Origin of the sequence: Pseudomonas sp. 43(2021) (assembly GCF_017490805.1) — a bacterium.
Classification (GTDB): Bacteria; Pseudomonadota; Gammaproteobacteria; order Pseudomonadales; family Pseudomonadaceae; genus Aquipseudomonas.
In genome coordinates, this window is sequence record NZ_JAFGYJ010000008.1 from 114176 (window position 1) to 171526 (window position 57351).

49 protein-coding genes and 1 tRNA gene (1 of these 50 running past the window's edge) are annotated in these 57351 nt (G+C 64.2%); 26 read left to right on the forward strand and 24 right to left on the reverse strand.

The window, feature by feature from the left end; all coding sequences use genetic code 11:
* Positions 1-324: 324 nt before the first annotated feature.
* The gene (locus J5M71_RS09415) at positions 325-762 is read right to left on the reverse strand and encodes a hypothetical protein (RefSeq protein WP_207831702.1); all 438 of its coding nucleotides are present in this window, start codon (positions 760-762) and stop codon (positions 325-327) included.
* A 110-nt stretch (positions 763-872) separates the two neighbouring features.
* On the opposite strand from J5M71_RS09415, the gene J5M71_RS09420 reads away from it, so the two are divergent.
* On the forward strand, positions 873-1313 hold the full coding sequence (locus tag J5M71_RS09420) for a universal stress protein (RefSeq protein ID WP_056806485.1): 441 nt from the start codon (positions 873-875) through the stop codon (positions 1311-1313).
* A gap of 124 nt (positions 1314-1437) precedes the next feature.
* On the opposite strand, the gene J5M71_RS09425 is transcribed toward J5M71_RS09420, so the two are convergent.
* Entirely contained in the window at positions 1438-3366 is a 1929-nt protein-coding gene (locus J5M71_RS09425) for an ATP-binding cassette domain-containing protein (protein WP_063913893.1), read from the reverse strand.
* A gap of 221 nt (positions 3367-3587) precedes the next feature.
* On the opposite strand from J5M71_RS09425, the gene J5M71_RS09430 reads away from it, so the two are divergent.
* Positions 3588-5513, forward strand: a complete 1926-nt coding sequence (locus tag J5M71_RS09430; RefSeq protein WP_207831703.1) for a transglycosylase SLT domain-containing protein — start codon at positions 3588-3590, stop codon at positions 5511-5513.
* A 129-nt stretch (positions 5514-5642) separates the two neighbouring features.
* On the opposite strand, the gene J5M71_RS09435 is transcribed toward J5M71_RS09430, so the two are convergent.
* Together J5M71_RS09435 and J5M71_RS09440 are read right to left on the reverse strand one after the other, a co-directional pair.
* Positions 5643-6446: an MOSC domain-containing protein gene (locus J5M71_RS09435; RefSeq protein ID WP_207831705.1), complete on the reverse strand. Its 804-nt coding sequence runs from the start codon at positions 6444-6446 to the stop codon at positions 5643-5645.
* Between the two features lie 56 nt (positions 6447-6502).
* Positions 6503-7438, reverse strand: coding sequence for a chemotaxis protein CheV (locus J5M71_RS09440; RefSeq protein WP_207831707.1), 936 nt, complete (start codon positions 7436-7438; stop codon positions 6503-6505).
* A 351-nt stretch (positions 7439-7789) separates the two neighbouring features.
* Here J5M71_RS09440 and J5M71_RS09445 point away from each other — a divergent pair, with 351 nt between their 5' ends.
* From J5M71_RS09445 to J5M71_RS09455, 3 genes are all read left to right on the forward strand, one after another.
* Entirely contained in the window at positions 7790-8299 is a 510-nt protein-coding gene (locus J5M71_RS09445; RefSeq protein WP_207831709.1) for a histidine kinase, read from the forward strand.
* A gap of 272 nt (positions 8300-8571) precedes the next feature.
* Positions 8572-9468 carry a sensor histidine kinase gene (locus tag J5M71_RS09450; protein WP_207831815.1) on the forward strand — a complete coding sequence of 299 codons (897 nt, stop codon included), beginning with the start codon at positions 8572-8574 and terminating at the stop codon, positions 9466-9468.
* On the forward strand, positions 9458-10117 hold the full coding sequence (locus J5M71_RS09455) for a response regulator transcription factor (RefSeq protein WP_063913887.1): 660 nt from the start codon (positions 9458-9460) through the stop codon (positions 10115-10117). Before J5M71_RS09450 ends, J5M71_RS09455 begins: the two co-directional genes overlap by 11 nt.
* Here the strand turns inward: J5M71_RS09455 and yegS are convergent.
* The gene (gene yegS, locus J5M71_RS09460) at positions 10101-10988 is read right to left on the reverse strand and encodes a lipid kinase YegS (protein ID WP_207831711.1); all 888 of its coding nucleotides are present in this window, start codon (positions 10986-10988) and stop codon (positions 10101-10103) included. The genes J5M71_RS09455 and yegS overlap by 17 nt on opposite strands.
* Positions 10989-11334: 346 nt before the next feature.
* On the opposite strand from yegS, the gene J5M71_RS09465 reads away from it, so the two are divergent.
* A complete protein-coding gene (locus tag J5M71_RS09465) occupies positions 11335-12582 on the forward strand; it encodes a glycosyltransferase family 4 protein (protein ID WP_207831712.1) in 1248 nt (415 codons plus the stop codon).
* Here the strand turns inward: J5M71_RS09465 and glp are convergent.
* Complete coding sequence (gene glp, locus J5M71_RS09470; protein ID WP_207831817.1) at positions 12571-13758, reverse strand: gephyrin-like molybdotransferase Glp; 1188 nt, start codon at positions 13756-13758, stop codon at positions 12571-12573. The two genes, J5M71_RS09465 and glp, sit on opposite strands and share 12 nt — an antisense overlap.
* 22 nt (positions 13759-13780) lie before the next feature.
* Positions 13781-14320 (reverse strand): molybdenum cofactor biosynthesis protein B, encoded by a 540-nt coding sequence (gene moaB, locus J5M71_RS09475; RefSeq protein WP_025338313.1) that lies wholly within the window; start codon positions 14318-14320, stop codon positions 13781-13783.
* 188 nt (positions 14321-14508) lie between these two features.
* Here moaB and J5M71_RS09480 point away from each other — a divergent pair, with 188 nt between their 5' ends.
* Both J5M71_RS09480 and J5M71_RS09485 read left to right on the forward strand, forming a co-directional pair.
* Positions 14509-14730 carry a YgdI/YgdR family lipoprotein gene (locus J5M71_RS09480; RefSeq protein WP_063913882.1) on the forward strand — a complete coding sequence of 74 codons (222 nt, stop codon included), beginning with the start codon at positions 14509-14511 and terminating at the stop codon, positions 14728-14730.
* Between the two features lie 80 nt (positions 14731-14810).
* A tRNA-Pro gene (locus J5M71_RS09485) sits at positions 14811-14887 on the forward strand.
* Between the two features lie 112 nt (positions 14888-14999).
* Here the strand turns inward: J5M71_RS09485 and mqo are convergent.
* The 3 genes from mqo to J5M71_RS09500 all read right to left on the reverse strand — a co-directional run bounded on the left by mqo (position 15000) and on the right by J5M71_RS09500 (position 20375).
* Positions 15000-16574 (reverse strand): malate dehydrogenase (quinone), encoded by a 1575-nt coding sequence (mqo, locus tag J5M71_RS09490; protein WP_207831715.1) that lies wholly within the window; start codon positions 16572-16574, stop codon positions 15000-15002.
* A 228-nt stretch (positions 16575-16802) separates the two neighbouring features.
* Positions 16803-18419 carry a methyl-accepting chemotaxis protein gene (locus J5M71_RS09495; RefSeq protein ID WP_207831717.1) on the reverse strand — a complete coding sequence of 539 codons (1617 nt, stop codon included), beginning with the start codon at positions 18417-18419 and terminating at the stop codon, positions 16803-16805.
* Positions 18420-18611: 192 nt separating this feature from the next.
* Positions 18612-20375 carry an ABC transporter transmembrane domain-containing protein gene (locus J5M71_RS09500; RefSeq protein WP_207831719.1) on the reverse strand — a complete coding sequence of 588 codons (1764 nt, stop codon included), beginning with the start codon at positions 20373-20375 and terminating at the stop codon, positions 18612-18614.
* 213 nt (positions 20376-20588) lie between these two features.
* Between J5M71_RS09500 and J5M71_RS09505 the strand changes: the two genes are divergently transcribed.
* Positions 20589-20762, forward strand: coding sequence for a PA1571 family protein (locus J5M71_RS09505; protein WP_170929323.1), 174 nt, complete (start codon positions 20589-20591; stop codon positions 20760-20762).
* Between the two features lie 176 nt (positions 20763-20938).
* Here the strand turns inward: J5M71_RS09505 and pdxB are convergent, their stop codons facing one another.
* The 3 genes from pdxB to rlmM form a co-directional block, all read right to left on the reverse strand.
* Positions 20939-22081: a 4-phosphoerythronate dehydrogenase PdxB gene (pdxB, locus tag J5M71_RS09510; protein ID WP_063913879.1), complete on the reverse strand. Its 1143-nt coding sequence runs from the start codon at positions 22079-22081 to the stop codon at positions 20939-20941.
* Positions 22082-22141: 60 nt separating this feature from the next.
* Complete coding sequence (gene tusA, locus J5M71_RS09515) at positions 22142-22384, reverse strand: sulfurtransferase TusA (RefSeq protein WP_016500764.1); 243 nt, start codon at positions 22382-22384, stop codon at positions 22142-22144.
* 282 nt (positions 22385-22666) lie between these two features.
* The gene (gene rlmM, locus J5M71_RS09520; RefSeq protein ID WP_207831721.1) at positions 22667-23731 is read right to left on the reverse strand and encodes a 23S rRNA (cytidine(2498)-2'-O)-methyltransferase RlmM; all 1065 of its coding nucleotides are present in this window, start codon (positions 23729-23731) and stop codon (positions 22667-22669) included.
* A gap of 216 nt (positions 23732-23947) precedes the next feature.
* Here rlmM and acnA point away from each other — a divergent pair, with 216 nt between their 5' ends.
* The 3 genes from acnA to J5M71_RS09535 all read left to right on the forward strand — a co-directional run bounded on the left by acnA (position 23948) and on the right by J5M71_RS09535 (position 29306).
* A complete protein-coding gene (gene acnA, locus J5M71_RS09525) occupies positions 23948-26689 on the forward strand; it encodes an aconitate hydratase AcnA (RefSeq protein ID WP_207831723.1) in 2742 nt (913 codons plus the stop codon).
* A gap of 76 nt (positions 26690-26765) precedes the next feature.
* Positions 26766-27542: a CPBP family intramembrane glutamic endopeptidase gene (locus J5M71_RS09530; protein WP_207831725.1), complete on the forward strand. Its 777-nt coding sequence runs from the start codon at positions 26766-26768 to the stop codon at positions 27540-27542.
* Between the two features lie 198 nt (positions 27543-27740).
* Positions 27741-29306, forward strand: a complete 1566-nt coding sequence (locus J5M71_RS09535; protein WP_207831727.1) for a PAS domain-containing methyl-accepting chemotaxis protein — start codon at positions 27741-27743, stop codon at positions 29304-29306.
* Positions 29307-29547: 241 nt separating this feature from the next.
* On the opposite strand, the gene J5M71_RS09540 is transcribed toward J5M71_RS09535, so the two are convergent.
* The 5 genes from J5M71_RS09540 to J5M71_RS09560 form a co-directional block, all read right to left on the reverse strand.
* Entirely contained in the window at positions 29548-30432 is an 885-nt protein-coding gene (locus J5M71_RS09540) for a pseudouridine synthase (protein ID WP_207831729.1), read from the reverse strand.
* Positions 30433-30483: 51 nt separating this feature from the next.
* Complete coding sequence (locus J5M71_RS09545) at positions 30484-30792, reverse strand: transcriptional regulator (RefSeq protein WP_207831731.1); 309 nt, start codon at positions 30790-30792, stop codon at positions 30484-30486.
* Positions 30793-30857: 65 nt separating this feature from the next.
* Complete coding sequence (locus tag J5M71_RS09550) at positions 30858-31289, reverse strand: D-Ala-D-Ala carboxypeptidase family metallohydrolase (protein WP_207831733.1); 432 nt, start codon at positions 31287-31289, stop codon at positions 30858-30860.
* 87 nt (positions 31290-31376) lie between these two features.
* Positions 31377-31616, reverse strand: coding sequence for a glutaredoxin family protein (locus tag J5M71_RS09555; RefSeq protein WP_019096182.1), 240 nt, complete (start codon positions 31614-31616; stop codon positions 31377-31379).
* Between the two features lie 71 nt (positions 31617-31687).
* Entirely contained in the window at positions 31688-32896 is a 1209-nt protein-coding gene (locus J5M71_RS09560; RefSeq protein ID WP_207831735.1) for an ammonium transporter, read from the reverse strand.
* 314 nt (positions 32897-33210) lie between these two features.
* On the opposite strand from J5M71_RS09560, the gene J5M71_RS09565 reads away from it, so the two are divergent.
* The 8 genes from J5M71_RS09565 (at position 33211) to dacB (ending at position 42327) form a co-directional block, all read left to right on the forward strand.
* Positions 33211-33525, forward strand: coding sequence for a YqjD family protein (locus tag J5M71_RS09565; protein WP_063913869.1), 315 nt, complete (start codon positions 33211-33213; stop codon positions 33523-33525).
* Between the two features lie 9 nt (positions 33526-33534).
* Positions 33535-33909, forward strand: a complete 375-nt coding sequence (locus J5M71_RS09570; protein WP_013971683.1) for a phage holin family protein — start codon at positions 33535-33537, stop codon at positions 33907-33909.
* Positions 33906-34235 carry a hypothetical protein gene (locus tag J5M71_RS09575; RefSeq protein WP_207831737.1) on the forward strand — a complete coding sequence of 110 codons (330 nt, stop codon included), beginning with the start codon at positions 33906-33908 and terminating at the stop codon, positions 34233-34235. The genes J5M71_RS09570 and J5M71_RS09575 overlap by 4 nt, the downstream gene beginning before the upstream one ends.
* A 189-nt stretch (positions 34236-34424) precedes the next feature.
* Positions 34425-35756 (forward strand): deoxyguanosinetriphosphate triphosphohydrolase, encoded by a 1332-nt coding sequence (locus J5M71_RS09580; protein ID WP_207831739.1) that lies wholly within the window; start codon positions 34425-34427, stop codon positions 35754-35756.
* A gap of 283 nt (positions 35757-36039) precedes the next feature.
* Complete coding sequence (locus tag J5M71_RS09585; RefSeq protein ID WP_207831741.1) at positions 36040-36657, forward strand: response regulator transcription factor; 618 nt, start codon at positions 36040-36042, stop codon at positions 36655-36657.
* A gap of 8 nt (positions 36658-36665) precedes the next feature.
* A complete protein-coding gene (locus J5M71_RS09590) occupies positions 36666-40298 on the forward strand; it encodes a transporter substrate-binding domain-containing protein (protein ID WP_207831744.1) in 3633 nt (1210 codons plus the stop codon).
* Positions 40299-40339: 41 nt separating this feature from the next.
* On the forward strand, positions 40340-40684 hold the full coding sequence (locus tag J5M71_RS09595) for a YggL family protein (protein ID WP_004376110.1): 345 nt from the start codon (positions 40340-40342) through the stop codon (positions 40682-40684).
* Positions 40685-40869: 185 nt separating this feature from the next.
* Entirely contained in the window at positions 40870-42327 is a 1458-nt protein-coding gene (dacB, locus tag J5M71_RS09600; RefSeq protein WP_063913864.1) for a D-alanyl-D-alanine carboxypeptidase/D-alanyl-D-alanine-endopeptidase, read from the forward strand.
* Between the two features lie 130 nt (positions 42328-42457).
* Here dacB and J5M71_RS09605 read toward each other — a convergent pair whose 3' ends face one another.
* Together J5M71_RS09605 and rlmKL are read right to left on the reverse strand one after the other, a co-directional pair.
* Positions 42458-44848 carry a diguanylate cyclase gene (locus J5M71_RS09605; RefSeq protein WP_207831746.1) on the reverse strand — a complete coding sequence of 797 codons (2391 nt, stop codon included), beginning with the start codon at positions 44846-44848 and terminating at the stop codon, positions 42458-42460.
* Positions 44849-44942: 94 nt separating this feature from the next.
* On the reverse strand, positions 44943-47135 hold the full coding sequence (gene rlmKL / locus J5M71_RS09610) for a bifunctional 23S rRNA (guanine(2069)-N(7))-methyltransferase RlmK/23S rRNA (guanine(2445)-N(2))-methyltransferase RlmL (RefSeq protein ID WP_207831748.1): 2193 nt from the start codon (positions 47133-47135) through the stop codon (positions 44943-44945).
* 561 nt (positions 47136-47696) lie between these two features.
* Here rlmKL and J5M71_RS09615 point away from each other — a divergent pair.
* Positions 47697-47912, forward strand: coding sequence for a ribosome modulation factor (locus J5M71_RS09615; RefSeq protein WP_003248687.1), 216 nt, complete (start codon positions 47697-47699; stop codon positions 47910-47912).
* Between the two features lie 216 nt (positions 47913-48128).
* Here the strand turns inward: J5M71_RS09615 and J5M71_RS09620 are convergent, their stop codons facing one another.
* Entirely contained in the window at positions 48129-49151 is a 1023-nt protein-coding gene (locus J5M71_RS09620; RefSeq protein ID WP_207831749.1) for a quinone-dependent dihydroorotate dehydrogenase, read from the reverse strand.
* A 238-nt stretch (positions 49152-49389) separates the two neighbouring features.
* Here J5M71_RS09620 and J5M71_RS09625 point away from each other — a divergent pair, with 238 nt between their 5' ends.
* The 5 genes from J5M71_RS09625 (at position 49390) to cobA (ending at position 55077) form a co-directional block, all read left to right on the forward strand.
* Entirely contained in the window at positions 49390-50604 is a 1215-nt protein-coding gene (locus J5M71_RS09625; protein ID WP_207831751.1) for a CmpA/NrtA family ABC transporter substrate-binding protein, read from the forward strand.
* Between the two features lie 11 nt (positions 50605-50615).
* The gene (locus J5M71_RS09630; RefSeq protein WP_207831753.1) at positions 50616-51191 is read left to right on the forward strand and encodes an ANTAR domain-containing protein; all 576 of its coding nucleotides are present in this window, start codon (positions 50616-50618) and stop codon (positions 51189-51191) included.
* Positions 51192-51417: 226 nt separating this feature from the next.
* Complete coding sequence (locus J5M71_RS09635) at positions 51418-52629, forward strand: nitrate/nitrite transporter (protein ID WP_063913859.1); 1212 nt, start codon at positions 51418-51420, stop codon at positions 52627-52629.
* A 9-nt stretch (positions 52630-52638) separates the two neighbouring features.
* On the forward strand, positions 52639-54309 hold the full coding sequence (locus J5M71_RS09640; RefSeq protein WP_207831755.1) for a bifunctional protein-serine/threonine kinase/phosphatase: 1671 nt from the start codon (positions 52639-52641) through the stop codon (positions 54307-54309).
* Between the two features lie 27 nt (positions 54310-54336).
* Complete coding sequence (gene cobA, locus J5M71_RS09645) at positions 54337-55077, forward strand: uroporphyrinogen-III C-methyltransferase (protein WP_207831757.1); 741 nt, start codon at positions 54337-54339, stop codon at positions 55075-55077.
* A 182-nt stretch (positions 55078-55259) separates the two neighbouring features.
* Here the strand turns inward: cobA and J5M71_RS09650 are convergent, their stop codons facing one another.
* From J5M71_RS09650 to J5M71_RS09660, 3 genes are all read right to left on the reverse strand, one after another.
* The gene (locus J5M71_RS09650) at positions 55260-56297 is read right to left on the reverse strand and encodes an OmpA family protein (RefSeq protein ID WP_063913856.1); all 1038 of its coding nucleotides are present in this window, start codon (positions 56295-56297) and stop codon (positions 55260-55262) included.
* Positions 56298-56408: 111 nt separating this feature from the next.
* On the reverse strand, positions 56409-56975 hold the full coding sequence (sigX, locus tag J5M71_RS09655) for an RNA polymerase sigma factor SigX (RefSeq protein WP_003248665.1): 567 nt from the start codon (positions 56973-56975) through the stop codon (positions 56409-56411).
* A gap of 112 nt (positions 56976-57087) precedes the next feature.
* Positions 57088-57351: the 3' end of a mechanosensitive ion channel domain-containing protein gene (locus tag J5M71_RS09660; RefSeq protein ID WP_004376138.1), read on the reverse strand. It continues 561 nt past the right edge of the window; 264 of the gene's 825 nt are visible here — the last part of the coding sequence; its start codon lies beyond the right edge, outside the window — the gene reads right to left on this strand; the stop codon is at positions 57088-57090.

Here is a 57351-nt window from a genome sequence, read left to right on the forward strand (position 1 = left end):
CATGTCGGCGATTGACCATCAACCGCAGGAAAATGCTTAAGCTTTTGCCTTGCGCGGCGACTTCGAACGGCTACACTGGCACTTGCTTGAATGCATACCCGGCCTGCCTGGCCTTTTCTGCGCAGCAGAACGCAAAGCGGCGACTTGGCACCCCACCCCTTCAGGGTTCTGCCAAGCCGCCGCTTTGTCGTTCATAGCTATTGAAACCTCCGCATTCCCTGTGGGAGCGGGCGTGCCCGCGAAGAATTCAACGCGGTGGCTGGCACCGGCTGCGCCGGTGTTCGCGGGCATGCCCGCTCCCACAATGACCGTGCCAGACAGGTATCAGGCGAGTGCTTCGAGGACGTAGGCAACATCCTGCAATACACCCGTATCGCCCCGCTCGGTCCAGTAAAGCGCGATCATCCGGGCATCGGCCTCGACCTTGTAGACACTTGCCGGCAAGCGCGCCAGGGGCTCCATGAAGCGCGGGTCCTCGCAGGGTTCACGCCACTGGTTCAACCACACCCCCGGGGTGATCTGCCAGAAACTGAAGCTATCCTCATGCCCGCGACGACGTGCCCGATGGTATTGCGGGCACGGGCTTGGCGGCTCCTTTTCCAGCCAGTGCGGCCACTGCTGCGGCGCCAGCTGCATGGCCAGGCCCATGCGCCGCGCCTCCAGGCGCAGCTTCATCTGCTCGCTCTGCTTGCGCGAGGTGCGCAGCCAGGAAAGCGGGCTGAGAATCAGCGCAAGGATTGACACCACCAGCAATACCGTCATATCAGTAGTTCCCATAAAACGTTGCAAATGAGCTGGTTAGCCATTTTTCACGGAAGACCCGCCCGAAAGCGACCATACTTCTTCTATCGCGATTGTCAGGAGTTCCGCTCATGCAATACGAACATTTGTTGGTCGCCGTCGACCTGACCGAAGAATGCGACCCGGTGATCAAACGTGCCATGGCGCTCGCCGCGCCGTCGAATGCCAAGGTTTCGCTGGTACACATCGTCGAGCCGATGGCCATGGCGTTCGGCGGTGACGTGCCGATGGACCTGTCGCAGCTGCAACAGCAGCAGTTCGACCAGGCCAAGGAGCGCATGGAGCGCCTGTTCAACAAATACCCGGACATCCACCGCGGCGACTCGCACCTGACCTATGGCCAGCCGCGCCAGGAAATCCACCAGCTGGCCAAGGACCAGAAGTGCGACCTGATCGTGGTCGGCAGCCATGGCCGTCACGGCCTGGCGTTGCTGCTGGGCTCCACGGCCAATGACGTGCTGCATGGCGCGCCGTGCGATGTACTGGCGGTGCGGTTGCAGAAGAAGGAATGATTCAACCTGGCCGGCCTCTTCGCGGGTGAACCCGCTCCCACAGGGACCGCGCCGCTGCTGAATGCGGTGCAGTACCTGTGGGAGCGGGTTCACCCGCGAAGAGGCCGGATCAGGCTAACGCCAATCAGCCTTCCAGCTCGGCCCAGCGCTCTACCAATACATCCAGCTCGCCCTGCAGCTTCTCGATTTTCGCCAGCACCGCCGAGGTTTCCGCAATCGGCCGCTGATAGAAGCCCGCCGCATTCACTTCTTCCTGGGCCTCGGCCATGCGCTGCTCCAACTCGTCAATCTGCCCCGGCAGCATTTCCAGCTCACGCTGCAGCTTGTAGCTGAGCTTCTTCTTCGAACCATCGGCCACCGCTGCAACAGGCGCAGGCGCTGGCTTGGCCTCGACCTTTTCAACCACCGCGCTGTTGAGCTCGGACTTGCCGCCCTTGCTCTCGGTCACGCCCAGCAGCTTCGGCGAGCCACCCTGGCGAATCCAGTCCTCGTAACCACCGACGTACTCACGCACCTTGCCCTCGCCTTCGAACACCAGGGTACTGGTGACGACGTTGTCGAGGAAGGCCCGGTCGTGGCTGACCATCAGCACGGTGCCCTTGTAGTTGGACAGCACCTCCTCGAGCAGTTCGAGGGTTTCCACGTCCAGGTCGTTGGTCGGTTCGTCAAGCACCAGCAGGTTGGCCGGTTTGCTGAACAGCTTGGCCAGCAACAGCCGTGCACGCTCGCCACCCGACAGCGCCTTGACCGGCGTGCGGGCACGCTGAGGGCTGAACAGGAAGTCGCCCAGGTAGCTCAACACGTGGCGGTTCTGGCCGTCGATCTCGATGAAATCGCGGCCTTCGGCCAGGTTGTCGATAACGGTCTTTTCCAGGTCGAGCTGGTGGCGCATCTGGTCGAAATAGGCCACCTCCAGCTTGGTGCCGCGCTCGACCTTGCCTGCGGTCGGCTCCAGGTCGCCGAGCATCAGCTTGAGCAGGGTGGTCTTGCCAGTACCGTTGGCGCCCAGCAGGCCGATGCGGTCCTCACGTTGCAGGACCATGGAGAAGTCCTTGACCAGTACAGGCCCTTCGGGGTGATGGAAGCTGACATTCTCCAGCACCATCACCTGCTTGCCGGACTTTTCCGCCGCCTCGATCTGGATGTTGGCCTTGCCCTGGCGCTCGCGGCGTTCGCTGCGCTCCACGCGCAGGGCCTTCAGCGCGCGCACGCGCCCTTCGTTGCGGGTACGGCGGGCCTTGATGCCCTGGCGGATCCACACTTCTTCCTGGGCCAGGCGCTTGTCGAACAGCGCGTTGGCGGTTTCCTCGGCGGCCAGCGCGGCCTCCTTGTGCACCAGGAAGCTGGCATAGTCGCCGTTCCAGTCGATCAGGCCGCCGCGGTCCAGTTCGAGGATGCGGGTGGCCAGGTTCTGCAGGAAGGAACGGTCGTGGGTGATGAACAGCACCGCGCCGTTGAAGCCGCGCAGGGCCTCTTCGAGCCAGGCGATGGCACCTATGTCCAGGTGGTTGGTCGGCTCGTCGAGCAGCAGCAGGTCGGGCTCCGACACCAGCGCCTGGGCCAGCAGCACGCGGCGGCGCCAGCCACCGGACAGCTCGGCCAGGGTCTTGTCGGCCGGCAGCTGCAGGCGGCTGAGGGTGCTTTCCACCACCTGCTGCAGGCGCCAGCCGTCACGGGCTTCCAGCTCGTGCTGGACGTGCATGAGTTTTTCCAGGTCTTCATCGCCCTGGATGTTCAGGCTCAGGTGGTGGAACTGCGCCAGCAACTCGCCCACGCCGTCCAGGCCTGCGGCCACCACATCGAACACCGTGCGCTCGTCGGCCACCGGCAGCTCCTGTGGCAGCTCGCCGATCTTCAGGCCCGGGGCACGCCAGATTTCACCGTCGTCGCCCTTCTGCTCGCCCTTGACCAGGCGCAGCATGCTCGACTTGCCGGTGCCGTTGCGGCCGATGATGCACACCCGCTCGCCACGAGCGATCTGCCAGGACACGTTGTCCAGCAGCGGCATGGCGCCGAATGCGAGGGACACATCGCTGAATTTGAGCAGGGTCATGTTGGTCTCCATAAATCGGGCGCGCATTCTACCTGACTTGGCCCCCGACGGCATCCGCCTGGCCACCCGGCGAGGGTATTGCGACATCTGGTCGAACTTAATATCCCGATACAAGCACAGTGCTTTCACCCGCCGCCGGCAAACAGCTAAGCTAAGGCAATAGCTTCCAACAGTGCTGGCTCCGCCGTCACTTTCCCATGGTTCAACTGCCCGGACGTATCATGCGCAGCCGCCTGTTACATATTGCTTCCTGCCTGCTGCTTACCGCCGCCACCTGCGCGGCGCAGGCCGCCGACCTTACCCTGCAACGCCAGTACTATGACGAAGCCAAGCGCGCGCTGGCCAAAGGCGACAAAGGCCCGTACCTGCGCTATGCCCAGGCCCTCAGCGACTACCCGCTGACGCCCTACCTGGCCTACGACGAGCTCACCGCCCGCCTGAAAACCGCCAGCAACCAGGAAATCGAAGGCTTCCTCGCCAAGCATGGCGACCTGCCCCAGGCCAACTGGATGAAACTGCGCTGGTTGCGCTGGCTGGCCGAGCGCGGCGAATGGAACACTTTCGTCAAGTACTACGACCCCAAGCTCAACTTCACCGAACTGGACTGCCTCAACGGCCAGTACCAGCTCAGCCACGGCCTGCGCGCCGAGGGCTACGCCACGGCCGACAAACTGTGGAACGTCGGCAAGTCGCAGCCGGCCACCTGCGACACGCTGTTCGGCATGTGGGCGGCCGAAGGCCAGCTGACCGAGGCCAAGCGCTGGCAACGCACCAAACTGGCGGCCCAGGCACGCAACTACAGCCTGGCCAACAACCTGGTCAACACCCTGACTACGCTCGGCCCGCAGGGGCGCCTGCTGGTCGATGTGGCGCAGAAGCCCGAGCTGCTCAACCAGCCGTCGCGTTTCACCCCGGTCAACGAAGCCATGTCCGACGTGGTCAGCCTCGGCCTGCGCCGCCTGGCCCGGCAGGACCCGGAGCGGGCCATGGCGCTGCTCGACGACTACGCCCAGCGCATGCACTTTTCCCGTGACGAGAAGGTGGCCATCGCCCGCGAAATCGGCCTGACCCTGGCGCGCCGCTACGACCCGCGCGCGCTCGACCTGATGACCCGCTACGACCCCGAGCTGCGTGACAACACCGTCAGCGAATGGCGCCTGCGCCTTCTGCTGCGCCTGGGCCGCTGGGAAGACGCCTACGAGCTGACCCGCCGCCTGCCCCAGGACCTGGCCAGCAGCAGCCGCTGGAAGTACTGGCAGGCGCGCAGCCTGGAGCTGGCGCAGCCGAACAACCCGCAGATCCCGCTGCTGTACAAGACCGTGGCGCGTGAGCGTGACTTTTACGGCTTCCTCGCCGCCGACCGGGCACAGACGCCTTACCAGTTGAACAACAAGCCGCTGGTACTCAGCCCGCAGCTGGTCAACAAGGTACGCAACACCCCGGGCATCCGCCGTGCCCTGGAGTTCCACGCCCGTGGCCAGATCGTCGAAGGCCGCCGCGAGTGGTACCACGTCAGCCGCCACTTCAGCCGCGACGAAATGGTCGCCCAGGCGCGCCTGGGCTACGACCTGCGCTGGTACTTCCCGGCCATTCGCACCATCAGCCAGGCGCAGTACTGGGACGACCTGGACATCCGCTTCCCGATGGCCCACCGCGACACCCTGGTGCGCGAGGCCAAGGTCCGCGGCCTGCATTCGAGCTGGGTATTTGCCATCACTCGTCAGGAAAGTGCCTTCATGGAAGATGCCCGTTCGCCGGTGGGCGCCAGCGGCCTGATGCAGCTGATGCCGGCCACGGCCAAGGAAACCGCCCGCAAGTTCAGCATTCCGCTGGCGTCACCGGCGCAGGTGCTCAACCCGGACAAGAACATCCAGCTGGGCGCTGCCTACCTGAGCCAGGTGCACAGCCAGTTCAACGGCAACCGGGTGCTGGCTTCAGCGGCCTACAACGCGGGGCCGGGGCGTGTGCGCCAGTGGCTGAAAGGCGCCAAGCACCTGAGCTTCGATGTGTGGGTGGAGTCGATCCCGTTCGACGAAACGCGCCAGTACGTGCAGAACGTGCTGTCGTATTCGGTGATCTACGGGCAGAAACTGAACTCGCCGCAGCCGCTGGTGGATTGGCATGAGCGGTACTTCGATGACATGTGATTGTTGCTGAGCCTGTGCCGGCCTCTTCGCGGGCTTGCCCGCTCCCACAGGTATTGCACCACTCCTGAATGCGGTGCAGTACCTGTGGGAGCGGGTTTACCCGCGAAGAGGCCGGCACAGGCAACACAGCTACTCCAGAATTTCGACCTGCATCCCTGCCTCCAGCCACCCACTACCATCCACCGCCAGGTTCTGCCCGAACAGCACATCCCCCTCCTTCTCGCGGAAAGTCCTGAGCGTGGCCATCGGCTCGCGATCCTCACTGCGCTCGCCGGTAGCCGGGTCGATGGTGGTAAAGATGCAGCGCACGCTGGGCTTGAGCACGCGAAACTCCAGGCTGCCGATACGAATCCGCTTCCAGCCATCCTCGGCAAACGGTTCCGCGCCCCGCACCACCAGGTTGGGCCGGAAGCGCAGCATCTCCATGGGCCGGCCGATACGCCGGTTGAGCTCGTCCAGCGAACCCTGGCCGATCAGCAACAAGGGGAAACCGTCCGGGAACGCCGCCCGGTCACTGTTGAAGCCATAGCCATTGGGCAGATAACGCGCGCGCTGCTCCGGGCAATGCACCAGGCGCACGGCCTTGCCCAACAGCTCGCTCAGCCAGGCCGCCGCCGCATCGCCCGCATCCGGCACGCGCAGGGTATCGCGCCAGATGGTCACGCCGCGCAGGGCGTCATCGGCAGGTGGCACAGGCACCCGCAACGGTGCCTGCCCAGGTGTTTCCAGCAGCAACTGGCCGTGATCATCATCGCTCGCCTTGATCAGGCCAAGCCGTGGCCAGGCGCGCTGGGTCAGGAAGCGTCCGTTTTCTTCCTCCACCACCATCCAGCGCCGGTCGCCCTGCAACCCTAGCAAACCCACCGGTGAAGCCTGCAGGCTTTGCGCCTGCCCCGACTTCACCGGGTACCGATACAGCTCACTGAGAAACATCCCTGCCGCCTCGCGCCATGCCAAAACGCCAAGCTTATACCCGGCAGGGGCCGGGATCACGCAGTGGCAATATCCAGCAACAGGCGTTGCTTGACCACGTCGACCAGGCGATCAGGCTGGAATTTGGAAAGGAAGTTGTCGCAGCCCACCTTCTTTACCATCGACTCGTTGAAACTGCCGGACAGCGAGGTATGCAGCACCACGTAAAGCTGGCGCAAACGGGCATCACCACGGATCTCGGTGGTCAGCCGGTAGCCGTCCATTTCCGGCATCTCGGCATCGGTGAACACCATCAGTAGTTTCTCGCACACATCTTCGCCTGCGTCGGCCCAGCCCTTGAGCATGCGCAAAGCCTTCAAGCCATCACTGGCCACGTGCAGCTTCACGCCCAGCTGGGACAGCGTGTCGCGCAATTGCGCCAGAGCCACGCTGGAGTCGTCCACCAGCAGTACTTCGCGGCCGCGGGCCCGGGCCAGCACCGGGTCGGCGAGCTTGTCGCCGGAAACCCGCGCGTTGTACGGCACGATCTCGGCCAGCACCTTCTCCACGTCGATCACTTCCACCAGCTTGTCATCGACCTTGGTGATGGCGGTCAGGTAATGCTGGCGTCCGGCGCTGGACGGCGGCGGCATGATCGCCTCCCAGTTCATGTTGACGATGCGGTCGACACCGCCGACCAGGAAGGCCTGCACAGAGCGGTTGTATTCAGTGACGATGATGGTGCTGTCCGGCCCCGGCTGCAGCGGGCGCATGCCGATCGCCTGGGAAAGGTCGATCACCGGCAGGGTCTGGCCGCGCAGGTTGACCACCCCGCAGACGAAAGCGTGGCGCTGGGGCATCAGGGTCAGCTTGGGCAGCTGCAGCACTTCCTGCACCTTGAACACGTTGATCGCGAACAGCTGGCGGCCAGCCAGGCGAAACATCAGGATTTCCAGGCGGTTCTCACCCACCAGTTGCGTGCGTTGGTCTACCGTGTCGAGAATGCCAGCCATTGGAAAACCCCCAGCCTTGAGTCGGAAAAAGTGAAATCATCCACCCTGTATCGGCGGCTTCACGCACACCTTGACCCTTGCGGGAAAATGCCGTGAAGGCAATTGATATCACTTTACCATCATGCTTTACTGCGAGCAGCTTGGGCTGAGCCAGCGGGACTGCAAAAGTTCCCCACCTGAGCCGAGCATCAGGGAAACCCTTAGCCACAATCGGGTGCAACCTGATGTTCGCGATATCCTTTAGCCATTAATGTGACGCCATTCTCATTGCATGAATGGAGTCAGGCTTTTGCTAGCTATCGTTTTGGCGTGCCCGCCACCTGCGCCTGCCCCACGCGCGGGAGCATCATGATGGACAGCGCCTTATCGTTCGATGACGCCCTGCAGGGGTTTCTGCTGGATGCCCAGGTGCTGCTGACCCAGGCCCAGGAATGCCTGCAGCACCTGGAACTGATCGATAACGACCCGGATGCCTGCCACTGCCTGGACAATACCCTCGGCAACCTCGCTCGACAGGCCACACACCTGGGCCTGCGCGAAGTTGCCCATTACACCACCGCCCTGCAGCAGTTGCTGGCCCCGGCCTGCCATGGTGGTTGCCTGCAGCGCGAAGCCCTGCCCGCAGTAGGGGCCTGCCTGACCCTGCTGGCCTGGCAACTGGAACTGGTCGATCCGTGTACCGGGCGGCTTAACCTGGACATTGGCGAGCAACTGGTGCTGCTGGGTGAACTGGCCAAGGTCGTGCGGCAACCTTTTACACGAGCCTGCATACCCTGCGACGACCAAGGCAACGTATGCATCCACCCGCACACCGAGATGGCCGACGGCACGCAGCCAGGCCGCTCATCTCCCAGATATTGACCCGACGCGAAGTGCAACCAGGCACGTTGCGCGATCAAGCCGGGTGGCACTTTGCTACCCGCCAGCGCCCGTCTGGCAGGCGTTTCAAAGCGCTACCCGACCGCGACCGATGCAGTGCAAAGTGGTAATATGCGCCCCCACAAACGCTTGCAACCTGCAGCAAGGTCGCAAGGTCTCGTGTACGAAAAAAACAATCGAAAGTACTGCACCAAAGCCTCTGACAAGGATTGTGCAAGGCCTCCATCAGCAATACTTCAGTGGCTTCCCTACTTATGTTCCCACGCTTGAAGACTCCTTTGCGTTGCGGCTCCCGCACTCCCCTGCTGCGCTGGGCGACGGTCGGGCTGTGCGTGGCCTCGCTGGTCGCCAACCTGTTGCTGTACCTGGCCGACCAGTCGATCCCGGCCAGCCTGCTGGTGCTGCAGTTGGCCGCCACGCTGGGCGCCGCCGTGCAGCTGGGCCTGCGCGCCAGGTCGATCAGCCTGCGCCCGGCGGAACTGGCCGAGCGCATGCTCAAGGTCCAGGAAGACGAGCGCCAGCACCTGAGCCGGGAACTGCACGACGACATCGGCCAGCTGCTCACCGCCGCCAAGCTGCAGCTGCAGTGGCTGCAAAGGCGCATGCCCGATGAGCTGCAAGGCCACTGCGACGCCCTGCGCAGCACGCTGGATGACACCTTGGGTAACGTGCGCGATGTCTCCGCCCTGCTCAACCCGCGGCAGTTGGCCAGCCTTGGCCTGGAAGCCAGCCTGCGGGCACACCTGATGCGCACCCTGGGCAACAGCGGAGTGAACTGGAGCCTGGCGTGCAACCAGCGCCTGGGCGGCATCGACGAGGCCGTGGCCATGGCGGTGTTCCGCATTACCCAGGAAGCCGTGACCAACATGCTGCGCCATGCACAGGCACACAACCTGGTCGTCCGTCTGCAGCGCACCCCCGAGGGCTTGGCGTTGTCGATCCACGACGATGGCCGTGGTTTCGTACCCGCCAGGCAACCGGCCGAAGCCGGCCAGCGCGGCTTGGCCGGCATGCAGGAGCGGGTAACCGCGTTGCAGGGCAGCCTCGACATCACCAGCCAGCTCGGCCTGGGCACGCGCATCGAGGCGGTGTTCCCATGGCCACCGCGCACCCAGCAACGCGCCAGGAGTACTGCCACCCATGACCTGTAGACTGCTGCTGGTGGACGACCACTCGCTGATCCGTGCCGGGGTGCGCGCACTGGTCTGCGACATCCCTGGCTATGATGTAATCGGTGAAGCCGACGATGGCAGCCAGTTGCTCGAACAGGTACGCAAACTGGCGCCGGACATCGTCTTGCTGGACATCTCCATGCGTTCGACCAGCGGCCTGGATGCTCTCACCCAACTGCGCGCCAGCGGCAGCACCTGCAAGGTGCTGATCCTGTCGATGCACACCGACCCGGACCTGATCATGCGGGCCCTGGAAAGCGGCGCCCACGGCTACCTGCTCAAGGACACCAGCGCCACCGAACTGGAGCAGGCCCTGGCCGCGGTGCGCAACGGCGAGCGCTACCTCAGCCCAGCCATCGCCCATACGGTCATCAACCAGGCGCTGCAGCGCGCCAGGCAGGGCAAGCAACCCGCTGGCGAGCGGCATAACCTCACGGCGCGACAGCTGGAGATCCTGCGCCTGATCGTGCGCGGCAAGGCCACCCGGGAAATCGCCACCGGCCTGGGCCTGTCGATCAAGACCGTGGAAACCCACCGCTCGCAAATCATGAAACGCCTGCAGATCCATGACGTGGCCGGCCTGGTGCTGTTCGCCGTGCGCGAGAAAATCATCAGCCTGGACGACTGAGCAACGGCGACCCGGCCGGCAGGTGCAGGCGCAGTGCAGCGGGCCTGGCCTGGAAGCGCAACGTGTCTGCCTGCGCCGGCTCACCATCGAGGTTGATGTCCAGCCCCTGCGAGCACTTGATCTCGACCCAGGGCAACCGGGCCCGGACGAACAGCCCGTTACCGGCCAACAGGTCACGCAGCGCCCCGACCATCTCCTGTGGTGCCGGCAGGATGGCGATGTCGAGCAAGCCATCGTCCACCAGCGCCTCAGGGCACAGCACCTGCCCGCCCCCGGCCTGGCGGCCGTTGCCGATCCCCAGCGCCAGCAGGTCACCCTGCCAGTGGAAGTCCGGCCCTTGCAGCGCCACCGAGGCCGCCTGCAGTTCGCTGAAGCGCGACAACCCGGTGAACAGGTAGGCGGCGGCGCCCAGCACTTTCTTCAGGTCTTCGGAGGTGTTGGCCGTGACCTGGCTGCCAAAACCGCCCGTGGCCATGTTGAGGAACAACTGGTCGCCGGCCTGGCCCAGGTCTATTGGCTGTGCAGGTATGTTCAGCAAGGCCAGCGCCGTGGCGGGCTCCAGGGGTATGCCGGCAGCCCTGGCAAAATCGTTGGCCGTGCCGAGTGGCAACAACGCCAGGCTGGCCTGGGTACCCGCCAGGCCCATGGCCTCGGCAACATCGCGCAGCGTGCCATCCCCGCCTCCGGCAACGATATGGCCGTAACCGGCAGCCAGCGCTTCGTTGACCAGGCGCTGAGCGTCACCGGCCTCCCAGGTGACCCGCACATCCAGCACCCAGCCGCTATCGCGCAGGCCGTGCACGGCGCTGCGCAAGTCTTCGTTCATGGCCTGCTTGCCGTGCAGGATCAGCATTGCCTTGCGCCCTTGCATATACGCGCCTCCGTGAAGTGATCACCCCAGATCTCGACCCTCTGCAATCCCGGATCGTTGCATGCCCACAGAAAATAATGGGCCAACGCGGTCAATTTTGTGGGAGCGGCCATTGCCGGGGCCGCTCTGCGGCCCTATCGCGACACAAGGCCGCTCCCACAAGTGACCGCGTTGGCCGGCCATTAACCGACAAGCGTTGGCCTGTCTTTTTCCCAAGTGTGGCAATGCACGGCTATGCTCAGCAGATACACCTTTCTTGCCATGGACGCGCCCCGGCAGTGGTTTTTACCACTGCCGCCTAAGGGCGCGTCTTGCTATCCGCAACCTTTAGCGAGGATTCCGGGTCATGCGCATTCTCTGGACACTGCCGTACCTGCCCTGGCCGACCACCAGCGGCAGCAAGACCCGGCAATACCACCTGATACGCGCACTGGCACAACGGGGCCACCGGATTACCCTGCTGGTGCAATCGAAGAACCCCCTCGGCGATGCTGCCCGCGAGGCCCTGGAACCCTTGCTCGAACGCCTGATCGTGCTGCCCCGTCGGCCCCTGCACAGCCCGCTGAACCTGCTGGCCTCGCCGATCCTGGACTACCCCATGCGGGCAATCATCAATGGCCTGGCCCCTCGCCTGCGGCACCGCTTCGAGCAATTGCTGGACGAGCCCTGGGACGTGATCCAGATCGAACACAGCTACAGCTTCCAGCCGTTCGAGAAGGCCCTGCAGGCACGCGGACTGCCGTACATGCTCTGCGAGCACACCCTGGAATCGGTGATGGGTGGCGCCAGCCACGATCGCCTGCCGCTGTGGTTGCGCCCGCTCAACGCCTTCGACCGCTGGCGCTATCGACGCTGGGAACAGCGGGTATTGCGCCAGCCCACCGAACTGGTGGCGGTCAGCGCCCACGATGCCGAGCTGATCGCGCAAATCAGCGGGCGCCCGGTGAACGTGGTGGTCAATGGCGTGGACTGTGATTTCTACCAGCACGTGCAACCTGCGCTGCACAGCCAGCGCCTGCTGTTCGTAGGCAACTTCGAGTGTGGCGCCAACCTGGAGGCCATCGAATGGGCGCTGGAAGACATCATGCCGCAGGTGTGGATGAGCAATCCGGCGGTGCGCCTGGCGATTGCCGGGCATGCCATGCCGGCCAGCTGGAAACTGCACTGGAACGACCCGCGTATCGAATGGTTCGGCTACCGCCCCGACCTGCGTGAACTGCAGCGGCGTTCGGCACTGTTCTTCGCACCGCTGCGCTATGCCGGTGGTTCCAAGGTGAAAATCCTCGAAGCGATGGCCGCCGGCTTGCCAGTGATCACCACCGGCAAAGGCGTTTCAGGCCTGGCCGCGAACAACGGCGAGCACTACCTGGGCAGTGAGGATGGCGACCAGTTGGCCCTGCTGATCACCCAGTTGCTCAACCAGCCCTGGCGCATGAGCCAGTTGAGCGATGCCGGGCGCCAGTTCGCCCGCCAGCGCCACGACTGGAGCGTGGCCGCCCAGCAACTGGAGAACGTGCACATGCGCCTGGCCCAGGCGGCACCAGCCGAGGCCGCGCCGCTGGCCAGTGCCTGGCTGGGCCGCTCAGCCAAGTAGCTCGCTGAAGGGAATGAACGGCACGCTGTCACCCTGCTTCGGCGTACTGCCTTCGCGCACTTCCACCAGCCCCTCGGCCCAGGCCGCGCTGCGCAGCACGCCAGAGCTCTGGTTCTTGTAGATGCGCACCTGGCCCTGTTCGATGCGGGCGCGCAGGTACTCGCGGCGCGTGCCGGGCTTGGGCCAGTCAAAACCGGCCGGCATGTCGAAACGCAGCGGCGTGACATCGGCCACGCCCTGGCGCCGCAACAGGTAGGGCCGGGTCAGCAGGCCGAAGGTGACCAGGGTCGAGGCCGGGTTGCCCGGCAGGCCGATTACCGGCACGCCCTGGAAGTGGCCGAAGGTCAGCGGCTTGCCGGGCTTGATCGCCAGCTTCCACAAGGCCAGCTCGCCGGCTTCGCGCAGGGCGGCGCCGAGGTAGTCGGCTTCCCCCACCGAGACACCGCCGGTGGACAGGATCAGGTCGACATCACCCAGCTCGGCCAGGCAGGTGCGGGTGCGTGCCAGGTCATCCGGCAGGATGCCCGCATCGACCACATCGCAGCCCAGCCGCTGCAACCAGCTGACCAGCAGCCGGCGGTTGCTGTTGTAGATCTGCCCCGGCCCCAGCGGCAGGCCGGGCTCGACCAGTTCATCACCGGTGGACAGCACCGCCACCCGCACCTTGCGCACCACATCCAGGCGGCCGTGGCCCAAGGTCGCAGCCAGGCCCAGCTCGATCGGCCCCAGCCGGGTGCCAGCGCTCATCACCTGTTCGCCCTTGCGGGTTTCCTGGCCCTGGGGACGAATGTTCTGCCCGGCTTTCAACGGCTCGAGAAAGCGTACCCGGCCATCCTCTGCCACTTCGGTGTTTTCCTGCATCTCGACGCAGTCGGCACCTTCGGGCAGCGGTGCCCCGGTGAAGATGCGTGCGCAGGTGCCCGCTTGCAGCGGCTGCGGCGCATGGCCGGCGAAAATCCGCTGGCTGACCGGCAGTGGTTCGCCCTGCCAGTCAGCCAGGCGCAGGGCGTAACCGTCCATGGCGCTGTTCGGCCAAGGCGGCAGGTCGAGCGAGGCCACCAGGTCAGCGGCCAGCACACGGCCCTCGGCCTCGGCCAGTGGCAGGTTCTCGGTGTCGCGGATCGGAGCCGCTTCAGCCAATGCCAGCAGTTGCTCCAGGGCCTGTTCCACCGGCATCAGCGGCCGGGCCTGGCTGACCTCAGCCACGGCTGTCACAGGCTGCTGCCTGCTTCAGGTGCGGCACGAAGTTGCAAGGGCGATGGCGGGCATCCAGCTGCTCGGCGAGGATACCGTCCCAACCAGTGCGCACCGCATTGGTCGAGCCTGGCAGGCAGCACACCAAGGTACCGTTAGCCAGCCCGGCCAAGGCGCGCGACTGCACAGTGGAGGTGCCAATGTCGGCCACGGAAATCTGCCGGAACAGCTCACCAAAGCCTTCTACCTGCTTGTCCAACAAGCAGGCCACAGCCTCGGGCGTGCTGTCGCGGCCGGTAAAGCCGGTGCCGCCGGTGATCAGCACCACCTGCACGCTGTCATCGGCAATCCAGGTGGCAACCTGGGCGCGAATCTTGTACAGGTCGTCTTTCAGCAGCACGCGCTCGGCAAGGCGATGGCCGGCCGCGCTCAGGCGGTCGACGAACAGCTGGCCGGAGGTATCGGTGTCGAAGGTGCGGGTGTCGCTGACGGTGAGCACGGCGATGTTCAGCGGCACGAAGGGGGTATCTGCCTTGGCTTTCATGGGGGTCCGTCACAAGAAGATGGGATGGCCGCAGTTATAACACAGCACGCGCCCATCACAGCGTGACGCCCGTGGCCCTTGCCTTCGATCAATGCCCCGGGTTTGCCGCTATGCTGCACTGTAGACGGAACTTGCGTGGACGCCCTGCGTCTTAATGTCATCTAGCACCATCGCACTGGAGAAACACGATGATTCAACGGACCCTACCCGCCTTCCTGCTCGTCTTGGGCCTGGGCGCCCTCGCTGGCTGCGCATCGCCAACCGTCATTACCCTGAATGACGGTCGCGAAATCCAGGCCACCGACACACCGAAGTACGATGAAGACTCGGGCTTCTACGAATTCGAGCAACTGGACGGCAAGCGCACGCGCTTGAACAAGGACCAGATCCGCACCGTCAAAGAGCTCTGATCGCACCCTGTTTTTTGCAAAGGCCCTTTCAACAACAAGGGCTTGCGTGCAAAAAAAGGATGCAGTAGGATTTCCTTCATCGGAGTGTAGCGCAGCCAGGTAGCGCGTCTCGTTCGGGACGAGAAGGCCGCAGGTTCGAATCCTGTCTCTCCGACCAAATCCTTATCAAAAAGCCCGCCTTGTGCGGGCTTTTTGTTATGCCCTGGAAGGTGTCCCAGCCCCAGCGCGGCCCCTCTTGTGGGAGCGGCCCTGGGCCGCTCCCACATGTGTCAGTGCGCCACCTCAGCCTCCACCGGCACATACAGCAACTGCAGGCGCTCGCTGCTCCACTCACGGGTCTGGTTGGTCAGCGCCAGGTTGTTGTTCAGCTTCTGCCCATAGCTCGGCACGATTTCCTTGAGCCTGGCCTGCCAGGCTGGCGACTGGATACGGTCCTTGAAGGTCTTTTCCAGCACGGTCAGCATGATCGGCGCCGCGGTCGAGGCACCCGGCGAAGCGCCCAGCAACGCAGCGATGCTGCCGTCCTGCGCCGCCACCACTTCAGTACCGAACTGCAGCACACCGCCCAGTACCGGGTCCTTCTTGATCACCTGCACCCGCTGGCCGGCCTGCAGCAGCTTCCAGTCCTCGTTCTTGGCGTTGGGGAAATACTCGCGCAGGGCGTTCATGCGGTCATCGAAACTGAGCATCAACTGCCCCATCAGGTAGGTGCTGAGGTCGATGTTGTCGATGCCGGCATTGACCATTGGCAGCACGTTGTGGCTGTTCAGCGAGGCGAACATGTCCAGCAGCGAGCCATGCTTGAGGTACTTGGTGGAGAAGGTGGCGAACGGGCCGAACAGCAGCACCTGCTTGCCATCGATCATCCGCGTGTCCAGGTGCGGTACCGACATCGGCGGCGCGCCGACCGAGGCCTTGCCGTACAGCTTGGCCTGGTGGCGGGCGACCAGGTCGGGGTTGTCGGTCATCAGGAACTGGCCACCAACCGGGAAGCCGGCATAGCCTTCGGCTTCGGGGATCCCCGACTTCTGCAGCAGCTTCAGCGCGCCACCACCGGCACCAATGAACACGAAGCGGGCGTTGACGGCCTTTTCCTTGCCACCGTTGGCCAGGTCGGCCACCCGCACCTGCCAGGTGCCGTCGTCGTTGCGTACGATGTCGCGCACTTCATGACGCAGGTTCAGCGACACGTTGGGGTTGCGGGTCATCGCGGCGAACAGCTGGCGAGTGATTTCGCCAAAGTTCACGTCGGTGCCGATGGCCATGCGCGTGGCGGCGACCTTCTGCCCCGGGTCACGGCCTTCCATCACCAGGGGTGCCCACTTACGGATCTGCTCGTGGTCTTCGGAGATTTCCATGCCGCGGAACAGCGAACTGTGCTGCAGGGCGTCGACGCGCTTGTGCAGGAAGGCGACATTGTCGTCACCCCAGACAAAGCTCATGTGCGGCACGTTGTTGATGAACGACTTCGGGTTGCTCAGCACGCCCTGCTCGACCTGGTAGGCCCAGAACTGCTTGGATACCTCGAACTGCTCGTTGACCCCCACAGCCTTGCTGATATCGATGCTGCCGTCCTTGCCGACGCTGGTGTAGTTCAGCTCGCAGAACGCAGAGTGACCGGTACCGGCATTGTTCCAGGCGTTGGAGCTTTCTTCGGCCACCTGGTCCAGGCGTTCGTAGACGTCGACCTTCCAGGAGGGCTCCAGCTCGGTGAGGTAGGTGCCCAGGCTGGCACTCATGATGCCACCGCCGATCAGCAGCACGTCGACAGTCTTTTCCGGTTCCGCGGGTTTGGAGCAGCCGATGACGCCCAGGCAGAGGAACGTCAGCAGGAATTTCTTCATTGATGTTATCCAGTTGTTGTGTACACGCGCGCCGCCTTGAGCAGGGAATGTGCCAACTGGGTATCGAGCAATGAATACGGGGGCTCGCGACGGGGAGCGTGGCGACAATCCGCCACAGGGCATAGGATGAAGCAGTGAAAGTGGCGGGTTTCCCCAGCAACCAGCCCGGCGCAGCTTCTTTGTGGGAGCGGCCTTTCGCGACACAAGGCCACCCCCACAAGGACTGCGTCAGGCAGTGAGACGGGAGGTGACTTCGCCCAGTTGCCCCGACAACCCATGCAGGCGCTGCCCCGCCTGCTCGGTATGCTGTACGGCCTCCTGGTTGGCCGTGGCGATGCGGGTGATTTCGATCAGGTTGCGCGAGATGTCCTCGGCCACGCTGGTCTGCTCTTCGGCCGCCGTGGCGATCTGCCGGTTCATGTCGCGGATTGCCTCCACCGCCAGGGTGATGCGCTGCAGCATCTGCCCGGCCTGCTGCACCTGTTCGGCACCCTCCTCGCTGCGCTGCTGGCCGCTTTCGATGGCCTTGACCGCTTCCACCGCCCCCGACTGCACTGCTTCGATGATCTGGTGGATCTCGGCAATCGAAGCCGCCGTGCGCTGGGCCAGGCTGCGCACCTCATCGGCGACTACCGCAAAACCACGCCCGGCCTCGCCGGCACGGGCCGCTTCAATGGCCGCGTTGAGCGCCAGCAGGTTAGTCTGCTCGGCAATGCCACGGATCACTTCGAGGACTTTGCCAATGCGCGTGCTGTCATGCTCCAGGTCGCGAATCACCGCCGCCGTACCGGCAATTTCGCGGTTGACCACGCCGATGATATCGATGGTCTGCTGCATCACCTGCTCACCCGCCTGGGCACTGTGGTCGGCGTCGTCCGCCGCGCGGGCGGCCTCGGCGGCGTGGCGCGCGACTTCCTGGGCGGTGGCAGACATCTCATGCATGGCCGTGGCCACCTGGTCGGTGCGCTGGAACTGGTCATGGGTGCCACGGGCCATGTCGCCGGCGATGCTGCGCAACCGGCCGCTGGCGCCTTCCAGTTCCTGGGCGTTGTCCTGCAGCCGGCCGACCGTGTCGGCGAGGAAGTCGCGCAGGGTGTTGGCGGCCCGCGCCAGGCGGCCCAGTTCGTCCTCACGGCGGCTTTCTACCCGGGCGGCAAAGCGGCCCTGGCTAAGCTGCGCGACATACTCGATCAATTGACGAATCGGCTCGATCAGGCTGCGGTTGACCAGCCACAGGCTGAGCAGCCCCACCAACACCGCCGAGGCCAACATCACCAGCAAGCCCAGCCATACCGTGCGCTCCGCACCGGCACTGAGGCTGGCGGCTTGCTGATGGGCATCGGCACGCAGTTGCTCGACCAGTTCGCTCATCTGTTCACTGGCGGCGCGGTCCACGCCCTTGACCGCCTGGTCGCCGGCAACCGGGTCACCGCCCGCCGCCAGGAATGCCTGGCGCCCCTGTGCATAGGCCAGGCCTAGCTGCCGGTGGCTGTCACGCAGTTGCTGCAACGGCGCCTTGAGCCTGGCGTCGCTGCTATCGATCAATTGCCCGAGCAGTTGCTGCACCTGCTGCTCGCGAGCCTGGAACTGCTGCCAGTACTTGTCCATGTCAGTCGGCTGGCGCCCGCGCAACAGCACGTTCTTCCATTCCTGCACCTGGATCTTGAACTGCAGGTTGGCTTCGTCGATCAATTGCGAGGCCCGCAGCGGCCCGTCGACCAGCTCGGCGTAGCCGCGCACGCTGGACGAGAGGAACTGGAAGCACACCAGGGCGATCAGCAACATCGCCACCAGACTGCCGCCGAGCAGGGAGAGAATTTGCACTCTGAGGGATTTACGCAACATCTTGGATCTCGGAAAGCAGGAGGAAGACCGGGGGGCCGCGCAAGCTGGCAATGGGGTGCAACGCAGCCCGGTTACTGGCAGGCCAAAAAAAGGCTGCCATCAAGCAATGGCAGCCAGGTCGAGCACTTACGCAACAGTTGAGCTAGATACTCTCAGGCAAATACTACAGAAATGTTACAAGGCCACTACAAGCTACCCCGTAGTGAACTGCAAGGCCGCCAGCCGCGCATACAACGGGCTCTCTTCGATCAACTGGCGATGGGTCCCCACCGCCACCAGACGGCCCTTGTCGATGACCGCGATACGGTCGGCATGCTGTACCGTAGCCAGCCGATGGGCGATCACCAGGGTAGTGCGCCCGGCCATCAGGCGGGGCAACGCCTGCTGGATCAGGTGTTCGCTTTGCGCGTCGAGGGCGCTGGTGGCTTCGTCCAGCAACAGGATCGGTGCATCGACCAGCAACGCACGGGCGATGGCCAGGCGTTGCCGCTGCCCGCCGGACAGGCCGATGCCGCCCTCGCCCAGCGGTGTCTGGTAGCCCTGCGGCAGTTGCCGGATGAATGCGTCGGCATGGGCACCACGGGCCGCTGCCTCGACCTCGGCCAGGGTCGCCTCGGGCCGGCCATAGCGGATGTTGGCCTCGACCGTGCCGCGAAACAGCGAAGGGTTTTGTGCCACCAGGGCGAACTGCTGGCGCAGTTGAGCGGGGTCGAGTTCGGTAATCGCCCGGCCATCGAGCAGGATGCGCCCTTGCTGGGGGTCGTAGAAGCGCAACAACAAATCGAACAAGGTCGACTTGCCCGCCCCCGATGGCCCAACCAGCGCCACGGTCTGCCCCGGCTCGATGGCCAGGCTCAGGCCATCGACAGCCGCCACCGAGGGCCGTGACGGATAAGCGAACACCAACTGCTGCAACTCGATACGCCCACTGGCCCGCTGCTGCGGCAGCACCTGCGCCACGGCGGGCGGCAGGATTGCACTGCGCGCCGCCAACAGTTCGGCAATGCGCTCGGCCGCGCCCGCCGCCCGCTGCAGCTCGCCGATCACCTCGCTGAGGGTACCGAAGGCACTGCCGACGATCAGGCTGTAGAACACGAAGGCGGCCAGTTCGCCCGCAGAAATGCGCCCGGCGATCACGTCCATGCCGCCAACCCACAACATCACCCCCACCGCTCCCAGCACCAGCACGATCACCAGGGTGATAAGCCAGGCACGCTGGGCAATCCGCTGCCGGGCCACGGCAAACGCCGCTTCGACCGTGCCGGCGAACAGCTCGCGGTCGTGCGCCTGATGGTTGTAGGCCTGCACGGTCTTGATCTGCCCGAGGGCCTCGGCCACATAGCTGCCCACATCGGCCACCCGGTCCTGGCTCTGCCGCGACAGGCTACGTACCCGGCGGCCGAACAGCAGGATCGGCGCCAGCACCAGCGGCAGCGCTACCACCACGATGCTGGTGAGCTTGGGGTTGGTGATGAACAGCAAAGCCACGCCACCGATGACCATCAGCGCGTTGCGCAGGAACATCGACAGCGATGAACCGATTACCGATTGCAGCAAGGTGGTATCAGCGGTCAGCCGCGACTGGATCTCGGAGCTGCGATTGTCTTCGAAAAACCCAGGGTGCAAGCCGATCAGGTGGTCGAACACGGCCCGACGGATATCGGCCACGCAGCGCTCGCCGATCCACGACACCAGGTAGAAGCGGCTGAAGGTACCCACCGCCAGGGCCAGCACCAGCAGCAGGAACAGCCCGATGGTCTGGTTGAGCTGATGCGCGGAGCGGGTCATGAAGCCCTGGTCCACCAGCAGGCGGATGCCCTGGCCCATGGACAAGGTGATGGCGGCGGTGACAACCAGTGCCAGCAAGGCCAGCAGCACCTGGCGACGGTACGGGCGAACGAACTGCCAACCCAGGCGCAAGGCGCGGCGTTGACGCGAAGAAACCGATTCGGGCATGGCGCGGACCACTATGGTGGGGAATCCGCAGCCTACCACTCATCCAGGCCTGGGGAACCCTTGCAAGGTTGCTATAGCCTATCGGTCTAACCAGGCTATGGAGCTTTATGGCCGTTTCTGCTGGACTGTGGCTGCCGTGATCCTGCAGGCACTGTCACAGGCCGGTCACGGCACAGGGTTACCCTGCGCTTGAACCTGATGAGGAGACAATACATGAGCTTGCAGCATGGCAGCGACAACCAGAAGCCCCGGACCACCCCGCAACCGCAGGTGTGCGGTTCGATCATCGACGCCCAGGGGCGCGAAGTACCGATCACCGAGCAGATGATCCAGCAGGCCTGCAAGGCCCTGGAAGAAAGCCGGGTAGAGCGCGTACGCAAAGGTTGATCGGCGAATTTCTTGCAACCCGGCGCTTGCGCCGGGTTTTTATTTGCCTGAATCCTGTGCTGGCCCTTTCGCGGGTAAACCCGCTCCCACAGGGACCACACCAGCCTTGAGATCAGCGGGGCACCTGTGGGAGCGGGTTTACCCGCGAAGAGGCCGGTACTGCGCTCAACATACCGTCAGACCAGCACCCCACCCAAGGCACTGACCAGCTGCGCCAACTGCGGCGACTCCCCACGCAAGCGCACCCCTAGCCCCTCGATCTCGCGCCGTGGCGGGTACTGCTTGCGCAACTGGTCGAATGCTGCACGCTGTTGCTGCGGGTCGTCGCTGAGGCTGCGGCGGAAATCGGCATCGTCGCGGCGTGGGTCGTACACCGCGCGGCACAGGGTGGCCATGGCCCAGGCCGGGTCGGTGCTGGCATCCAGTTCGATCTGCGCAAGCGGCGGCCGAGGCAGCAGGTCGGCCAGTTGCACCTGTTCATCCACACCGAGGAAGCGGCACAGCGCCTGGTAGATCTGCGCCGTACCACGCTGGCGACCGTCGAGGCTGTAGCCGGCAATGTGCGGCGAAGCCAGCGTGCACAGGTCGGCCAGTTGCAAGTCGACCTGCGGCTCACCCTCCCACACATCCAGCACCGCATGCACGTCTTCGCGGTCCAGCAGCAGTTCGCGCAGGGCCGCGTTATCCACCACCGGGCCACGGCTGGCGTTGACCAGCCACGCACCCGGGCGCAACTGGGCCAGCTGCGCCTGGCCCAGCAGGTGCCAGGTCGGGTGCTCGCCGCCACGCTGCAAGGGGGTGTGCAGGCTTATAACATCGCACTGTTGCAGGATGGTCTCGAGGCTGACGTAGTCGCCGCCCTCGGCGGCCTGGCGCAGCGGGTCGCATACCAGTACCTTCCAGCCCAGGCCGTGCAGCACCCGCACCAGGCGGCCACCCACTTCACCCGCGCCCACCACGCCATACACGCGCTCGGGCAGTGCCACGCCATCCAGCTCGGCCAAGGTCAGCAGGCTGCCCAGCACGTAATCGACCACGCCGCGGGCATTGCAGCCCGGCGCGCTACTCCAGCGGATACCGGCCTCGGCAAAGTAGTTCAGGTCGAGGTGGTCGGTGCCGATGGTGCAGGTACCGACAAAGCGCACACGGCTGCCTTCGAGCAACTGGCGGTCTACCTTGGTCACCGAGCGCACCAGCAGGATGTCGGCGTCCTTGACGCTGGCGGCATCGAGGCTTCGGCCCGGGTAACGGCGGATTTCGCCGAAACCCTGGAAGAAGGCATCGAGCAGCGGGATGTTCTCGTCGGCAACTATCAGCATGGCGCTCTCCTGTCTGGGGAACGCAGTGTAGGCGCAACGCCGGGCGTGTTCCAGAGCGCTTCAGTCGGCTTTCTTGCGGATCCAGTACAGGAAGGTACCGGCGTCCTCCTGCTGCTGCAGCAGTTCGTGGCCGAGGAAGTTGCAGAACTTGGGGATGTCGCGGCGGGTCGAGGGGTCGGTGGCGATGACCTTGAGCAGGCCGCCAGCGGCCAGGTCACGCACGTGCTGGTGCAGCATCATCACCGGTTCCGGGCAGTTCAGGCCAGTGGCGTCGAGGATGGCGTCGGGGGTGAAATCGGTCATGGGGGGCTCCGCAAATGATCGTCATTGTCGCGCATCGCGCGACGTGGTCCAAGCACCGCCTGCGAACACGCTGAGCCAGCTCTTGATCTTGATCTTGATCTTGATCTTCGCGACTTCAGGAGGCCGAGCAGAGGGCTTGCGGAGGGAGGTGACGGGCATCCATGCCCGTCACCTCCCTCCGCAGTCCCTTCGCTCGGCCTCCTGAAGTCGCAATCTGCGGCGCCTGAACTATCGCGCGCTTAGAAGCAAAAGCCGAAGCAAGAGCAAAGCGATTCGCTGTGCTCAGCGCGGTTTCAAGTCCATCCGGCGCAGATGGCAGGTCACTTCCTCACGGTCGTGGTACAGCTGCTTGCAGGCAATCGACACCTTGATCTTGCGCGCCTTGAACGTCGCCTCCATGCGGTCGAGCAGCCGGCGTACTTCGGCGTAGCGCTGCTTCATCGGCAGCTTCAGGTTGACCACCGCCTCACGGCACAGCCCCTCACCCAGCCAGGTCTCGATCAGCGAAGTGGTACGCGCCGGCTTCTCGACGATGTCGCACACCATCCAGTCCACCGGCTGCTTCGGTTGCCAGGTGAAACCATCGGCCATCAGGTGCTGGACCAGCCCTGTGTCCATCAGGCTTTCGGCCATCGGCCCATTGTCGATGGCAGTCACCAGCATGCCCCGGCGCACCAGTTGGTAGGTCCAGCCACCCGGCGAAGCCCCCAGGTCGACACCGGTCATGTCATCGCCCAGGCGCTGTTCCCACTGCTCGCGCGGAATGAACTGGTGCCAGGCTTCTTCCAGCTTGAGGGTCGAGCGGCTGGGTGCCTCGCGGGGGAATTTCAAACGCGGGATGCCCATGGGCCACAGCGCGCTGTTGGTAGCAGGGGCAACGCCAGCGAACACCCGGCGGCCGCTGATGAAGGTGAGCAGCAGGCGTGGGCGGCTGGCATCGTCGACCAGGCGGCCGGCCTTTTCCAGGACCTTGCGCAGCGGCACCTCGAACTTGCGGCAGAAGGTGGACAGTTCCTTGCCTTCGTTGCTGTCCAGCACCTCCAGCCACAGGCTGCCGAACACCGGAAAGTCGGCCAGGTGCGCCAGCAACACACTGATACGGTCGCTTTCCGGCAGTTCGACATAACCGCCACGGGCCCACTGCCGCGGAAAAATCAGCTGGTTGAAGCGCAGTTCCCCCATCAAGCGCTCGGCACCGCCCTCCTCGCTACAGACAAACTCGGCACTGGCACTTTGCGGCTTGCCTTTGGCATAGCCGGCAACGCCCAGGCGGGCGGCATGTTCGCTGATTTCGGCGCACACCTCACCCTCGAAACCGGGCCGGCAATGCATGAACAGGGTATTCATCTCTCACTCCACTACGGCTGGCGCACCACAGGCGCTGGCAGGGCGGCGATGATAAAGGAAGATCGGAACCTGCGACACGCCCCGCCGGTCCAGAAAAGGGTCAGGTGACGCAAAGCGGTCTAACCTGACCTTTCAGCCAGGTCCGTGCCGTGCGGATCGACACAGAGCGGTGCCACCGGCAGATCTTGCCAGGCACCGGCGCAGAAGGAGTTGGCAATGCCCTCGCTCGATAGCCTGAATACCCTCAAATCCCTCAAGGTCGGCGACCAGACCTACCATTACTTCAGCCTCACCGAGGCCGCCCGCCAGCTGGGCGACCTGCAGCGTCTGCCCATGTCGCTGAAGGTGCTGCTGGAAAACCTGCTGCGCTGGGAGGACGGCAAGACCGTCACCGGCGACGACCTGCGCGCCCTCGCCCAATGGCTGGGCGAGCGGCGCTCCGACCGCGAGATCCAGTACCGCCCCGCGCGGGTACTTATGCAGGACTTCACCGGTGTGCCGGCCGTGGTCGACCTGGCCGCCATGCGCGCAGCCATGGCCAAGGCCGGTGGTGACCCGCAGCGGATCAACCCGCTGTCACCGGTGGACCTGGTAATCGACCATTCGGTGATGGTCGACCACTACGGCACGCCGCAGGCCTTCAGCGAGAACGTCGATATCGAAATGCAGCGCAACGGCGAGCGCTACGCCTTCCTGCGCTGGGGGCAGAGCGCCTTCACCAACTTCCGCGTGGTACCGCCGGGCACCGGTATCTGCCACCAGGTCAACCTGGAATACCTGGGCCGCACCGTCTGGACCCGTGAAGCCGATGGTCGCACCTACGCCTTCCCCGACACCCTGGTCGGCACCGATTCGCACACCACCATGATCAACGGCCTGGGTGTGCTCGGCTGGGGCGTGGGCGGCATCGAAGCGGAGGCGGCCATGCTCGGCCAGCCAGTGTCGATGCTGATCCCCGAAGTGATCGGCTTCAAGCTGACCGGCAAGCTGCGTGAAGGCATCACCGCCACCGACCTGGTGCTGACGGTGACGCAGATGCTGCGCAAGAAGGGCGTGGTGGGCAAGTTCGTCGAATTCTATGGTGATGGCCTGGCCGAGCTGCCCTTGGCCGACCGTGCGACCATCGCCAACATGGCCCCGGAATACGGCGCCACCTGCGGCTTCTTCCCGGTCGACCAGGTGACCCTGGACTACCTGCGCCTGTCAGGGCGCCCCGAGGCGACCGTGCAACTGGTCGAGCAGTACTGCAAAGCCCAGGGCCTGTGGCGGCTGCCGGGCCAGGAGCCACTGTTCAGCGACAGCCTGGCGCTGGACATGCAGGAGGTCGAGGCCAGCCTGGCCGGGCCCAAGCGACCGCAGGACCGGGTGGCCCTTGGCCAGGTCAGCCAGGCCTTCGACCACTTCATCGAACTGCAACCCAAACCGCTGGCCAAAGAGGTCAGCCGCCTGGAAAGCGAAGGTGGCGGCGGCGTGGCGGTAGGCAACGCCGACCAGGCCGGGGAAATCGAATACAGCCATCAGGGCCAGACCCAGATCCTGCGCGATGGCGCCGTGGTGATCGCCGCGATCACCTCGTGCACCAACACCTCCAACCCCAGCGTGATGATGGCCGCCGGGCTGGTGGCGAAAAAGGCCCTGGAAAAAGGCCTGAAGCGCAAACCCTGGGTCAAGAGCTCGCTGGCGCCAGGCTCCAAGGTGGTGACCGACTACTTCAAGGCCGCCGGGCTCAGCCCTTACCTCGACCAACTGGGGTTCGACCTGGTCGGCTATGGCTGCACCACCTGCATCGGCAACTCCGGCCCGCTGGATGACGCGATCGAAAAAGCCATTGGCAGCGCCGACCTCACCGTGGCCTCGGTGTTGTCGGGCAACCGCAACTTCGAAGGCCGCGTGCACCCGCTGGTCAAGACCAACTGGCTGGCCTCGCCGCCGCTGGTGGTGGCCTATGCCCTGGCCGGCAGCGTGCGCCTGGACCTGACCCGCGATCCGCTGGGCACCGGCAAGGACGGCCAGCCGGTGTACCTGCGCGACATCTGGCCCAGCCAGCAGGAAATCGCCGCCGCCGTAGCCAAGGTCGACACGGAAATGTTCCACAGGGAATACGCCGAAGTGTTCGCCGGCGATGCACAGTGGCAGGCCATCCAGGTACCGCAGGCGGCCACCTACGTATGGCAAGCCGACTCCACTTATATCCAGCACCCACCATTCTTCGACGACATCGGCGGGCCACCCCCGCAGATCACCGACATCCAGGGTGCGCGGATCCTGGCGCTGCTGGGTGACTCGGTGACCACCGACCACATTTCCCCGGCCGGCAACATCAAGGCCGACAGCCCGGCCGGGCGCTACCTGCGTGAGCAGGGCGTGGAGCCACGCGACTTCAACTCCTACGGCTCGCGGCGTGGCAACCATGAAGTGATGATGCGCGGCACCTTCGCCAACATCCGCATCCGCAACGAAATGCTGGCGGGCGAAGAAGGCGGCAATACCCTGCACGTGCCCAGTGGCGAGAAGCTGTCGATCTACGACGCGGCCATGCGCTATCAGCAGGAAGGCACCCCGCTGGTGGTGATCGCCGGCCAGGAATACGGCACCGGTTCGAGCCGCGACTGGGCGGCCAAGGGCACCAACCTGCTGGGGGTCAAGGCGGTGCTGGCGGAAAGCTTCGAGCGCATTCACCGATCCAACCTGGTTGGCATGGGTGTGCTGCCACTGCAGTTCAAGGCCGGGCACAACCGCAAGCAACTGGGGCTGACCGGCAAGGAGCGGATCGATGTGCTGGGCTTGCACGGCGCGCAGATCCGCCCGGGCATGAGCCTGCCCTTGCGTATCACCCGCGCAGATGGGCAGCAGGAACAGATCGAGGTGCTGTGCCGGATCGATACCGTGAACGAGGTGGAGTACTTCAAGGCGGGGGGTATATTGCATTATGTGTTGCGACAGCTGATTGCGAGCTGAGGCGGGTATGCTTGGGTCCGCTGCCGGCGATGGACCGCGCAGCGGACCCGACATTGTTCAATCAGAAGGACCACTTGTGTCTCGCTTCCACCTGATCGCACTTTTACTCCTGGCGCTCGGCTACACCCTCGCCCTGAGGCACGGCAACCTCGGCATCGCCACCCTGCCCACCTTTCTCGCCCTGCTCGCCAGCGCTCTGCTCGCTCGCCGTCCCCAGCGCTGGCAAAAAGCCCTGGGCCACACCTTGTTCATCCTGCTGGCCATCGCCCTGGCCCTGCACTGGCTGCCCGGTTTCAACGCGGCCAAGGTCATCGACGGCGTCATCTTCAGCCCCGGCGCCCTACCCTTCACGATGTACCTGAACCTGGACAAACCGCTGATCGGCGCGTGGCTGCTGCTGGCCTGCCCTTGGCTGATCCTGTGGCGCAGCCAGGGCCTGGTGACCAGTCTGCTGTACGTCCTGCCCCTGACCCTGCTTGCCTGCCTGGGTGGTGCCTGGGCACTTGGCATGCTGGCCTGGGCCCCGAAATGGCCCGACCAGGCCTGGCTCTGGCTGCTGAACAACCTGCTGCTGGTAAGCCTGACCGAAGAACTGCTGTTCCGCGGTTACATCCAGGCCGGCCTGCAACGGTTGTTGCGCCACCAAGGGCTGGCATTGTTCGCCGCCGCCTTGCTGTTCGGCCTGGCCCACCTGGGGGCCGGCTGGCAATGGGTGTACCTGGCCACCCTTGCCGGTATCGGCTACGGCCTGGCGTACCGCTGGGGCGGTTTGGCGGCCGCGGTGCTCTGCCATTTCGGCCTGAACCTGGTGCACTTCACCCTCTTCAGTTATCCGATGCTAGCTCTTGGCTAGCCAATCGGTCACCATTCGACTTATCCGTCATTAAACAGCAGTAAAAACGCAATAATGACGCTAACTTGCTTGAACGTGCTCGCGGAATAACCCATAGCAACTGATGGCTTATTGCCGCGGATCAAGCACATTAAATATTCATTCAATAAAACCAGCGGCTTGCCGATACCTGTCGAAAGCCCTGCGGACTATCAACCCATGCGTAACAACCAGCCGATTACCCAGAGAGAACGGACTTTCCCTGCCCAGCAGCGGTTGATCTCCACCACCAATGCCAAAGGTGTGATCACTTACTGCAACGATGCCTTCATCGAGATCAGTGGTTTCACCCGCGAGGAGCTGACCGGTGCGCCGCACAATCTGGTACGCCACCCCGACGTGCCGTCTGCCGTGTTCGCCCACATGTGGCAAACCCTCAAGCAAGGGCAGCCGTGGATGGGCATCGTCAAGAACCGCTGCAAGTCCGGCGACCACTACTGGGTCAACGCCTATGTCACGCCGATCTTCGACAACAATCAGGTCGTCGGCTTCGAGTCGGTGCGGGTCAAGCCCACCGCCGAACAGATCCGCCGTGCCGAGGCGCTGTACCAGCGCATCAACCAGGGCAAGCCGCCGGTACCGCGCCGGGACAAATGGCTGCCGATACTGCAGGACTGGCTGCCGTTCATCCTGATCAGCCAGGTGGGCTTCCTGATCGGCAACTGGCTGGGCCATTCCTGGGGCTTCGCCCTGGCCGCCGGGCTTTCCGTACCGCTGGGCCTGCTGGGCCTGGGCTGGCAGCAGCGCGGCCTCAAGCGCCTGCTGCGCCTGGCCGAACAGACCACCTCCGACCCGCTGATCGCGCAGATGTACACCGACAGCCGTGGCGTGCAGGCGCGCCTGGAAATGGCCATGCTCAGCCAGGACGCGCGCATGAAGACCTGCCTGACCCGCCTGCAGGACAGCGCCGAACACCTCAGCGAACAGGCGCGCCAGTCCGATGTCCTGGCACACAAGAGCTCTTCGGGCCTGGAACGCCAGCGGGTGGAGACCGAGCAGGTCGCCGCTGCGGTCAACCAGATGGCCGCCACCACCCAGGAAGTGGCCAACCACGTGCAGCGCACTGCCGATGCCACCCAGGAAGCCAACCGCCTGACCAGCCAGGGCCGGCAGATTGCCGGTGAAACCCGCGAGGCCATCGAACGCCTGTCGGCAGCCGTAGGCGAGACCGGCCAGACAGTGACGCAACTGGCCAAGGACAGCGACGAGATTGGTGGCGTGGTCGATGTGATCAAGGGCATCGCCGACCAGACCAACCTGCTGGCGCTGAACGCAGCCATCGAAGCGGCACGAGCCGGTGAAATGGGCCGTGGCTTTGCCGTGGTGGCTGACGAAGTACGCCAGCTGGCCCAGCGCACCGCCGAGTCCACCGGGCAGATCCACGGCCTGATCGCCAAGCTGCAACAAACCGCCAGCAATGCCGTGCTGACCATGGAAACCGGCCATCGCCAGGCGCAGGAAGGCGTTGACCGTGTGATGCAGGCCGACGAGGCCCTGGTTGGCATCAGCGAAGCGGTGGCCAACATCACCGACATGGCCACACAGATTGCCGCCGCAACCGAGGAGCAGACTGCAGTGGCTGACGAGATCAGCCGCAACATCAGCACCATTGCCGAACTGGCCGACCAGACCGCCGAACAGGCGCAGCACTCGGCACTGCTCAGCGAAGAGCTGACCAGCACGGCGGGTACCCAGTACTCGCTGGTGGAGCGGTTCAACCGCTAGGGCAGCTTCCAAGGGTACGGCATGCACTTTTTACGTGCGCCGTACTTGTGGGAGTAAATGTCTTGCTCAAGATCTAAAAGATTGCGTGGTCACTGTGGGAGCGGGTTCACCCGCGAACACCGGCGAAGCCGGTGCCATCTACCGCGCAGGCTTCTTCGCGGGTGAACCCGCTCCCACAGGGGACCGCGCAAGCTTTCAGAGTGCATTTACAGCAGTTGTTCCTGCGATGAGCGCGTGAGCATTACCAGTCCAGCTGCAAGCGGCTCTCGAAGTAGCGCTCTTCCCCACTCAGCGGGTCTGCAAAACGCAGGCTCTGCGCCAGCAGTTTCAGCGGCCGCTGGTAGTCGTCCTCGTCGTTGAGCAGTTGCGGATAGAACGGGTCATTGCTGATCCCCGCCCCCAATGCCGCCATGTGCACGCGCAACTGATGGGTCTTGCCGGTCACCGGCGACAGCCCGTAACGCCACAGCTCGCCATTCTTCTCCAGCACTTCGGCCAGGGTTTCGCTGTTGGCCTCCCCCTCTACCTCATGCATGCGGAAAAACGGCTCGCCATGCACCAGACGGCTTTTGTGCACCAACGGAAATGCATGCTGCGGCATGGCCGCGGCAATGGCCTGGTAGCGCTTGTCGATGCGTCGTTCGGGGAACAGCCGCTGGTAGGCACTGCGGCTCTGCGGGTTGGCGGAAAACAGCACAAGCCCGGCGGTATGCCGGTCGATACGGTGCAACGGCACCAGGTGCGGGTTGCCCAGCCGGCGGATCAGGCGGCGCAGCAAGGTCTGCTCGACGTATTCACCGGTCGGCGTCACTGGCAGGAAATGCGGTTTGTCGGCCACCACCAGGTGCTCATCCACATGCAGCACCACCTCCTGCACCGGGATCGGCCGCTCGTTCGGCACTTCGCGGAAATAGTGCAGACGCATGCCGCGCTTGTACGGCAGCCCGGCCGACACCGCCCGCCCCTCGGCATCCAGCACCCGACCACGGGCAAAGCGGTCGAGCCATTGGGCCCGATCAATGGCCTTGAAATGGTCACACAGGCAGTCGAGCACGGTCGCCCAGTTACCGGGTGGCAGGCACACCGTGCTGGCTTGCTGGCGGGCGGGGTCGAAAGGCGTGGTCATGGCAGGGCTCGAAACGTTCACGGCCGCGCATTATCCCCCAAGCCCACGCCCTCAACCAGCCTGGACCATCGCCTCGCTGCGCTCCTTGAGCCAGCGCAGCACCTGCACGGGCTCCCAGCGGCCCGGGTCGTAGAGGGCATACAGCAACCCCTGGTAACCCACCACATCCAGCCCGCGGTGGTAGCCGGCACGCTGGAACAAGGCCTCGATCTCGGCGAAACAGGTATTGAAGTGGACCTTGCCAAACGGCGTGCGGTCGTCGGTCACCAGGCCTTCGAGACGCAGTTCCAGAACGGCGTCGGCCACCCGCTCGACGGGCATGCGGTTGACGCTGTACTTGAGTTGCTCGACATTGAGCATGGCTTCACCCTGATACTGTACTTATATACAGCATACGAACATCCCCTTGCTGGCGTCAATGCGCTTCATCGCAGCCCCGGCAGGTAGCCGCTACCTTTGCGAATGGTCAGCACCTGCCGCCGCGGCGTGTCGCGCGTTACCGACAGGTGCACCCACCTGTCGAATTCCAGGATGAGTTGATCGAAGGGCACGGCACTTTCGCTGATCCGCCGCACGGTTTCCCGCGGGCTGAGTTTTATCACCGTGAAGTCTGCTGCCAACCCCTGGATATGCTGGCTATTCGCGGCACCGCCAATCGCCCGGTTTAGCTGCTCACTGCGGTAACCGCTGCTGACGATGACTGGGGCATTGAACAGTGCGCGCACCTGTTCCAGCGCACAGCACAGCAGTTGCAGGTTGGCCCTGGCCTCAGGAGGTGGTGAGTTGTCGAATCCGTCCCTGGCAGCGAGTTGAGAAACGATCATTTCATCAAGCGTGAAATGCGGGGTGATCAACATGGCGAGGCTCCCGATGACTGAATGTGGCACCGGATCATCAGCTCACATTCATCACCTTGGAGCAGGGTTGCAGCTCCTCTGGAGCCATTACTGCGCGAGAAACGCCACCACCTGTTCGGCATCGAACGGCCAGTGCAGTTCGCCGCCGTTGTCACAGCGGCGCAGCACGGGAATGATCAGGCCATAGCGCTCGAACAGGGCTTCGTTCTCGGCAATGTCGACCAGCTCCACCAGCAGGCCATGATCGACGAAGGGCATCAGCACCGCCTCGGCCACTTCACACAGGTGGCAGCCGAGGGTACCGAACAGTTGGCATTCAGGCAGCATGGGGCAAGTCCGGTTTGGCAGGTAGAAAGCCTATTCTAGGTCTGTCCTGCCCACCGTGCACCTGACCTGGCTCAATCCTGGCTGGTCGCGCCGATCCGGTGTAGCGACAGGTCTGCGCCCTGGAACTCCTGCTCATGGCTCAAGCGCAGGCCATGCAGCGCGCGGATCGTACCGTAGACGGCGAAACCACCGGCCAATGCCACCAGCACGCCCATCAGGCTGCCCAGCAACTGGCTGACCAGACTGACGCCGCCCATGCCGCCCAGGGCCTCCTGGCCGAACACGCCGCAGGCAATGCCCCCCCATACGCCGCACAGGCCATGCAACGGCCACACGCCCAGCACATCGTCGATCTTCCAGCGGTTCTGTGCCGCAGTGAAGGTCCAGACAAACAGCGCGCCCGCCACCAGACCGGTAGCCAGCGCACCGATCGGGTGCATCAGGTCGGAGCCGGCACACACTGCCACCAGCCCGGCCAGCGGCCCGTTATGCAGGAAGCCCGGGTCGTTACGCCCGGCCAGCAAGGCCGACAGGGTGCCACCGACCATGGCCATCAGCGAGTTGATCGCCACCAGGCCGCTGACGCCCTGCAGGGTCTGGGCACTCATGACGTTGAAGCCAAACCAGCCGATGATCAGGATCCACGACCCCAATGCCAGGAAGGGAATGCTCGACGGCGCAAACGCCACCAGCCGACCATCACGGTAGCGCCCACGGCGAGCGCCCAGCAGCAGCACCGCCGCCAGCGCCAGCCAGCCGCCCATGGCATGCACCACCACCGAACCGGCAAAGTCATGGAACGGCGCGCCGAAGCGTGCCTGCAACCAGGCCTGTACGCCCAGGTTGCCGTTCCACACCACACCCTCGAAGAACGGGTAAATGAACGCCACGATCAACGCCGTGGCACACAGTTGCGGCACAAAGCGCGCCCGCTCGGCGATGCCCCCGGAGATGATTGCCGGAATCGCCGCGGCGAAGGTCAGCAGGAAGAAGCACTTGACCAGCGCATAGCCATGGTCGGCCGCCAGCGCTGCCGCTGGCTGGAAGAAGTTGACCCCGTAGGCGATCCAGTAGCCGATGAGGAAGTACACCAAAGCCGAGATGGCGAAGTCGCTGAGGATCTTCGACAAGGCGTTGACCTGGTTCTTGTAGCGTACCGTGCCAACTTCGAGAAACGCGAAGCCGGCATGCATGGCCAGCACCAGAATGGCACCCATGAGAATGAACAGGGTGTTGGAACCGTGGACCAGGGAGTCCATCGCGCTGTGCATGTTTTCCATGAAATAGGCAGACCTGCTGAAAAAGGCACCAGGACAGTTCAAGAACCTGCATCCCTGCACCGAATCGGTGCCAGCCCCCTGCCCTGTTTAGGTGAGCCGGGCGGAGCCTGCGTGGTTTTTTCTTGGGTTTGTCGTGGATTGGGTTAAGGTTTATCGGTATCCGCTGCGCTGGCGCCCTTAATCGGCGCAATACCCGACCGGGGCGCCCCGCAACGTGGCAAAGCACTTAGCAAGGCCCATACCAGCGCCGGCACTTGAACCTTCGGCGCGTGCTATTACTCGAACTACCAACACTCATCGACAGGGAGACACCCATGGCCAGCAAATCGGCAAAGACTGCACAAGAGATATTGATGGCTGACTTCCAGGCACTGGTCCGCGACACCGAGAAACTGCTGGCCGACACCGCCAACCTGGCCGGCGACCAGGCGGACGAGTTGCGTGAACAGATCCACGACCGCCTGGCCCAGGCCCGCGAAACCCTGCAACTGACCCAGGACTCGGTGCGGGAGCGCGGCCAGGCAGCGTTGGGCAGCGCCGAGCAGTACGTACAGGAAAAACCGTGGCAGGCGATCGGCATTGCCGCTGGCGTCGGCCTGTTGATCGGCCTGCTGGCCAACCGGCGCTAAGGGGTCCCCATGGAGAATGACGCCAACGGCGCCAGCGCCTCGGGCAAGCGCCTGGGCGCGGCTGCGCTGGGGCTGTTGCACAGCCATATCGAACTGTTCGGCATCGAGTTGCAGGAGCAGAAGGGCCGCACCTTGAGCCTGCTGCTGTTCGCCGGCCTGGCCCTGGTTTTTGCCCTGCTGCTGCTGACGGCGCTGTCCGGGCTGTTGCTGGTGCTGCTGTGGGACAGCTATCGCCTGGCCGGCATCATCGGCTTGTGCGTGTTCTACGGCATCGCCGCGCTGTACTGCGGGTTGCGCCTGAAGGCAGCAGTGTTCGACGAGTCGTCGCCCTTTGGCGCCACCCTCGAGGAACTCGCCAAGGACCGGGAGCGCCTGTTGCCATGAGCCTGCCAGAACTGCCAAACACCCGTAACCCGCGCGAACTGCGCAAGGCGCTGTTGCGCCTGCGCATGGAAATGCACCGCCAGGAAATCCGCCACGAATCCGCGCAGCTGCTGGAGCCACTGCGCCGCGTGCGCGGCATGGGCAGCTCGCTGCACGACGGGCTGGGCATCAAGCATGCACCGCTGTGGGGGATTGGCGCCGTGGTGGCGCTGGGCTTCCTCACCGGCAAGGGCGTGCGCAGCGGCAACCTGACGCGGCTGGTGCGCCTGGGCTCCAGCCTGCTGCCACTGCTGCGCCTGTACCTGCAAGGCAGCCGCCGCCCCTGAGCGTTTTCCGTCGACTGCACCGGCCCTATCGCCGGCAAGCCGGCGCCCACCTCGACCGCATCGGCCTCAAGCCATGCTCAATCCGTGTGGGCGCTGGCTTGCCGGCGATAGGGCCATTGCAGGCTTACCCCTTGCGCTGCCCTTCCGGACACCGGAAGCTATACCCCTCGATCCACAGGAGACCGCGCCTTGGACTGGCACACCCTGCTCACCCGCGAACGCCTGGGCAAAGCCCTGTACAGCGCCGATGAACTCGGGCGCAGCCCCTTCCACAAAGACCACGACCGCATCATCTTCTCCGGTGCCTTCCGCCGCCTAGGGCGCAAGACCCAGGTGCACCCGGTTTCCAGCAACGACCATATCCACACCCGCCTGACCCACTCGCTGGAAGTCAGCTGCGTCGGCCGCTCACTGGGCATGCGCGTCGGCGAAACCCTGCGCGACAGCCTGCCGGACTGGTGCGCCCCCAGCGACCTGGGGATGATCGTGCAGTCGGCCTGCCTGGCCCATGACATCGGCAACCCACCGTTCGGCCACTCTGGCGAAGACGCCATCCGCCACTGGTTTCAGCAGGCCGCCGGGCGTGGCTGGCTGGACGACATGAGCGACGACGAGCGCGCCGACTTCCTCAACTTCGAAGGCAACGCCCAGGGCTTTCGCGTACTCACCCAGCTGGAGTACCACCAGTTCGACGGCGGTACCCGGCTGACCTATGCCACCCTCGGCACCTACCTGAAGTACCCGTGGAGCGCGCGCCACGCCGACGCCCTGGGCTACAAGAAGCACAAGTTCGGCAGTTACCAGAGCGAACTGCGACTGCTCGAGCAGATCGCCCGCAAGCTCGGACTGCCGCAACTGGAACACCAGCGCTGGGCGCGCCACCCGCTGGTCTATCTGATGGAAGCCGCAGATGACATCTGCTACGCGCTGATCGACCTGGAAGACGGCCTGGAAATGGAGCTGCTGCAATATGCCGAAGTCGAAGCGCTGCTGCTCGACCTGGTCGGTGATGACCTGCCGGAAACCTACCGCCAGCTTGGCCCTGGCGACTCACGGCGACGCAAGCTGGCAATCCTGCGTGGCAAGGCCATCGAGCACCTGACCAACGCTGCCGCCCATGCCTTCGTCGAGCAGCAGCAGGCCTTGCTGGCCGGGCAACTGGCGGGCGACCTGGTCGAACACATGCACGGCCCGGCCAAGCGCTGCGTGCTGCAGGCCAAGGACATGGCACGCAACAAGATCTTCCAGGACAAGCGCAAGACCCTGCACGAGATCGGCGCCTACACCACCCTGGAGATTCTGCTCAACACCTTCTGTGGTGCCGCCCTCGAACAGCACGGTGGACGCACGCCCTCGTTCAAGAGCCGCCGCGTACTGGACCTGATCGGCAACAATGCCCCCGACCCGCACGGTTCGCTGCACAGTGCCTTCCTGCGCATGATCGACTTCATCGCCGGAATGACCGACAGCTATGCCAGCGAAATGGCCCGGGAAATGACCGGGCGCTCCAGCCCGACCTGAGCCTGCCGGTGCCGCCCCGGGCATCGCTCGGAGCTGCACCGTGTAGTGTGGGAAACCTCCTACATATACTGGCGGCAAGTTAAACAGCACGAATAAAAATCAATGAAAAGTTACCAATCACGCTTTGACATCGAGTTAAACGCGCCTGTTTCGTAGCCCGTTTTGTTTTATCTTGTAAGCCATTTCCCATATAGAGCTAATAGCCCTTCCTCGCATGCCCGATGACTTCCAACTGCGATAAGGTTCCGCCTGTCACCCTCAGTCGCCCGTAGGGAAGTTGAACATGCATTCCATATTTATTGTCGACGACCATCCCGTCATTCGCCTGGCCGTCCGTATGTTGCTGGAAAACCAGAATTACAAGGTTGTCGGCGAGTCGGACAACGGCGTGGACGCCATGCAGATGATTCGCGAAACCGCTCCCGACCTGGTCATCCTCGACATCAGCATCCCCAAGCTAGACGGGCTGGAGGTGCTTGCCCGCTTCCAGGCCATGGCCCTGCCCCTGAAGGTGCTGGTACTGACTGCACAGTCTCCCGCATTGTTTGCCGTGCGCTGCATGCACTCGGGTGCTGCGGGCTACGTGTGCAAGCAGGAAGACCTGAGCGAGCTGCTCAGTGCAATCAAGGCCGTGCTGGCCGGTTACAACTACTTCCCCAGCCAGGCAATAAAGCATAACCAGGCGGTAGATGCCGACCTGCAACTTTTCCGTCAGGTGAATGACCGCGAACTGATGGTGCTGCAACTCTTCGCCCAAGGCCGCAGCAACAAGGAAATTGCCAAGGGCATGTTCCTCAGCAGCAAGACCGTCAGTACCTACAAGAAGCGTCTGATGCACAAACTTAAGGTCAATACACTGGTCGACCTGATCGAAATGGCCAAACGCAACGCGCTGGTCTGAGGGTCGTCATGGCGCGCCTTATCGTTCGCCTGCTGCTCACCCTGCTCCTGTTCAGCGGCATGGCGCAGGCTACCCATCACGAGGCCTCGTCCTATGCCCTGCTGGCACGGTCATCGGCCAGGCCGGCACCGCCTGCGCTCACGGACGAACAACGACAATGGCTCGAAAGCCGTCAGGAACTGGTGCTGGGTACCTCGGCACCGGACTACCCGCCGTTCGACATCACCAGTGGCGGCCGCGACTACCAGGGCCTTACCGCCGAGTACGCGAGCCTGATCGGCAAGGCCCTGCAGTTGCCCGTGCGGGTGCTGCGCTTTTCCAGCCGGCAGGCGGCGGTGGAGGCGCTGCGGCACGGTGATATCGACCTGCTTGGCAGCGCCAACGGCTACGAAGCGGCCAGCGATGGCCTGGCGCTGTCGCACCCCTATGCCATCGACCAACCGGTACTGGTAACGCGGGAGGACGAAAGCCGGGCACTGGACATGGGCCTGGACGGCATGCGCCTGGGCATGCTCTACCATTACCTGCCCCGGCAGGAGGTGAAAAGCGCCTACCCCAAGGCCGAGCTGCTGGCCTTCGGCTCGTCCAGCCAGGCCCTGAATGCCGTGGCGTTCGGCCAGGCCGACGTGTTCATCGGCGATACCATTTCCACCCACTACCAGCTCAATCGCAGCCACCTGCCGCGCCTGCGCATGGCCAGTTTCGGCAAGCACGAAGCCATCGGCTTCGGGTTTGCCCTGCGCCAGCAGGACAGGCTGCTGATGGAATTGGTGAACGCGACCCTGGACAGCCAGACCCCAGCCATACGCGCCAGTATATTCAAGCGCTGGAGCGCCGGTAGCGACCTGCTGCTGACCGACCGCAGGCTGCAACTGACCGACGCAGAAGAACAATGGCTGCAGGACCACCCGGTGATGCGCGTGGCGATCGACGACACCGCTGCACCGGTCTCCTATTTCGATGGCTCGGGGCATTTTCGCGGTATCACCGCCGACCTGCTCGAACTCATTCGCCTGCGCACCGGCTTGCGTTTCGAAGTGCAGCGCGCCAGCGGCCTCGCCGACATGATTGCCCGCCTAAAGGATGGCCGCGCCGATGTGATCGCTGCATTGGCCAACGGCGGGGTAAGCGAAGACGACCTGCAAATCAGCCGGCCCTACCTGGAAAGCGCCTATGTACTGGTCAGCCGCAAGGACAAAAAGCCCTTCACCTCGCTCGAGCAACTGCAGGGGCATCGCATCGCCATTACCCGCTACAGTGCCATGGACGCCATGCTGTCGCGGCACTATCCACAAATCGGCTGGGTCGAGACCGAAAGCGCGTTCTATTCCATGGCGTTGCTCAACAGCGGTGCCGTCGATGCGGTGATCACCACCTTGATCGACGCCAACCACGCCCTGGCCGGCAACCCCGAACTGGTCATCCGGGCCACCGTCGGCAGCGAACCTGCCAACTTCGCCATGGCCACCAGTGCCTCGTCCCGGGCGCTGGTGTCGATCCTCGACAAGGCGCTGCTGAGCATCTCGCCGGAAGAACTGGGGGTAATCAACAACCGCTGGCGCGGCTTCAGCCTGCACGAGGATGGCAACGACCAGGGTTATCGCCGGCTGGCGATACAGGTGGTACTGGGCACCGCCGTGCTGTTGCTGCTGGCCTTGCTGTGGAACGCTCGCCTGCGCCTGCAGATTCGCCAGCGGCAACGCGCCGAACGGGCGCTGAACGACCAGTTGGCGTTCATGCGCGCCCTGCTCAACGGCACGCCCCACCCCATGTACGTGCGTGACCGCGAGGGCTGCCTGCAAAGCTGCAACTACAGCTACCTGGAAGCCGTGCAGGCCCGCTCCGACGAGGTCATCGGCAAACAACTGGAGGGCAGCCTGTTCGCCGATTGCGAGCAGACCCGGCAGATCCACGCCGATTACCTGAAGGTGATGGCCGAAGGCTCGCCACTGATCATGGACCGGCCGCTACGGATCAAGGGCCGCGAGATGACCATCTACCACTGGATTCTGCCGTATCGCGACTCACTGGGTGAGGTGCAGGGCATCATCGGTGGCTGGATCGACATAAGCGATCGCCGCCATCTGGTCATGGAGCTGCGCCAGGCCAAGCAGCAGGCCGACGATGCCAACCGCGCAAAAAGCACGTTCCTGGCTACCATCAGCCACGAAATCCGCACCCCGATGAATGCAGTCATCGGCATGCTCGAGCTGGCAGTCAAACGTGCCGACCAAGGCCGGGTAGACCGCGGCGCGCTGGAGCTGGCCTACCATTCGGCCAAGGACCTGCTGGGCCTGATCGGCGATATCCTCGACATCGTGCGCATCGAGTCCGGGCACTTGTCCCTCGCCCCGGAGGCCGTCGACCTGGCGGCCCTGGTCGAATCGGTAGGGCGCATTTTCGAGGGCCAGGCGCGGCAGAAAGGCCTGGCCCTGGAGGTGATGATCGCGCCGGCCGCACGCTGCCATGCGCTGCTCGACCCCCTGCGTTTCAAACAGGTACTGTGCAACCTGGTGAGCAACGCTATCAAGTTCACCGAGCACGGCCAGGTGCGCATCTGCGTCAACGTGGTGGAGGACGGCACCAGTACCCCCGCAGTGCTGGAGCTGGAAGTGCGCGACAGTGGCATCGGCATCCACCCCGACGACCTGCAACGCCTGTTCAACCCGTTCATCCAGGCCAACCCGCATAGCCAAGGCGCCCGCGCGGGTACCGGCCTGGGCCTGGCCATCTGTCGCAACCTGTGCGAAATGATGGGCGGCAGCCTGACCATCAAGAGCCTGGAAGATGTCGGCACCCAGGTGCGCCTGAAGATGCCGCTGCAGCGGGTTGATGCCGCAGCGCAGCCGGCCCCGCTGATCGAGAACCTCGACGTGCCCGACCCACGGCTGAACGTGCTGGTGGTCGACGACCACCCGGCCAACCTGCAACTGATGGCACAGCAGCTTGGCTACCTGGGCCTGGAGCACACCAGCGCCCGCGACGGTCGCGAAGGCCTGGCTACCTGGCGGGCGGGCGATTTCGATGTGCTGGTGCTCGACTGCAACATGCCGCACATGAACGGCTATCAGCTGGCCACCGCCGTGCGCACCGAAGAACGCCATGGCAAGCGGCCGCGCTGCACCATTCTTGGCTACACCGCCAACGCGCAGCCGGAGGTACGCCGCAAGTGCCTGAGCGCCGGCATGGACGACTGCCTGCTCAAGCCTATCAGCTTGGCCACGCTCAGCCAGCGCCTGGCCGGCATCCACCCGCGCCGTCAGCAAAAACGGCGGCGCAAGCTGTACCACCTGGACGGCCTTGCCGCAGTGGTCGGGCATGACCCGATCGACCGCCAGCGCTTCCTGCAGGCCTTGCAACAGAGCCTGCAGGCCGATCTGGCCACTTTGATGGCACTGCATCCGCAGCACGACAGCGCTGCCATTGCCGAACAGGCGCACAAGGTGCTCAGCGCCGCGCGGATGCTGGAAGCACCCGAGCTGATAACGGCCTGCGAAGCCCTGGAGGCCAGCGGCTTGCCCACCGCCCAGCTACGCCTTCGGCGCCAGGCACTGGCGCGGCATATGTGCCGGGTAGAACGCGCCCTGGCCAAGGAACTGGCCACAGGTACCTGCACACAGGCAGGCAGCCAGGCGTGTTAACTGGTAGACTGCGCGGCGTTATTACCTAAGAGGATTGTTTCATGGCCACAAACCGCTCCCGTCGCCTACGCAAGAAGCTGTGTGTCGACGAGTTTCAGGAATTGGGCTTCGAGCTGAACCTGGAGTTCAAGGAAGATCTGGACGACCAGGCAATCGATGCTTTCCTCGACGCGTTCCTGGCAGAAGCCATGGATGCCAATGGCCTGGACTATGTAGGCGGTGACGATTTCGGCCTGGTGTGCTCGGTCAAACGCGGCTCGGTCAGCGAAGAACAGCGTGCAGCCGTTGAAGCCTGGCTCAAAGGCCGCAGCGAACTGACCAAGATCGAAGTCAGCCCGCTGCTGGACGCCTGGTATCCGGAAAAGCCGATCAACAAGGCCGAGTAGTTCCGGCCCGGCTCGATCGCTGAAAAGGCCACCCCTACGGGTGGCCTTTTTTATTGGCGTGCTTTTCCGTCGAACGTGGCGCATCGTCGCTGCGCTTGGGGCATAATGCGTATTCTTTCATCCTGGGGCCATCATCCCTTACAGCCCCAATGCCCTTTTCCCTCGCCGTAGGGTATTTATTCATTATGATCAAAACGCTTCGTCCCCTCGTTCTTGCCGGCCTGTTGTTGCCACTCGCCCTGCCCAGCCAGGCCGCCGCCGTCAATACCACGCTGCCTGTCAAAGTGCAGCAGGCCCTCAAGGCCAACAAGCTGCAGGATTCGGCCCTGTCGCTGGTGATGCTGCCACTGGACGGCCCCGGCACACCGACCGTGTTCAATGCCGATGTCTCGGTGAACCCGGCCTCGACCATGAAACTGGTCACTACCTACGCCGCCCTCGAACTGCTCGGCCCGACCTTCCAGTGGAAAACCGAGTTCTACACCGACGGTACCCTGAGCAACGGTGTACTCAACGGTAACCTGTACCTCAAAGGTGGCGGCGACCCCAAACTGAACATGGAAAAACTGTGGTTGCTGATGCGTGACCTGCGCGCCAATGGCGTGCGCACCATCACCGGCGACCTGGTGCTGGACCGCAGCCACTTCGTGCAGCCCAACCTGCCGCAGTTCAACGACGATGGCGGCGATGAGAACAAGCCGTTCCTGGTCAAGCCCGACTCGCTGCTGGTCAACCTCAAGGCCCTGCGCTTCGTGGCTCGCAACGATGGCGGCAAGGTCACCATCGCGGTCGAACCGCCGATTGCCAGCATCCGCATCGACAACCAGGTCAAGGCCGTGGCCTCCAAACAATGCTCGGGAGATGTGCGCTACAACCCGGTGCAACAGGCCGATGGCATCAGCGTAACGGTCAGCGGCCAGCTGGGTGACGGCTGCAACTCGCAGACCTACCTGTCGCTGCTCGACCACCCGACCTACGCCGCCGGTGCCGTGCGCGCGATCTGGAACGAACTGGGTGGCAGCATCCAGGGTGGCGACCGCTTCGAGAACGTTCCCAAGGGCGCACGCCTGTTGGCCCGCGCCTTCTCGCCAGACCTGGTGGAAGTGATCCGCGACATCAACAAGTACAGCAACAACACCATGGCCCAGCAGCTGTTCCTGAGCCTTGGCGCGCAGTTCCGCACCGATGCCGATGGTGACGACGCCCGCGCCGCCCAGCGCGTGGTGCGCCAGTGGCTGGCGAAGAAAGGCATTACCGCACCGCACCTGGTGATGGAAAACGGCTCCGGCCTGTCGCGCGCCGAACGGGTCAGCACCCGGGAAATGGCCGCCATGCTGCAGGCCGCCTGGAAAAGCCCCTATGCTGCCGAGTTCATGAGCTCGATGCCGCTGGTGGGCATGGACGGCACCATGCGCAAGCGCCTGAAGCGCACCGCCATGACCGGTGAAGGGCACATCAAGACCGGCACGCTGAATACCGTGCGGGCGATTGCCGGCTTCAGCCGTGACAGCAACGGCCATACCTGGGCGGTGGCGGCGATCCTCAACGACCCGAAACCATGGGGCGCCTCGCAGGTACTCGACCAGGTGCTGCTGGACCTTTACCGCCAGCCGAAACTGGCCGGCAGCACGGCAGCCAACTGATCGCCAGCCAGTACCGGCCTCTTCGCGGCTAAAGCCGCTCCCACAGGTACATCACAGGTCTTGAACCCTGCGCTGTACCTGTGGGAGCAGCTTTAGCCGCGAAAGGGCCGGTACCGACAACCGCGAACGCTCAGGCCAACTCCCCCTCCACCCGGTCCCGCCCGCCCTGCTTGGCCGCATACACCCCTGCATCAGCCCGCAACAACAAGGCATCGGCCCCTTCCCCCGGTCGCCAGCCGGCCACACCAAAACTCGCGGTCACCTTACCCACGCCTTCCACTGGAACATCGCGCACCCCTTGCCACAGTTCCAGCGCCAGCAGCCGCGCCTGCTCGGCATCGCTACCCGGGCACAACACCATGAATTCCTCGCCACCCAGCCGGCAGAACACATCGGTACGCCGTAGACGCTGGCCGATACGCAGGCACAGGCTGCGCAGCACGTGGTCGCCGGCGGCGTGGCCGAAGCGGTCGTTGATGCGCTTGAAGTGATCGATGTCAAGCATGATCACCGCCAGCGCCAGGCCGTCGCGCTGGGCCCGCTCCAGTTCGTACTTGAGCCGCTCCTGGAAATAGCGGCGGTTATGGATACCGGTCAGCGAGTCGGTCACCGACAGCGCACGCAACTCTTCCTCCACGCCCTTGAGGTCGGAGATGTCCGTCAGGTAGCCGTGCCACAAGGTGCAGCCCTGCTCGCCCACTTCCGGCGTCGCCTCGCCACGCACCCAGCGCAACCCGGCACGCGGCAGGCAGACACGGTATTCTTCGCGCCAGGGCGACAGGTGTTCTGCCGAGTAACGCACCGACCGGCGCACACGCTCCAGGTCATCCGGGTGGATGCGCTCGAACACCACCGTGGCATCCTCGCGCAACTGCTGCAGGTCGACTTCATAGATGTCGTACAGGCCCATGCTGGCGTACGGAAAGCAGGAATGGCCGTTGCCATCCAGGCGGTACTGGTAGATGCCCCCCGGTACCTCGGCACTGAGCTTCTCCAGAAGGCGGTCACGCGCCGCCAGCGCCTCATGCACCCGACGCCGTTCAGTGACATCGATGCAGATCGCCAGGTAGCCAATCCACAATCCGTGTTCATCGAGCATGGCGGTGACCAGCATGTTGGCCACCAGTTGGCTGCCGTCGGCGCGCACCAAGGTCCACTCCCCCGGCTCGGCGCCATGCTCCTGCACCGTTTCGGCAAACATGGCCTGGCCGCCTGCAATCGGCCGGCCGTAACGCAGGCTCAATGCATGGGCACGCCGGCTCAACTCCTCGGGCAGCACCAGGTCCTCCAGGCGCAGCTGGCCGATCGCCTCGCTGGCCGGGTAGCCGAGCATGCGCTCGGCGCCGGCGTTGAAGGTGCTGACCACACCCTTGAGGTTGGTGGCGATGATCGCCACCTGGGTTGCAGCATCCAGCACGCTGCGCAGCTGGTTGTGGGTGCCACGCAGGGACTGCTCGCTGACCCGCAGTTCGGCGGTGCGCTGCTCGACCAGGGCCAGAGCGCGCTGGCGCTGACTGAACAGGCTGTAGAGCAAGACGCTGAGCAGCAGGCTCAACAAGCCGCCAAGCAGGCTCACCGCCAACACCGCAGAGGAACGGTTGGCCTGCACGAAGGCCAGGCTCGGCCGGATGCTCAGTTGGAAGTGGCGGTCAGCCAAGTGCAACAGTTGGTTGCTGGCCAGCTCCAAGGGTGCGAGCGGGTTCTGCGAATCGAACATCACTTCGGGGCCATTCCGCCCGGTGGGGTCGACGATGCGTACGACCAGGTTGTCGTCTGTCGCCACCGGGCGCCCGTCACTGGCAAGCTCACGCATGCTCAGCAAGGCCATTACATAGCCCACTGCCGAGCCGCGGGGGTTGGCATCGGAAAACACTGGCGCCACCATCAGCAGGCCACGCGCATCCGAGCTGGTATCGAACATGGCCAGCGGCTCGGACACCGCCATGCTGCCCGGCCCCAGCGCCCGCGCCAAAGCCGCCAGGGGCACCTCCTGGCCGGCGAGGTCCAGCCCATAGGGCAGCCCGGGCAATTCACCCGACTGGCTATAGAGTACCGGGAAGTAATGGTCGCGCTGGGGGGATGGGCGCCACTGGCCTTGCTCATCCTGGTCGCGGATCACATAGCCCGGGCCGGAATGCGCACTGGCCTGGCGCTCGAACTCGTCGCGTTGCGCGGCTTCGACACGCGGCGCCCAGGCGTAGGCCAGGGTCCGCTGCAGCAATGGGCGGGCGTAGCCGTCGAACTCGTGTGGAGTGATTGCGTTGGAAAAGCTGAAAAACCGCCGCAGCCCATCCAGGCGCTGCTGCTGTTCGTCAAACCGCTCGGCGATTAGGCTGAAACGCTCGCTGGCCAGCAACTCGAAGCGCTGACGCAGCTGCTGCTTGTAGAAGGTTTGCGCGGCAAGGGCCAGTACGCTCGTCAACAGGCCGCCCGCAACCAGGGCGACCAACGCCGCCCCCCAGGCGGGCACGGCCTCTGTGCACAGGCCAAGCAACCGCGCACGCACGCCACCCTTTGACATACACCCATCTCGTCACGTCAGCGTCCTGCGGATTATCTTGCCCTGCCCTCAGTTATAGCTATTGGCCATTAGCCGCGCAATGTACCTCGTCGCCTCACCGAAGCTGCAAACGCCAGGCCCGATGGATGCGGTTATTGCGGGCGAAGTCGGGGTCCAGCGTCTGGGCCGTGATTTCCTCCACCGCGTAACGTGCCATCAGGTGCTCGTCCAGCTGGAACTTGCGGAAGTTGTTGGAGAAGTACAGCACGCCACCGGGCGCCAGTCGGGCCATGGCCAGGTCCAGCAGTTGCACGTGGTCACGCTGCACGTCGAACACGCCTTCCATGCGCTTGGAGTTGGAGAAGGTCGGCGGGTCGATGAAGATCAGGTCGTAGCTGTCGCGGTTGCCTTCCAGCCAGGCCATCACATCGCCCTGCTCCAGGCGGTTGCGCTCGGAGAAGCCATTGAGCGCCAGGTTTCGCCGCGCCCAGTCCAGGTAGGTTTTCGACAGGTCGACGCTGGTGGTGCTGCGCGCGCCACCCTTGGCTGCATGCACGGTGGCCGTGGCGGTGTAGCAGAACAGGTTGAGGAAGCGCTTGCCAGCGGCTTCGCGCTGGATGCGCATGCGCATCGGGCGATGGTCGAGGAACAGGCCGGTATCGAGGTAGTCGGTGAGGTTGACCAGCAGCTTGACGCCACCTTCGCTCACTTCCTGGAAGCGGCCCTCGGTAGCCTGGCGCTCGTACTGGCGCGTGCCGCTCTGCCGCTCGCGACGCTTGAGCACCACACGCTGCGGCGCAATGCCCAGGGCCTGCGGGATCGCTGCCAGCGCGTCGAGCAGGCGCGCCTGGGCCTTGTCCGGGTCGACCGAACGTGGCGCGGCGTATTCCTGTACGTGCACCCAGTCCTGGTACAGGTCGACCGCCAGGGCATACTCGGGCATGTCGGCATCGTACAGGCGGTAGCAATCGACCTGCTCGCGGCGAGCCCACTTGCCCAGTTGCCTGAGGTTTTTCTGCAGGCGGTTGGCGAACATCTGCGCCCCTTCCGACAGGCGCGCCGGCTCGCTGGCCAGCGCTGCCTGCTGGCGGATTTCCGCGCCTTCAGGCTGCGCCTCGCGGCGCTCGCCGGTGACGAACTGGTCAGGCTGCACCTTGAACAGCAGCAGCTTGCACGGCAAGGCGCCGTTCCAGAATGCATACTGCTTGTGGCTGCGAATACCCATGCGCTTGCCCAGCTGCGGCGCGCCGGTGAACACCGCCGCCTCCCAGCCCATGCAGGCCTGGCGCAGGCGCTCGCCGAGGTTCTGGTAGAGGTACAGCAGGCTGGCTTCATCACCCAGGCGCTCGCCATAGGGCGGGTTGCTGATGACCAGGCCTTTCTGGTTCTGGTCCGGGCGCGGCTCGAAGGTGCTGACCTCGCCCTGGTAGATCTTCACCCAGTCGCCCAGGCCGGCACGCTCGACGTTGTTGCGGCCTGGCTGGATCAGCCGCGGGTCGGCCTCGTAGCCACGGATCCACAGCGGTGGCTTGGCCAGGCCGGCCTGTGCCCGCGCCTGCGCTTCGTCATGCACCTTGCGCCACAACGCCGGCACATGGCCGAGCCAGGCACTGAAGCCCCAGCGTTCACGCTTGAGGTTGGGCGCGATATCGGCAGCGATCATCGCCGCTTCGACCAGGAAGGTACCCACACCGCACATCGGGTCGGCCAGTGCGCCACCTTCAGCGGCAATGCGCGGCCAGCCGGCGCGGATCAGTACTGCCGCCGCCAGGTTTTCCTTCAGCGGCGCGGCGCCTTGCTGCAGGCGGTAACCACGCTGGTGCAGGCTGTGCCCGGAGAGGTCGAGGGACAGAATGGCTTCGCCACGGTCCAGGCGCAGGTGCACGCGCACATCAGGGTCGATCTTTTCCACCGATGGGCGCAGGCCTTCGCGGTTGCGCAGCTTGTCGACAATCGCATCCTTGACCTTCAGCGCACCGAAGTGGGTGTTGTCGATGCCCGAACCATGACCGCTGAACTCCACCGCCAGGGTGCCGTCGGCTGCCAGGTGATCGGCCCAGTCGACCGCATGCACACCGTCGTAGAGGTCGTCGGCGTTCTTCATGGAGAAGCGCTTGAGTACCAGCAGCACTCGGTTGGCCAAGCGTGACCACAGGCACAGGCGGTACGCGGTTTCCATGTCGGCGGCGCCGCGAATGGCCGAGGTGTGCTCACGCACGTCGTCCAGGCCGAGGCCCCGGGCCTCTTCGGCAAGCAGGCCTTCAAGGCCTTTGGGGCAAGTGAGGTAAAGTTCGAAACGGTCCGACATGAGTAATCCAGCGCCTTGGGCTATTTGACTGACGGGGCAACGCATCACCCCGCGATGTTTGCCCGCACACCTTTCCAGCAGGCGTGCGGGTGGCCTTTCCCGGCACGCGAGTGCGCGATGAAAGGCCGGGCCGCCTGACCGATCTGCGCTTGGCCCAGTGGCAAAGACAGCTTAGATCATCAGGCAGTACGAAAAATTCTGGCGATACCGGGGCCGATGTGACCCTTCGTCGCATTTCAAATTATTTCTGTCATCTGCAAGCACCGCTGGCGAAATGACGTCAATGATCGGCAAACCCCGATCATAGCGGGCTCAACGCTAAACAAGGTTGAGTCGCATTTATTTACTTATCCCCTCACCCTTGGAAAGGTTACGTGCTTATGACAAATCGATCATTCACACCGTGACTCGCATTCGATAGAACTGGTCTCAGGCCACTTCGCAACGAGGTGGCACTTTCAGCTCGCCACGCCGGCAGCGAGCGCACACCGGCAGAAAGACTCTGCCCGGCCTCGGAGAGGCCGACGGGACATTACAGTCAACAAGTGAGGGCAACACCCTATGAGAAGACTTAAGCGTGATCCGTTGGAAAGAGCATATTCACGTGGCTACCAATACGGGGTCACCGGCAAATCCCGCGAACTTTGCCCCTTCAATCTTCCTTCTGTTCGCCAAGCCTGGATCAACGGCTGGCGCGAAGGTCGCGGTGATAACTGGGACGGAATGACTGGCACCGCTGGCATCCATAGACTCAACGAAAATCACGCCGTTGGCTGAACGAGGACACTGAATTCGATTCACCATGCACGCCCTATCCGGGCGGCGGGCGAAGGCCCAGGGGCCCCTTGATGGGGCCCTTTTTTATGCCTTGGCAAATGTTATCAAATGCACCGGCCCTTTCGCGGGTAAACCCGCTCCCACAGATGCCCTGCTGCCTTCAAGCGCTGTGCAATACCAGTAGGAGCGGGTTTACCCGCGCATTGGCCTGTCAGGTTACCTGGACATTGCTGCGATAGCGTCCACCGCCTCGCGAATCAACGCCGGCCCCTTGTAAATGAAGCCGGAGTATATCTGCACCAGGCTCGCCCCGGCAGCGATTTTCTCGGCGGCATGGCGGCCTTCGGTAATGCCACCCGCGGCAATGATCGGCAGCTTGCCGCCCAGCTCACCCGCCAGCACCTTGACGATATGGGTGCTCTTCTCCAGCACCGGCGCGCCCGACAGGCCGCCCGCCTCGCCACCGTACGGCAGCCCTTCGACACCTTCACGCCCCAGCGTGGTGTTGGTGGCGATCACCGCATCCATGCCCGATTCCATCAGTGCGGCGGCCACCAGGGCGGTTTCTTCATCGCTCATGTCCGGGGCAATCTTGATTGCCAGCGGCACGCGCTTGCCATGCGTGCCGGCCAGCTGCTCGCGGCGCTCGGCCAGGGCATCGAGCAACTGCTTGAGCGAATCGCCGAACTGCAGGCTGCGCAGGCCCGGGGTGTTTGGCGAACTGACGTTGACCGTGATGTAGCTGGCGGCGGTGTACACCTTGTCCAGGCAGATCAGGTAGTCATCGACGGCACGCTCCACCGGAGTGTCGAAATTCTTGCCGATGTTGATGCCCAGCACGCCGTTGTAACGCGCAGCCCGCACCCGGCCAAGCAGGTGATCAACGCCCAGGTTGTTGAAGCCCATGCGGTTGATGATGGCCGTAGCCTCCGGCAGGCGGAACAGCCGTGGCTTGGGGTTGCCCGGCTGCGGGCGCGGGGTGACGGTGCCGATTTCGACGAAGCCGAAGCCCAGCTGGGCGAAACCGTCGATGGCCGCGCCGTTCTTGTCCAGGCCGGCCGCCAGGCCCACCGGGTTGGCGAAGTTCAAGCCCATGACCGTAACCGGCAAAGCCGCCGGCTGCTTGCACAGCATGCCGTTGAGGCCGAGACGGCCACCGGCGCCGATCAGGTCCAGGGACAGGTCGTGGGAGGTTTCCGGGGAAAGCTTGAACAGCAGCTGGCGGGCCAGGGTATACATGGGCGGGCAAGGCTCGGGGTGAGTGAGGGGGCGATTATAGCCAGCGTGGGGCTGGCATGACAGCAAATCGTGGGGCTGCTGCGCAGCCCATCGCCGGCAAGCCGGCTCCCACAGGGACAACACAAGGGCTGAAACCTGCGCTGTACCTGCGGGAGCTGGCTTACCGGCGATGAAGCCAGATGGCACATCGGTTGCACCGAAGAAGCCCACAGCCTTATCAGTACGGGCGAGGAACCTTGTGAACACTGTACCCCGAGCAACGCCCCTGGCCTGGGTCAACGGCAGCGACGCGCCGGAAAAGCCCAGCCTGAACATCGGCTACATGGCCCTGACCGACTGCGCCTCGGTGGTAGTCGCCGCCACCCAGGGCTTCGCCCAGCAGCACGGCCTTACCCTCAACCTCAAGCGCCAGGGTTCCTGGGCCGGGCTGCGCGACAAGCTGGTCAGCGGCGAGCTGGATGCCGCGCACTGCCTGTATGGCCTGGTCTACGCCGTGCACCTGGGCATCGGCGGTGTACCGGCCAGTGCCATGGCCGTGCTCATGGGGCTGAACCAGAACGCCCAGGCCATCAACCTGTCCCCGGCCCTGCAACGCAAAGGCGTGACCAACCCTGAAGCATTGGCGCGCCTGGTGCACCAGCATGGCGCACGCCTCACCTTCGCCCAGACCTTCCCCACCGGCACCCACGCCATGTGGCTGTATTACTGGCTGGCCAGCCAGGGCATCCACCCACTGCGCGATGTCGACAGCGTGGTGGTGCCGCCGGCGCAAATGGCCGCGCATATCCAGGCCGGGCGCATCGACGGCTTCTGCGTGGGCGAACCCTGGGCCGCCGATGCAGTGGCCACGGGCCAAGGCTTCACCCTGGCCACCAGCCAGTCGATCTGGCCGGACCACCCGGAAAAGGTCCTGGCCTGCGCCCGCACCTTCACCGAACAATACCCCAACAGCGCCCGCGCGCTGATCAAGGCGGTCCTCGCGGCCAGCCGCTTCATTGAGCAAAGCCCGGAAAACCGCCGCAGCACTGCGCAACTGCTCAGCGGCAGCGCCTACCTGGACACCCCGCTGGCGAGTATCGAACCGCGCCTGCTCGGCAGCTATCACGATGGCCTGGGCAACCACTGGCAAGATCCGCACGCCCTGCGCCTGCACGACCACGGCCGGGCCAACCTGCCGTACCTGTCCGACGGCATGTGGTTCATGACCCAGTTCCGCCGCTGGGGCCTGCTGCGCGAAGACCCCGACTATCTCGGCGTGGCACGCCAGGTCCAGCAGTTGGCACTCTATGGCGAGGCAGCGCAAAGCCTGGGCGTGGCCTGCCCCGAGCAGCCGATGCGCAGCAGCCTGTTGATCGACGGCAACCGCTGGGACGGCAGCGACCCCTACGGTTATGCCCGCAGTTTCAGCCTGCATGCCCTGGGCGACCTGCCCGATGCCCGTGTCGGCGCGTGAGGGGGACCACCATGTTGCGCATCCTGCTGATCGACGACACCCGGAGCAAACTCGGCCGCCTCAAGGCGGCATTGAGCGAGGCCGGCTTCGAGGTCATCGAAGCGCCAGACCTGACCATCGACCTGCCCGCCTGCGTCGAAACGGTGCGCCCGGACGTAGTGCTGATCGATACCGATTCACCAGACCGCGATGTGATGGAACAGGTGGTGCTGGTCAGCCGTGACCAGCCGCGGCCCATCGTGCTGTTCACCGACGAGCACGACCCCGGGGTGATGCGCCAGGCGATCCAGGCGGGGGTCAGCGCCTACATTGTCGAAGGCATCCATGCCGCGCGGCTGCAGCCGATCCTGGACGTGGCCATGGCGCGTTTCGAAAGTGACCAGGCGCTGAAGGCGCAGCTGCTTGCTCGCGACCAGCAACTGGCCGAGCGCAAGCGCATCGAGCAGGCCAAGGGTTTGCTGATGAAGATGAAGGACTGCAACGAAGAGCAGGCCTACACCCTGATGCGCCGCCAGGCCATGAGCCGGCAGCAGAAGCTGATCCAGGTGGCCGAGCAGATCATTGCCATGCACGAGATGCTGGGGTGACGGGACTGGCATGAGACTTTCACAGGCAACAAAAATGTCATGCCAGCCTCTGCCAACAGTTGCCCCATGTCTTGAGTTGGCCCATCTCTTGCTGAACAAATATCACCGGTAGCCAACGGCGGTTGCCCCACTTAATCCCCGACAAAGACGTCGCTCTCCCCTCCACCCCCGTGGAGTGGGTAGCGGCGTCTTTTTCGTTCCGCTGCATTGCCGAGTGAGGTGTTCGATGAGTACCAGCTTCTGGAAATCCGGGCATGTGCCCACGCTGTTCGCCGCGTTCCTGTACTTCGACCTCAGCTTCATGGTCTGGTACCTGCTTGGCCCACTGGCAGTGCAAATTGCCGCCGATCTGCAACTGAGCGCACAACAACGGGGCCTGATGGTGGCCACGCCGATCCTGGCCGGGGCGGTGCTGCGCTTCGCCATGGGTGTGCTGGTCGACCGCCTGTCGCCCAAGACCGCCGGGTTGATCGGCCAGGTGGTAGTCATCGTCGCCCTCGCCGCTGCCTGGCACCTGGGCGTGCATAGCTATGAACAAGCGCTGCTGCTGGGCGTGTTTCTCGGCTTTGCCGGCGCTTCGTTCGCCGTGTCACTGCCGCTGGCCTCGCAGTGGTACCCGCCACAGCACCAAGGCAAAGCCATGGGCATTGCCGGTGCCGGCAACTCCGGCACGGTGTTCGCCGCCCTGCTGGCCCCGGCGCTGGCCGCAGGCTTTGGCTGGAACAATGTGTTCGGCTTTGCGCTGATCCCGCTGTCGCTGGCCCTGGTGGTATTCGCCCTGCTGGCACGCAATGCTCCGCAGCGGCCCAAGCCAAAAGCCATGGCCGACTACCTCAAGGCCCTGGGCGACCGTGACAGCTGGTGGTTCATGTTCTTCTACAGCGTCACCTTCGGTGGCTTCATCGGCCTGGCCAGCGCCCTGCCCGGCTATTTCAGCGACCAATATGGCCTGAGCCCGGTCACCGCCGGCTACTACACCGCCGCCTGCGTGTTCGCCGGCAGCCTGATGCGCCCACTCGGCGGCGCCTTGGCCGACCGCTTCGGCGGCATCCGCACCCTGCTGGGCATGTACAGCGTGGCAGCCATCTGCATCGCGGCGGTCGGCTTCAACCTGCCCAGCGCTGCAGCCGCACTGGCGCTGTTCATCAGCGCCATGCTCGGCCTGGGCGCCGGCAATGGCGCGGTGTTCCAGCTGGTGCCGCAACGCTTCCGCCAGGAGATCGGGGTGATGACCGGGCTGATCGGCATGGCCGGCGGCATCGGAGGCTTCCTGCTGGCGGCCGGGCTTGGCACCATCAAGCAGCACACCGGCGACTACCAACTGGGGCTGTGGCTGTTCGCCAGCCTGGGCTTGCTGGCCTGGTTCGGCCTGCACGGCGTGAAACAGCGCTGGCGCACCACCTGGGGCTCGGCTGCGGTTACCGCGGCGCGGGTCTGAGGCACAGCCATGAGCCTGCAACTGAGCTTTGCCCAGGCCAGCGCCACCGGGCCACGCGAGGAAAACCAGGACGCCCTGCGCCTGGTTACCCCGGCGCCGGAGCTGGCCGCCAGCAAGGGCTACCTGTTCGCCCTCGCCGACGGCGTCAGCCAATGTGCCGATGGCGGCCTGGCAGCCCGGGCCAGCCTGCAGGCGCTGGCCCTGGACTACTACGCTACCCCCGCAACCTGGAGCGTGCCCCAGGCTCTCGACCGCCTGCTGCTGGCGCAGAACCGCTGGCTGCGTGCCCAAGGTAACGGCCAGCCATTGCTGACCACCCTCAGCGCGCTGGTGCTGCGTGGCCGGCGCTTTACCCTGGCACACGTAGGCGACTGCCGCGTGTATCGCTGGCACGCCGGGCGCCTGCAGTGCCTGAGTAAAGACCATGTGTGGGACCAGCCCGGCATGCAGCATGTGCTCAAGCGCGCGCTGGGCCTGGACCAGCAGCTGCTGGTGGATTATCTGGAAGGCGAGCTGCAGCCAGGCGAGCGTTTTCTGTTGCTGAGTGATGGCGTATGGGCCAGCCTGGGCGACCAGCACATCCAGGCGGTGCTGCGCGAGCAACCCGACCTGCAACTGGCCGTCGACACCCTGGTCGCCAGCGCGCACTTCAACGGCAGCCAGGACAACGCCAGCGCCTTGCTGGTGCAGGTCGAGCAACTGGGCACAGCCAACCTGGGTGACACCCTGGCGCAGTTGCAGCAATGGCCGGTGCCCGGCCCGCTGCGTGAGGGCCAGGCCATCGATGGCTGGCAAGCCGAAAAGCTGCTTTCGCACAGCCGCCAGTCACTGCTGTACCGGGTGCGCGATGGCCAGGGCCAAGCCTGGCTGCTGAAGACCCTGCCCGCCGCACGCGAGCAGGAGCCCGGCGCAGCACAAGGGCTGTTGCTGGAAGAGTGGTTCCTGCGCCGGGTCGCTGGCCGGCACTTCCCCGAACTGCACGCAGCCAGCCAGCGCCAGCACCTGTACTACGTGATGCGCGAATACCCCGGCCAGAGTCTGGCGGCGCTGCTGGCCGAACACGGCCCGCTGCCCATGCCGCAGTGGCTGGAGCTGGCCCGGCAACTGCTGCAGGCGGTCGGCGTACTGCACCGGCGCAACCTGCTGCACCGCGACATCAAGCCAGAGAACCTGCACCTGGGCAGCGATGGCCAGCTGCGCCTGCTGGACTTCGGCCTGGCTTACTGCCCGGGCCTGTCCGAAGACCCGCAGCATGAGTTGCCGGGCACACCGTCATACATTGCCCCGGAAGCGTTCGACGGCCTGCCGCCCAGTCCACGCCAGGACCTGTATGCCGTGGGCGTAACGCTCTATCACCTGCTGACCGGCCACTATCCGTACGGCGAGGTGGAGGCCTTCCAGCGGCCGCGCTTCGGTCAGCCGGTCAACGCCGCACGCTACCGCCCCGACCTGCCGGAGTGGCTGCAGCACAACCTGCAGCAGGCGCTGGCAGCCGACCCGGCGCAACGCTTCGAAACCGCCGAACACTGGTTGCTGCTGCTCGAACGTGGCGACCGCCAGGAACTGCCCAGCCGGCCACGGCCATTGCTGGAGCGCGAGCCGTTGAAGGTCTGGCGCACCCTGGCCCTGCTGTCCTTGCTGTTCAACCTGATATTGCTGCTCACCCTGCTAAAGGGCTGAACGCGCCTTGCCGATGAGGAAACCCTGATGAATGCAAAAGTCTGGCTGGTTGGTGCTGGCCCTGGTGACCCCGAACTGCTCACCCTCAAGGCTGTACGCGCCTTGCAGCAAGCCGCCGTGGTGATGATCGACGACCTGGTCAACCCGGCGGTGCTGGAGCATTGCCCGCAGGCCCGGGTGATTGCCGTGGGCAAGCGCGGCGGCTGCCGCTCTACGCCGCAGGCGTTCATCCAGCGCCTGATGCTGCGCCATGCGCGGCAAGGGCGCTGCGTGGTACGGCTCAAGGGCGGCGACCCGTGCATCTTCGGCCGTGGCGGTGAAGAGGCGCTGTGGCTGCAGGGACATGGCATCGAGGTGGAAGTGGTCAACGGCATCACCGCCGGCCTGGCCGGCGCCACGCAATGCGGGATTTCCCTGACCTCACGGGGTGTGAGCCGAGGCGTGACGCTGGTCACGGCACATACCCAGGACGACAGCGAGCTGAACTGGGCGGCCTTGGCCCAGGGCGGGACGACGCTGGTGGTGTACATGGGCGTGGCCAGGCTGGAGCAGGTACGCCAAGGGTTGCTGGACGGCGGCATGGCACCGGGGATGCCGGTGGCGATGATCGAGAATGCATCGTTGCCACAGCAGCGGGAGTGCAGGAGCGATGTGCGGGGGATGGTGGAGGATGCGCGGAGGTTTGGCTTGCGTAGCCCGGCGATATTGGTGATTGGGGAGGTGGTTGGGGAACAGGTGGTTCAGGAATTGGTGGCAATTGCAGGATGATACAGTGCCTGTAAAGGCCCCTTCGCGGGCTTGCCCGCTCCCACAGGTTCGTCGTATCCCGCAGGCTATGCGCAATCTCTGTGGGAGCGGGCAAGCCCGCGAAAGGGCCGACACACACCCCACAAATCCCAGGCAAAGAAAAACCCGGCCGAGGCCGGGTTTTTCATCAAGCTTCAAACCAATTACTTGGCCTGGGCTTCTACCTGAGCTTCAACGCGACGGTTGATAGCGCGGCCTTCTTCGGTGGCGTTGTCGGCAACCGGACGGGTTTCGCCGTAGCCAACCGAGTCAACACGGCTGGATTCTACGCCGTACTGCTGGGTCAGGACCTGCTTGACAGCGTTGGCACGACGCTCGGACAGCTTCTGGTTGTAAGCGTCTGGGCCGACGGAGTCAGTGTGACCTTCCACGGTGGTGGTGGTCTGTGGGTACTGCTTCATGAAGTCAGCCAGGTTCTTGATGTCGCCGTAGCTGTTTGGCTTGACGACCGACTTGTCGAAGTCGAACTTGACGTCCAGCTCAACGCGAACGACTTCGGCAACAGCCGGGCAGCCATCGGCGTCAACGGTAACGTTGGCCGGGGTGTCAGGGCACTTGTCGACGTTGTCGCAAACGCCGTCGTTGTCGGAGTCGGAGCACACTTCGGCAACTGGAGCCGGAGCGACTTCAGCTTGCTTCGGGCTACCGCCGAAGTTCAGACCAACACCAACGGTCGGACCCCACTCGGTGTTGCCGTTGTCGATGTTGTACATGGCTTCTACGCCGGCACGGGCGAAGAACATGTCGGTGATGTACCACTTGGCGCCAGCGCCAACGTTGGCGAAGGTGGAGTGGTCGCGGCCGCTACGAGTGGCCTGACCCAGGCTCTCGTGAGCGAAACCGGCGGAAACGTACGGACGCAGAGCGTCGCCCACGGTACCGAAGTGGTAGGTGGCGTCGAGCTTGGTCTTGGAACCTTTGATGTCTTTGTTGAAGACTTCACCACGAGCGTTGTGGGTCTCGTTGTAGCCGAGGTCCAGGGAAACGTCGTCGGTCAGGAAGTAGCCCAGGCGAACACCAGGATTGGTGCCGTCGTTCTTGAAGTTACGTTCGCTGTCGTAGTACTGCTTGGTAACGTTGCCTTCGATTTCTACAGCGCCTTGGCCTTGAGCCAGAACGCCGAAAGAAGTAGCAGCGACGAGCGAGCCAATGGCCAAGCCCAAGGTGTTTTTCAATTTCATCCGTTAAATCCCCATCTGGTGATAGTTAAGCAGTCCCACCACAAACAAGGGGGACAACTCGACGGCTAGTCTAGCAGAACTCGCCGGTTCGTTAGAGATATTTGCAGGCCACTAAGTTTCATCGAGGCCGGCAAATTTCTCCCGAAGCTTGTCTAGCGCGCGCTTGTAGCGCATTTTCGTGGCGCTCAGGCCCATGTGCATGATGTCGGCGATTTCCTGAAATTCCAGCTCTGCGACAAAACGCAGCACCAGGATTTCCCGGTCAATCGGGTTCACATGCACCAGCCATTTGTCCAGCCCGCCTTTTTCTTCCGGCTTCGGAGCCTTGTCTTCGGACGCCTCTTCCACAGGGTCCAGACTCAAGGCATCCATCAACCGACGTTTACGGCGCTCCTTGCGGTACTGGGTAATGCATTCGTTGTAGGTGATGCTGTAGAGCCAGGTCTTGAACTTGGACTTACCCTCGAAGTTCTTCAGCCCGTACAGCACTTTCAACATGACTTCCTGACAGACATCGTCCGCGTCACGGTCGTTCCCCAGATAACGCGCACAGACGTTGAACAGGGTCCGTTGGTAGCGCCGCATGAGCTCCTCATAGGCGCGGGTAACGTGGTACAGCTCCTCATGCGAACGCGCCACCAACTCTTCGTCGGTGAGCTCGCGGGGGTCATAACGCATGGGCGGCGAATGAACTTTATTCAAAACGGATCTGGCCGACAGTCAGGTCAATGTCGCCGCGCGACCCCGTGGGTCGATTTTCGCGGCGGCATACATTAACAGCTTTGTGCGGTTAGCGGCTATTGACTCGCTGTTCAAGCAGCTCGCGGTTGGACAGCGACACCAGTTCGCCATCATCGGTCAGCAGTGTCGTCTTCACCGTACCGATCTCCTCGATATGCCCTTCGACCTCTCCAATCCGCACCTGCTGGCCCACCTGGTACAGCTCGCGCACGTAGATGCCGGCCAGAATCTGCCCGGCGATTTCGCGGCTGCCAAGGCCCATTGCCAGTGCAACGGCCAGACCAACGGTAATCAGCCCGATCACGATCACATG

Coding starts and splice junctions, on each gene's coding strand:
- J5M71_RS09415 (WP_207831702.1), bottom strand. CDS start 762: ATGACGGTATTGCTGGTGGTGTCAATCCTTGCGCTGATTCTCAGCCCG.
- J5M71_RS09420 (WP_056806485.1), top strand. CDS start 873: ATGCAATACGAACATTTGTTGGTCGCCGTCGACCTGACCGAAGAATGC.
- J5M71_RS09425 (WP_063913893.1), bottom strand. CDS start 3,366: ATGACCCTGCTCAAATTCAGCGATGTGTCCCTCGCATTCGGCGCCATG.
- J5M71_RS09430 (WP_207831703.1), top strand. CDS start 3,588: ATGCGCAGCCGCCTGTTACATATTGCTTCCTGCCTGCTGCTTACCGCC.
- J5M71_RS09435 (WP_207831705.1), bottom strand. CDS start 6,446: ATGTTTCTCAGTGAGCTGTATCGGTACCCGGTGAAGTCGGGGCAGGCG.
- J5M71_RS09440 (WP_207831707.1), bottom strand. CDS start 7,438: ATGGCTGGCATTCTCGACACGGTAGACCAACGCACGCAACTGGTGGGT.
- J5M71_RS09445 (WP_207831709.1), top strand. CDS start 7,790: ATGGACAGCGCCTTATCGTTCGATGACGCCCTGCAGGGGTTTCTGCTG.
- J5M71_RS09450 (WP_207831815.1), top strand. CDS start 8,572: ATGTTCCCACGCTTGAAGACTCCTTTGCGTTGCGGCTCCCGCACTCCC.
- J5M71_RS09455 (WP_063913887.1), top strand. CDS start 9,458: ATGACCTGTAGACTGCTGCTGGTGGACGACCACTCGCTGATCCGTGCC.
- yegS (WP_207831711.1), bottom strand. CDS start 10,988: ATGCAAGGGCGCAAGGCAATGCTGATCCTGCACGGCAAGCAGGCCATG.
- J5M71_RS09465 (WP_207831712.1), top strand. CDS start 11,335: ATGCGCATTCTCTGGACACTGCCGTACCTGCCCTGGCCGACCACCAGC.
- glp (WP_207831817.1), bottom strand. CDS start 13,758: ATGCCGGTGGAACAGGCCCTGGAGCAACTGCTGGCATTGGCTGAAGCG.
- moaB (WP_025338313.1), bottom strand. CDS start 14,320: ATGAAAGCCAAGGCAGATACCCCCTTCGTGCCGCTGAACATCGCCGTG.
- J5M71_RS09480 (WP_063913882.1), top strand. CDS start 14,509: ATGATTCAACGGACCCTACCCGCCTTCCTGCTCGTCTTGGGCCTGGGC.
- mqo (WP_207831715.1), bottom strand. CDS start 16,574: ATGAAGAAATTCCTGCTGACGTTCCTCTGCCTGGGCGTCATCGGCTGC.
- J5M71_RS09495 (WP_207831717.1), bottom strand. CDS start 18,419: ATGTTGCGTAAATCCCTCAGAGTGCAAATTCTCTCCCTGCTCGGCGGC.
- J5M71_RS09500 (WP_207831719.1), bottom strand. CDS start 20,375: ATGCCCGAATCGGTTTCTTCGCGTCAACGCCGCGCCTTGCGCCTGGGT.
- J5M71_RS09505 (WP_170929323.1), top strand. CDS start 20,589: ATGAGCTTGCAGCATGGCAGCGACAACCAGAAGCCCCGGACCACCCCG.
- pdxB (WP_063913879.1), bottom strand. CDS start 22,081: ATGCTGATAGTTGCCGACGAGAACATCCCGCTGCTCGATGCCTTCTTC.
- tusA (WP_016500764.1), bottom strand. CDS start 22,384: ATGACCGATTTCACCCCCGACGCCATCCTCGACGCCACTGGCCTGAAC.
- rlmM (WP_207831721.1), bottom strand. CDS start 23,731: ATGAATACCCTGTTCATGCATTGCCGGCCCGGTTTCGAGGGTGAGGTG.
- acnA (WP_207831723.1), top strand. CDS start 23,948: ATGCCCTCGCTCGATAGCCTGAATACCCTCAAATCCCTCAAGGTCGGC.
- J5M71_RS09535 (WP_207831727.1), top strand. CDS start 27,741: ATGCGTAACAACCAGCCGATTACCCAGAGAGAACGGACTTTCCCTGCC.
- J5M71_RS09540 (WP_207831729.1), bottom strand. CDS start 30,432: ATGACCACGCCTTTCGACCCCGCCCGCCAGCAAGCCAGCACGGTGTGC.
- J5M71_RS09545 (WP_207831731.1), bottom strand. CDS start 30,792: ATGCTCAATGTCGAGCAACTCAAGTACAGCGTCAACCGCATGCCCGTC.
- J5M71_RS09550 (WP_207831733.1), bottom strand. CDS start 31,289: ATGTTGATCACCCCGCATTTCACGCTTGATGAAATGATCGTTTCTCAA.
- J5M71_RS09555 (WP_019096182.1), bottom strand. CDS start 31,616: ATGCTGCCTGAATGCCAACTGTTCGGTACCCTCGGCTGCCACCTGTGT.
- J5M71_RS09560 (WP_207831735.1), bottom strand. CDS start 32,896: ATGGAAAACATGCACAGCGCGATGGACTCCCTGGTCCACGGTTCCAAC.
- J5M71_RS09565 (WP_063913869.1), top strand. CDS start 33,211: ATGGCCAGCAAATCGGCAAAGACTGCACAAGAGATATTGATGGCTGAC.
- J5M71_RS09570 (WP_013971683.1), top strand. CDS start 33,535: ATGGAGAATGACGCCAACGGCGCCAGCGCCTCGGGCAAGCGCCTGGGC.
- J5M71_RS09575 (WP_207831737.1), top strand. CDS start 33,906: ATGAGCCTGCCAGAACTGCCAAACACCCGTAACCCGCGCGAACTGCGC.
- J5M71_RS09585 (WP_207831741.1), top strand. CDS start 36,040: ATGCATTCCATATTTATTGTCGACGACCATCCCGTCATTCGCCTGGCC.
- J5M71_RS09590 (WP_207831744.1), top strand. CDS start 36,666: ATGGCGCGCCTTATCGTTCGCCTGCTGCTCACCCTGCTCCTGTTCAGC.
- J5M71_RS09595 (WP_004376110.1), top strand. CDS start 40,340: ATGGCCACAAACCGCTCCCGTCGCCTACGCAAGAAGCTGTGTGTCGAC.
- dacB (WP_063913864.1), top strand. CDS start 40,870: ATGATCAAAACGCTTCGTCCCCTCGTTCTTGCCGGCCTGTTGTTGCCA.
- J5M71_RS09605 (WP_207831746.1), bottom strand. CDS start 44,848: ATGTCAAAGGGTGGCGTGCGTGCGCGGTTGCTTGGCCTGTGCACAGAG.
- rlmKL (WP_207831748.1), bottom strand. CDS start 47,135: ATGTCGGACCGTTTCGAACTTTACCTCACTTGCCCCAAAGGCCTTGAA.
- J5M71_RS09615 (WP_003248687.1), top strand. CDS start 47,697: ATGAGAAGACTTAAGCGTGATCCGTTGGAAAGAGCATATTCACGTGGC.
- J5M71_RS09620 (WP_207831749.1), bottom strand. CDS start 49,151: ATGTATACCCTGGCCCGCCAGCTGCTGTTCAAGCTTTCCCCGGAAACC.
- J5M71_RS09630 (WP_207831753.1), top strand. CDS start 50,616: ATGTTGCGCATCCTGCTGATCGACGACACCCGGAGCAAACTCGGCCGC.
- J5M71_RS09635 (WP_063913859.1), top strand. CDS start 51,418: ATGAGTACCAGCTTCTGGAAATCCGGGCATGTGCCCACGCTGTTCGCC.
- J5M71_RS09640 (WP_207831755.1), top strand. CDS start 52,639: ATGAGCCTGCAACTGAGCTTTGCCCAGGCCAGCGCCACCGGGCCACGC.
- cobA (WP_207831757.1), top strand. CDS start 54,337: ATGAATGCAAAAGTCTGGCTGGTTGGTGCTGGCCCTGGTGACCCCGAA.
- J5M71_RS09650 (WP_063913856.1), bottom strand. CDS start 56,297: ATGAAATTGAAAAACACCTTGGGCTTGGCCATTGGCTCGCTCGTCGCT.
- sigX (WP_003248665.1), bottom strand. CDS start 56,975: ATGCGTTATGACCCCCGCGAGCTCACCGACGAAGAGTTGGTGGCGCGT.